This window comes from Alkalibacterium subtropicum (assembly GCF_900112455.1).
Lineage (GTDB): Bacteria > Bacillota > Bacilli > Lactobacillales > Carnobacteriaceae_A > Alkalibacterium > Alkalibacterium subtropicum.
Genome location: NZ_FOLT01000006.1, coordinates 57672 through 115342 on the forward strand (window position 1 = coordinate 57672; position 57671 = coordinate 115342).

The 57671-nt window shown below is 45.7% G+C and carries 55 protein-coding genes (1 of these 55 only partly in view); 53 read left to right on the forward strand and 2 right to left on the reverse strand.

The annotated features are described in order from the left end of the window. The first annotated feature begins 411 nt into the window (after positions 1–411). The 26 genes from flgB (at position 412) to BM049_RS07585 (ending at position 20927) form a co-directional block, all read left to right on the forward strand. On the forward strand, positions 412–792 hold the full coding sequence (gene flgB, locus BM049_RS07460; RefSeq protein ID WP_091530047.1) for a flagellar basal body rod protein FlgB: 381 nt from the start codon (positions 412–414) through the stop codon (positions 790–792). A gap of 16 nt (positions 793–808) precedes the next feature. Beyond that, entirely contained in the window at positions 809–1246 is a 438-nt protein-coding gene (gene flgC / locus BM049_RS07465; RefSeq protein WP_091530050.1) for a flagellar basal body rod protein FlgC, read from the forward strand. 29 nt (positions 1247–1275) lie between these two features. Continuing rightward, positions 1276–1587, forward strand: coding sequence for a flagellar hook-basal body complex protein FliE (gene fliE / locus BM049_RS07470; RefSeq protein ID WP_177188632.1), 312 nt, complete (start codon positions 1276–1278; stop codon positions 1585–1587). 32 nt (positions 1588–1619) lie between these two features. Continuing rightward, positions 1620–3221, forward strand: coding sequence for a flagellar basal-body MS-ring/collar protein FliF (fliF, locus tag BM049_RS07475; RefSeq protein ID WP_091530054.1), 1602 nt, complete (start codon positions 1620–1622; stop codon positions 3219–3221). 15 nt (positions 3222–3236) lie between these two features. After that, entirely contained in the window at positions 3237–4271 is a 1035-nt protein-coding gene (gene fliG / locus BM049_RS07480) for a flagellar motor switch protein FliG (protein WP_281242211.1), read from the forward strand. After that, complete coding sequence (locus BM049_RS07485; RefSeq protein ID WP_091530057.1) at positions 4255–5031, forward strand: FliH/SctL family protein; 777 nt, start codon at positions 4255–4257, stop codon at positions 5029–5031. Before fliG ends, BM049_RS07485 begins: the two co-directional genes overlap by 17 nt. Next, a complete protein-coding gene (fliI, locus tag BM049_RS07490; RefSeq protein WP_091530059.1) occupies positions 5031–6356 on the forward strand; it encodes a flagellar protein export ATPase FliI in 1326 nt (441 codons plus the stop codon). Before BM049_RS07485 ends, fliI begins: the two co-directional genes overlap by 1 nt. 12 nt (positions 6357–6368) lie before the next feature. After that, entirely contained in the window at positions 6369–6806 is a 438-nt protein-coding gene (gene fliJ / locus BM049_RS07495) for a flagellar export protein FliJ (protein ID WP_091530062.1), read from the forward strand. A 32-nt stretch (positions 6807–6838) separates the two neighbouring features. Then, the gene (gene fliK, locus BM049_RS07500; protein WP_091530065.1) at positions 6839–8356 is read left to right on the forward strand and encodes a flagellar hook-length control protein FliK; all 1518 of its coding nucleotides are present in this window, start codon (positions 6839–6841) and stop codon (positions 8354–8356) included. A 19-nt stretch (positions 8357–8375) separates the two neighbouring features. Beyond that, a complete protein-coding gene (locus tag BM049_RS07505; RefSeq protein WP_091530067.1) occupies positions 8376–8804 on the forward strand; it encodes an FLgD tudor-like domain-containing protein in 429 nt (142 codons plus the stop codon). A gap of 1 nt (position 8805) precedes the next feature. Next, positions 8806–9198, forward strand: coding sequence for a hypothetical protein (locus BM049_RS07510; RefSeq protein WP_091530069.1), 393 nt, complete (start codon positions 8806–8808; stop codon positions 9196–9198). A gap of 85 nt (positions 9199–9283) precedes the next feature. Continuing rightward, on the forward strand, positions 9284–10186 hold the full coding sequence (locus BM049_RS07515) for a flagellar hook-basal body complex protein (RefSeq protein WP_091530072.1): 903 nt from the start codon (positions 9284–9286) through the stop codon (positions 10184–10186). A gap of 78 nt (positions 10187–10264) precedes the next feature. Next, the gene (locus BM049_RS07520) at positions 10265–10462 is read left to right on the forward strand and encodes a flagellar FlbD family protein (protein WP_091487741.1); all 198 of its coding nucleotides are present in this window, start codon (positions 10265–10267) and stop codon (positions 10460–10462) included. A 3-nt stretch (positions 10463–10465) separates the two neighbouring features. Then, positions 10466–11272 (forward strand): motility protein A, encoded by an 807-nt coding sequence (locus tag BM049_RS07525; RefSeq protein WP_091530074.1) that lies wholly within the window; start codon positions 10466–10468, stop codon positions 11270–11272. Between the two features lie 16 nt (positions 11273–11288). After that, positions 11289–12092: a flagellar motor protein MotB gene (locus tag BM049_RS07530; RefSeq protein ID WP_091530076.1), complete on the forward strand. Its 804-nt coding sequence runs from the start codon at positions 11289–11291 to the stop codon at positions 12090–12092. Continuing rightward, positions 12076–12561 (forward strand): flagellar basal body-associated FliL family protein, encoded by a 486-nt coding sequence (locus BM049_RS07535; protein WP_177188633.1) that lies wholly within the window; start codon positions 12076–12078, stop codon positions 12559–12561. Before BM049_RS07530 ends, BM049_RS07535 begins: the two co-directional genes overlap by 17 nt. Positions 12562–12576: 15 nt before the next feature. Continuing rightward, entirely contained in the window at positions 12577–12975 is a 399-nt protein-coding gene (locus BM049_RS07540; protein ID WP_177188634.1) for a flagellar biosynthetic protein FliO, read from the forward strand. A gap of 3 nt (positions 12976–12978) precedes the next feature. Further along, on the forward strand, positions 12979–13644 hold the full coding sequence (gene fliP, locus BM049_RS07545; RefSeq protein WP_091530083.1) for a flagellar type III secretion system pore protein FliP: 666 nt from the start codon (positions 12979–12981) through the stop codon (positions 13642–13644). Between the two features lie 13 nt (positions 13645–13657). Beyond that, a complete protein-coding gene (gene fliQ, locus BM049_RS07550) occupies positions 13658–13921 on the forward strand; it encodes a flagellar biosynthesis protein FliQ (protein WP_091530086.1) in 264 nt (87 codons plus the stop codon). A gap of 4 nt (positions 13922–13925) precedes the next feature. Continuing rightward, on the forward strand, positions 13926–14684 hold the full coding sequence (fliR, locus tag BM049_RS07555; RefSeq protein WP_091530088.1) for a flagellar biosynthetic protein FliR: 759 nt from the start codon (positions 13926–13928) through the stop codon (positions 14682–14684). Between the two features lie 33 nt (positions 14685–14717). After that, positions 14718–15785, forward strand: coding sequence for a flagellar biosynthesis protein FlhB (flhB, locus tag BM049_RS07560; protein WP_091530090.1), 1068 nt, complete (start codon positions 14718–14720; stop codon positions 15783–15785). 21 nt (positions 15786–15806) lie between these two features. Beyond that, the gene (flhA, locus tag BM049_RS07565) at positions 15807–17885 is read left to right on the forward strand and encodes a flagellar biosynthesis protein FlhA (RefSeq protein WP_091530093.1); all 2079 of its coding nucleotides are present in this window, start codon (positions 15807–15809) and stop codon (positions 17883–17885) included. A 14-nt stretch (positions 17886–17899) separates the two neighbouring features. After that, complete coding sequence (locus BM049_RS07570) at positions 17900–18616, forward strand: sigma-70 family RNA polymerase sigma factor (protein ID WP_091530094.1); 717 nt, start codon at positions 17900–17902, stop codon at positions 18614–18616. Further along, positions 18603–19385 carry a flagellar hook-basal body complex protein gene (locus tag BM049_RS07575; protein ID WP_245751891.1) on the forward strand — a complete coding sequence of 261 codons (783 nt, stop codon included), beginning with the start codon at positions 18603–18605 and terminating at the stop codon, positions 19383–19385. The genes BM049_RS07570 and BM049_RS07575 overlap by 14 nt, the downstream gene beginning before the upstream one ends. A gap of 13 nt (positions 19386–19398) precedes the next feature. Continuing rightward, the gene (locus BM049_RS07580; protein ID WP_177188635.1) at positions 19399–20181 is read left to right on the forward strand and encodes a flagellar hook-basal body protein; all 783 of its coding nucleotides are present in this window, start codon (positions 19399–19401) and stop codon (positions 20179–20181) included. A gap of 26 nt (positions 20182–20207) precedes the next feature. Further along, positions 20208–20927, forward strand: a complete 720-nt coding sequence (locus BM049_RS07585) for a cell division ATP-binding protein FtsE (protein WP_091530099.1) — start codon at positions 20208–20210, stop codon at positions 20925–20927. A gap of 670 nt (positions 20928–21597) precedes the next feature. On the opposite strand, the gene BM049_RS07590 is transcribed toward BM049_RS07585, so the two are convergent. Next, positions 21598–22200, reverse strand: a complete 603-nt coding sequence (locus tag BM049_RS07590; RefSeq protein ID WP_091530101.1) for a hypothetical protein — start codon at positions 22198–22200, stop codon at positions 21598–21600. A gap of 746 nt (positions 22201–22946) precedes the next feature. Then, positions 22947–24563 (reverse strand): methyl-accepting chemotaxis protein, encoded by a 1617-nt coding sequence (locus BM049_RS07595; RefSeq protein WP_091530104.1) that lies wholly within the window; start codon positions 24561–24563, stop codon positions 22947–22949. Positions 24564–24725: 162 nt separating this feature from the next. On the opposite strand from BM049_RS07595, the gene BM049_RS07600 reads away from it, so the two are divergent. From BM049_RS07600 to BM049_RS07730, 27 genes are all read left to right on the forward strand, one after another. Further along, a complete protein-coding gene (locus BM049_RS07600) occupies positions 24726–26474 on the forward strand; it encodes a DUF2254 domain-containing protein (RefSeq protein ID WP_177188636.1) in 1749 nt (582 codons plus the stop codon). A 391-nt stretch (positions 26475–26865) separates the two neighbouring features. After that, positions 26866–28125, forward strand: coding sequence for a methyl-accepting chemotaxis protein (locus BM049_RS07605; protein WP_177188637.1), 1260 nt, complete (start codon positions 26866–26868; stop codon positions 28123–28125). Between the two features lie 146 nt (positions 28126–28271). After that, positions 28272–29855 carry a putative bifunctional diguanylate cyclase/phosphodiesterase gene (locus tag BM049_RS07610; protein ID WP_091530109.1) on the forward strand — a complete coding sequence of 528 codons (1584 nt, stop codon included), beginning with the start codon at positions 28272–28274 and terminating at the stop codon, positions 29853–29855. Positions 29856–30027: 172 nt separating this feature from the next. Continuing rightward, on the forward strand, positions 30028–31740 hold the full coding sequence (locus tag BM049_RS07615) for a sensor domain-containing diguanylate cyclase (RefSeq protein WP_091530112.1): 1713 nt from the start codon (positions 30028–30030) through the stop codon (positions 31738–31740). 4 nt (positions 31741–31744) lie between these two features. Continuing rightward, positions 31745–32176 (forward strand): type IV pilus modification PilV family protein, encoded by a 432-nt coding sequence (locus BM049_RS07620; RefSeq protein ID WP_091530114.1) that lies wholly within the window; start codon positions 31745–31747, stop codon positions 32174–32176. Further along, the gene (locus tag BM049_RS07625) at positions 32130–32612 is read left to right on the forward strand and encodes a PilW family protein (RefSeq protein ID WP_177188638.1); all 483 of its coding nucleotides are present in this window, start codon (positions 32130–32132) and stop codon (positions 32610–32612) included. Before BM049_RS07620 ends, BM049_RS07625 begins: the two co-directional genes overlap by 47 nt. Positions 32613–32617: 5 nt before the next feature. After that, positions 32618–33931, forward strand: a complete 1314-nt coding sequence (locus BM049_RS07630; protein ID WP_091530117.1) for a pilus assembly PilX N-terminal domain-containing protein — start codon at positions 32618–32620, stop codon at positions 33929–33931. 16 nt (positions 33932–33947) lie between these two features. Then, positions 33948–35567, forward strand: coding sequence for a GspE/PulE family protein (locus BM049_RS07635; protein WP_091530119.1), 1620 nt, complete (start codon positions 33948–33950; stop codon positions 35565–35567). Positions 35568–35579: 12 nt separating this feature from the next. Beyond that, on the forward strand, positions 35580–36614 hold the full coding sequence (locus BM049_RS07640; protein WP_091530120.1) for a type IV pilus twitching motility protein PilT: 1035 nt from the start codon (positions 35580–35582) through the stop codon (positions 36612–36614). 23 nt (positions 36615–36637) lie between these two features. Then, entirely contained in the window at positions 36638–37840 is a 1203-nt protein-coding gene (locus tag BM049_RS07645; protein ID WP_091530123.1) for a type II secretion system F family protein, read from the forward strand. Positions 37841–38075: 235 nt separating this feature from the next. Further along, on the forward strand, positions 38076–38435 hold the full coding sequence (locus BM049_RS07650) for a type II secretion system protein (protein ID WP_091530126.1): 360 nt from the start codon (positions 38076–38078) through the stop codon (positions 38433–38435). Between the two features lie 96 nt (positions 38436–38531). After that, the gene (locus BM049_RS07655; RefSeq protein WP_091530127.1) at positions 38532–39287 is read left to right on the forward strand and encodes a prepilin peptidase; all 756 of its coding nucleotides are present in this window, start codon (positions 38532–38534) and stop codon (positions 39285–39287) included. Between the two features lie 30 nt (positions 39288–39317). Next, the gene (gene pilM, locus BM049_RS07660) at positions 39318–40367 is read left to right on the forward strand and encodes a type IV pilus biogenesis protein PilM (protein WP_091530130.1); all 1050 of its coding nucleotides are present in this window, start codon (positions 39318–39320) and stop codon (positions 40365–40367) included. Further along, positions 40360–40905 carry a hypothetical protein gene (locus BM049_RS07665; protein WP_091530132.1) on the forward strand — a complete coding sequence of 182 codons (546 nt, stop codon included), beginning with the start codon at positions 40360–40362 and terminating at the stop codon, positions 40903–40905. Before pilM ends, BM049_RS07665 begins: the two co-directional genes overlap by 8 nt. Continuing rightward, positions 40902–41450: a hypothetical protein gene (locus BM049_RS07670; protein WP_091530134.1), complete on the forward strand. Its 549-nt coding sequence runs from the start codon at positions 40902–40904 to the stop codon at positions 41448–41450. The genes BM049_RS07665 and BM049_RS07670 overlap by 4 nt, the downstream gene beginning before the upstream one ends. Before the next feature lie 490 nt (positions 41451–41940). Next, positions 41941–43332: an MATE family efflux transporter gene (locus BM049_RS07675; protein WP_091530136.1), complete on the forward strand. Its 1392-nt coding sequence runs from the start codon at positions 41941–41943 to the stop codon at positions 43330–43332. A 395-nt stretch (positions 43333–43727) separates the two neighbouring features. After that, positions 43728–45872 carry a bifunctional metallophosphatase/5'-nucleotidase gene (locus BM049_RS07680; protein ID WP_218147229.1) on the forward strand — a complete coding sequence of 715 codons (2145 nt, stop codon included), beginning with the start codon at positions 43728–43730 and terminating at the stop codon, positions 45870–45872. 815 nt (positions 45873–46687) lie between these two features. Next, the gene (locus BM049_RS07685; RefSeq protein ID WP_091530139.1) at positions 46688–47950 is read left to right on the forward strand and encodes a tetratricopeptide repeat protein; all 1263 of its coding nucleotides are present in this window, start codon (positions 46688–46690) and stop codon (positions 47948–47950) included. Positions 47951–47991: 41 nt separating this feature from the next. Further along, positions 47992–48561, forward strand: a complete 570-nt coding sequence (locus BM049_RS07690) for a ReoY family proteolytic degradation factor (protein ID WP_091530141.1) — start codon at positions 47992–47994, stop codon at positions 48559–48561. 27 nt (positions 48562–48588) lie between these two features. After that, the gene (locus BM049_RS07695) at positions 48589–48936 is read left to right on the forward strand and encodes a nucleotide pyrophosphohydrolase (protein ID WP_177188639.1); all 348 of its coding nucleotides are present in this window, start codon (positions 48589–48591) and stop codon (positions 48934–48936) included. Positions 48937–49001: 65 nt separating this feature from the next. Continuing rightward, complete coding sequence (locus BM049_RS07700) at positions 49002–50210, forward strand: CCA tRNA nucleotidyltransferase (RefSeq protein ID WP_091530192.1); 1209 nt, start codon at positions 49002–49004, stop codon at positions 50208–50210. 21 nt (positions 50211–50231) lie between these two features. Beyond that, entirely contained in the window at positions 50232–53132 is a 2901-nt protein-coding gene (locus BM049_RS07705) for a helicase C-terminal domain-containing protein (RefSeq protein WP_091530144.1), read from the forward strand. A 77-nt stretch (positions 53133–53209) separates the two neighbouring features. Then, positions 53210–53683: a cell wall elongation regulator TseB-like domain-containing protein gene (locus tag BM049_RS07710; protein WP_091530146.1), complete on the forward strand. Its 474-nt coding sequence runs from the start codon at positions 53210–53212 to the stop codon at positions 53681–53683. Positions 53684–53714: 31 nt separating this feature from the next. Beyond that, the gene (gene asnS / locus BM049_RS07715) at positions 53715–55010 is read left to right on the forward strand and encodes an asparagine--tRNA ligase (RefSeq protein WP_091530149.1); all 1296 of its coding nucleotides are present in this window, start codon (positions 53715–53717) and stop codon (positions 55008–55010) included. 468 nt (positions 55011–55478) lie between these two features. After that, positions 55479–56195 carry a DnaD domain-containing protein gene (locus BM049_RS07720; protein WP_091530150.1) on the forward strand — a complete coding sequence of 239 codons (717 nt, stop codon included), beginning with the start codon at positions 55479–55481 and terminating at the stop codon, positions 56193–56195. Positions 56196–56218: 23 nt separating this feature from the next. After that, a complete protein-coding gene (nth, locus tag BM049_RS07725; protein ID WP_281242212.1) occupies positions 56219–56887 on the forward strand; it encodes an endonuclease III in 669 nt (222 codons plus the stop codon). Between the two features lie 85 nt (positions 56888–56972). After that, a protein-coding gene (locus tag BM049_RS07730; protein WP_091530153.1) for an aspartate aminotransferase type Ic crosses the window boundary here: on the forward strand, positions 56973–57671 show its 5' portion. 558 nt of this gene lie beyond the right edge of the window; the window shows 699 of its 1257 coding nt (coding positions 1–699); its start codon is at positions 56973–56975; its stop codon lies beyond the right edge, outside the window.

Below are 57671 nucleotides of genomic sequence, written 5' to 3' on the forward strand. Positions count from 1 at the left end.
AGTGTCTGAATAATTATAAAACGAACGTTATTTAATTATTCACGATTTGCTTTTATCAACAGTCTGTCCGTTCACATAATCGTCACAATTAATATTGCTAAATTATTACAAATATGTGAATTCTGTTTTTGTACGTAATTAACTAGATGAAACCTTATCCGGTGTACGTTCTATTAATCGCAAACCCCGTTCTAAAGGGCTTTACATTGACTATCAAAGTAAAATATCTGCTGTTATTATTACAATTTGTAATAATTTTAATGGTAAAGAAACGAAAACAAGCCAGGTTTTTAGTAAATTCACTGGAAAACATGTGTTGCACACTGGCTTTTACTCCTATAAAATGAGTCTTGTCGTAAAAAATCGAGAATAAATATACATACATAAACGATATGAGAAAGGATCGACACTATGCTGACTGGTCAGAACATACACCTATTAAAAAATGCGCTCGATGCTTCATCGATGCGACAAGAGGCGATATCAACTAATATATCAAACGTTAATACAGCCGGATACAAAGCCAAACGCGTCGATTTTGAACAGGCGCTGCAAAGTGCCATGAATGGCACGGGGTTAAAGGCGAACCATGTCAAACATTTCGGTGCAAACGGATTCGGTGATGTGAAACCCCAAACCATCGAACAGACGGGGAATCGGGTAAATGAGAACGGAAACAATGTGGCGATCGATACCGAAATGGCTGAACTCTCTGCTAACGCCATATATTTTCAGGCAGTCTCGACCCAGTTGACCAATCAGTACGGCATGATCCGTTCCGTATTAAGATAAACAGGAGGTTTAAACAATGTCGATTTTTAACAGCATGCAGATCAATGCCAGCGGGCTGAATCTTGAACGGTTCAAACTGGATACGATTTCTACCAATATAGCCAACGTCAATACGACACGGACTGAAAACGGTGAAGGTCCTTACATAAAACAGCAGGTGCTTTTTGAAGAAAATCTAGAGCAGGTGAAATCAGGGTTCACTGGTGACATCTCGACCAAGAGTCGTGGAGTCAAAATCTCTGGTGTCGAAGCCGATGAAGAGAACATCCGACTGGTTTTTGAACCGGGTCATCCAGATGCCAATGAAGAAGGGTATGTCGCGTATCCGAATGTGGACATGGCAGATGAGATGATCGATATGATGACAGCCATCCGTATCTATGATGCCAACGTGACGGCCATCAACAGCAGCAAAGACATGCTGAAACGCGCCATGGAGATCGGAAGTAAATAACAAAATTTAGTTGAATAGGAATGAGAAAAATGATCAACCCATTAAACCAGCTTTACCCCAATGCACTCCAGCAGATCGATCAGGTCGCTCAGACGACCTCTAGGGTGACAGATAAACAAGCTGACTCTTTTACTGATTTGCTTAATCAGTCGATAAACAATCTGGATTCAAAACAGTCAGAATCGACTCAAGCCATCCAGTCACTGGTAGACGGCACAGCAGATGATTTACATACCGTGATGATCAAGACAACAGAAGCACAACTCTCTTTAGAAGTAGCTGTTCAATTACGCAACAGATCGTTAGAAGCCTTTAACGAGTTGAAAAACATGCAGTTTTAACGAGTAAGAGAACCGAGTAAGGGAGATTTCAGATGAACAAAGTCAAACAAGTGGGGCTGTCGATCCAAAACGGCTGGCTCCAGCTGGATAAAACCAAACGGAAGCGGCTTATAACCTTTGTATCCATAGCACTTATTGCGACACTTCTTATCGGTTATTTCATGCAGCGCAGTACATATACCGTATTATTTTCAAATTTAGAAGAAGCCGATGCCGGGGCGATCGTTGAGGACCTGGAGTCACAAGGTCTGGCGTACCGTTTAGAAGATAACGGCACGACGATCCTGATGGACGAAGAGGCGATCGACAATTACCGTATCGATTTGGCCGTGAACGGTCTGATGCCGGAAAAATCGACCGGCTTTGAGATTTTCGATGAAACCAGCATGATGACCACCGATGAAGACAGACAGATCATGTATCAGCGGGCGCTGACAGGTGAACTGGAACGGTCGATTTCTTCTCTCCAGCAGGTCGAAGCGGCTAAAGTGATGCTGTCCTTGCCCGAGGACAGTATTTTTCAGAATCCGGAATACCGGACGGAAGCCTCTGCCTCTATTGTCATTGACTCCAGAGGTGCGCTGTCCCAGCAGAATATCCAGGGCATCGCCTCACTGGTTACTGGGGCTGTCGAGCGTTTGCCTGTTGAGAATGTGCAGATCGTCGATACCAGCGGCAATCTGCTCAGCGGCTTTCTGCAGTCAGGCGGAAACAGCTTGACCGCAGCCGAGATGACGACGAATCATCAGTCGATGAAGCAGTCTTACGAGAAAGAGCTGGAACAGCGGATTTTGTCCCTGCTGGCTCCGGTCTATGGTTATAACAACTTGCGTGTCGTGGTGAACGCCGACATGAACTTTGATGTCGTTGAAGGGGAAACCATTGAATATACTGCCCCGATGACTGAAGAAGGCGATGAAAACCGTGAAGGTCTCATCAGAAGTCAAACGGAGAGTTTTGACGGTGCGCGTGATATGGTGGCCAGTCTGATTGAAGGACAGGAAACCCCTTTAGCTGATGATGACGATCCGGAAAACAATGCCTCGCTTGACCGTACGACGAATTATGAACTGAATCAGGAAACCAAGCGTTATGTACAGGCACCCGGTGTCGTTGAAGGCGTCAATGCCTCGATCGTTGTGAATGCCAACTCAGGCATCGTCCCAGCTGAACCGGAGATCGATCGTATCGTTTCCCGTGCTTTAGGGTTAGATAATGAGGCTGATGTGCCTTTACGTGGAGATGTGACAGTGGGGATCCTGCCTTTTGCTGACGGAGAAGAATTAGTCATCGATGGGGCACCGACAGATCTCCTTGTGGACATCACAGATTTCCTGAAAGCAAACTGGATCTATATGTCGCTAGGCCTTCTTCTATTAGTGGTCTCTATTTTTGTTCTGTCCCTCGTCAAACGCGGGAAACCGGAAGAAGATTTCTTTGAAGAAGAACCTGTCGAGTCAGCGCCGGTCAAAGTAAAACCGGAAAAAGACTATTCTGAAATCATGGAAAAAGAAAATGAAGTCAAAAAACAGAAAAATAAAGTCATGAGTGAAAAAGAAGATCGTGTCAGAAAAGAAGCCAAAGAAAACCCTGAATTAGTGGCTGATCTGATGAAAGTCTGGTTGAAAGACTAGAAAGGAGCAAGCTTAGTGACAGATATACTGGAAGCCGATCCACCTAAAAAAAGGCTGGACGGCATAAAAAAAGCGGCTATTCTAATGATTTCATTAGGCCCGGAAACGTCAGCTCAGATCATGAAGCAGCTGCCGGATGCCTATATTCAAAAAGTGAGTTATGAGATAGCCAACATGGATCATGTAAGCAGAGAAGACCGGGAAGCGATCGTTAATGAATACCTGGAGATGTCCCAGGCTAGAGAATATATCCTGGACGGCGGGTTCGATTATGCCAAAAACCTGTTGAACAAAGCGCTGGGGACGTCTCGTGCCAAAGAGGTCATCGACATGCTGAACCAGATCCAGCTGCGTGAGCGCCCGTTCAACATTGCGAGGAAGGCCGATCCGCAGCAGCTGACGAATCTTCTGCTTGGAGAACAGCCGCAGACGGTGGCTTTGATCTTGTGCTACATGCAGCCGGACAAGGCCGCACAGATCCTGGTCAATTTCCCGCCGGAAAAACAGGCGGACATCGCCGAGCGGATCGGGACGATCACCAACACCTCTCCGGCGATCATCGAACGGATCGAACAAGTGATCGAAAGCAAATTTTCAACGTATATTGAGAATGACACGGAAAACGTCGGCGGGGTTTCTACGCTGGTCGAGATCCTCAACCAGGTCGGCCGTACGACGGAAAAAGCCATCGTTGCTGATCTGGAACAGAAACAGCCGGAACTGGCCGAAGAGGTCAAAGCCAGTCTCTTCACGTTCGAGGATATCGTTTCGCTTCAAAAGAGCGATGTGCAGAAAGTCCTGCGCGAAGTCGATCACGATGCATTGGTCCTGGCGCTCAAAGGCGTCTCAGACGAGCTGCGTGACTTCATCTACGACAATCTTTCTTCACGCGCCGTCGAGACACTCAAGGAAGATATGCAGTACTTGGGACCGGCACGCTTATCTGCTGTAGAAGAAGCCCAGCAGAGCGTCGTCACGGTGATAAGACGTCTGGACGAGCACGGAGAAATCTATATTATGAGAGGCGATCAAGATGCCATTATCGAGTAGACTTATCAAGTCCATGCAGGCCAGTTCCAGCGACTTGAATGACTGGGTCATCGACACCGCTTATGAGGTTGAGGAAGAGGAACCGGATGAGTACAGTGAAGCCAACGAAGAGGCGCGGAATGAGCTTGAACTTGCCAAGCAAAAAAGTGCCGAACTCATCGAAAAAGCCCAGACTGAAAAAGAACAACTGATCGAAGAAGCGATGCAGGAAGTCGAACAGCTCAAAGAAGAAGCGTACAAAACAGCGTTTGAAGAAGGAAAACAGGCGGGGTTTGAAGCAGGCTATAAAGAAGGGAACGAAGCGGGCTTTACTGCCGGGAAACAGGAAAGCGAACAGCTCATCAAGGTGGCTCAGCAGTCCGTCACAGAGGCTCAAGAAGCGATCACCAAGTATATTGAAGAGAAAAAGGACAGCTTGCTCTCGCTGTCCGTACATATGGCAGAGAAAATCGTTCACGAACAGTTGGATCTTTTACCGGAAGGCATTTTAGAACTGGTGCATCCGATCCTGCACCAGCTGGACAGGAAAGAAGATTATGTGAGTCTGACCGTCCATTCATCGATGCGTCAGAAATTCAAAGAACAGATCCCGATGCTTGAAAAAGCCTATCCGGGTGTCCGGTTCATCGTGCTGCAGGATGACAATGTGGAACAGTATGGCTGTGTGATCGAGAGTGCGCACAAGGTCGTGGATGTGCAGGTCAGAAAACAGCTTGATGCACTGGTTGAGGAAATGAAAGAAAGAGAACGTGAGATGTAATGCTGAATATACCTTTTGATCTTTATCATGAAACGCTGAACAGTCAATCGGTTTCCCTTAAACACGGGAAAGTGAGCCAGGTCATCGGTCTCATTATCAAAGTGGACGGCTTGGATGCCTTTATTGGTGAAGTATGCGAGATAGAAATGAAGTCCCGCTCCAAATCGGTATTGAGTGAAGTCGTCGGTTTCGTTGAGGAAACAGTATTACTTATGCCCCTGGATGATCTGGAAGGGATCGGCCCCGGCTGTCTGGTATACCCGACAGGGAAAGCCCTGAAAGTGGAGATCAGCGATGATATGCTCGGGAAAACCTTTGATGGTCTGGGCCGGCCGATGAGTGCTGAAACACTTGAAAACCCCAAGACCTTCGATGTCCACCGGGCCTCGCCTGACCCTTTCAAGCGGCCTAAAATCGACACGATCCTCCAGACCGGCGTCAAAGCGGTCGATGGTCTTCTCACAGTAGGTGAAGGCCAGCGGATGGGTATCTTTGCCGGTTCCGGGGTCGGGAAATCGACACTTCTAGGCATGATGGCCCGCTACAGTGATGCCGACGTGATCGTCATCGGTCTGATCGGTGAGCGTGGGCGGGAAGTACTGGAATTCATCGAAAACGACTTGGGTGAAGAAGGCTACAAAAAATCGGTCGTCGTGTGTGCCACCTCTGATCAGCCGCCGCTGGTCCGCTTGAAAGGGGCGTATGTGGCGACGGCTATTGCAGAGTTCTTCAGAGACCAGGGCAAGAAAGTGGTCCTGATGATGGACTCTGTCACACGTGTGGCCATGGCTCAGCGAGAGATCGGTCTGGCAACCGGCGAACCCCCAACGACCAAAGGGTACACGCCAAGTGTATTCACTGTGCTGCCCAAGCTTTTAGAGCGCAGCGGGAAAACGGTAAAAGGATCGATCACCGCCTTTTATACTGTCCTGGTTGAAGGGGACGACATGAATGAACCGATCGCAGATGCGGTACGCGGGATCCTTGATGGCCATATCATCCTCTCCAGGCAGATCGCTTCGGAGAACCATTACCCGGCCATCGATATTCAAAGCAGTCTGAGTCGACTGATGAAAGGCCTGGTGGATGACGGTCATGATGAATGGGCCGGCAAGCTGCGTGAAAACCTGGCTACCTATAAAGAATCCAAAGATCTGATCGATGTCGGTGCCTACCAGCAGGGGACCAATCCGCTGATCGACCAGGCCATCCGCTTGAATCACCCGATCAAAAGCTTTTTAAAACAGAAGACCACAGAATCCTATACGTATGAGGAAACGATCCACGAGCTAAAAGCTGTATTTTCTAATCAGGGAGTAAGATAAGGAGACGAGTCAATGCAAGAGTATCGTTTTTCAATGGAAAAAGTACTGGACTGGCGTGAAGACCTTGAAGATGTCGCCCAGCTCAAAGTCAAAGACATAGAAGAAAAAGTACAGAAGGAAACGGATAAGTTGAACCGGATCATCGGAGAAAGCCGCAAGCTTAAAAGCGAGCAGCTGTTTCATTCAACGATCGATCATTTAAAAAGACACCGCTTGTATAAAGATCTGATCGACGAAAAGATCATCCGCCAGCGCCTGACTGTTCAAAAGGCTGAAAAAGAACTGGAACAGGCAAGAGCAGAACTCCAGACGGCTCATAAAGACAAGAAAGTGATGCAGAAACTGGAAGAAAAAGAACGGACCCGGTACAAGGATCTCGTCAAGAAGAAAGAACAGTCCCAGCTGGATGAGATCTCCACATTGAGCTTCGGCCGTCCGTCGCTCTTTTAACATCTATTACTTTGAAAGGGGGTGAACACAACGTGAATGTCACCCAAGTCATACAATCGGCAGTTCAAGTGAAAAGTAAAGGGGCACACACAGAAAAAGATGGCGAAACATTTTCAAAAGCCCTTGAACAACTGACTGCGGGGTCTGATACGAAAGAAAAGTCTCAGCTGACCGAAGGAGCTGGGTCAGAAGAGCTGGAGAAACAAAGCTCAGAGGCTGATGACGCATCAGAAAAAGAAGCTGAACCGGCTACTTTTACACTGGTCAATCCATTTTTGAACCTGGAGTCAGAGATCAAAGACATAAAAACTTTAGGAAAAAGCGTCATTGTACATACAGAAACAGCCACCAGCGAAGCGGCTCTCACTCCAGGGCATCAGTTGACGTCAAGTGAAACTAAAGCCAGGTCGATCACTGTCGATCTCGCAGAAGCAGTCGCAGAGGGTGCTGAAGGACAGTCACCGAAACAGGCTGCAGCATCGCCTGCCTTAACAGACTCACATCAGTTGATAGAAGGAAAAAATTTGACTGAAGCTGGCAGCGAAGCAACGCCATCGATGGCGTCAAAGACTAAAGACATTCCAGTCAATCGTAGTGAACTGAATCGGTCGGATGGTCTTTTGAATGCTAAAGTATCAGCGGGTGCTGCAGAGTCAGATGGACAGATCAAAGAAAGGGCGGGAACAGGACCCTCTTCCACGGCAAAAGCAAAAAGTGCTGGAGTGGAATCAGATAAAACGGTCCAGGAAGTCACTTTGAGAAACAGCGATGAAGGTAAACAGCTGACAATGAAAGAGTCTGAACCTTTGAAATCATCACCTCAGACATCTGAAACGATCGACTTGAACCATGCCGCGCTCACATCAGCAGGAAAACATGAAAACCAAACGATAGAGACCAGCAAGGTTGTTGAATCGACGATTAAAGAGGCTGAAACTACCGGAAGGACAGTGTCAGAAGCTAAAATGGAAGAAACCATCACTCAATCAGATACGGATTATGATTTTGTTTCGATGCTTCGGCAGTTGAGCAGTCAGTCTGGCAAAACATCTGCTCTAACGCCTGCTGGATCCGCAGATAAGGCAAATATTCCCGTTCCAAAAGAGCAGGGGATGGACCTTGTTCAGGACATGGTGACGCGTTTAGTCGAGAATAAGGATGGCCAGAAAACGTATCAGACGACGCTGCATCTGACGCCAGAGACTTTAGGGAAGGTCACTGTCGAACTTTTATTCAACGAAGAAGGATTGAGCGGAAAGCTGACCTTCCAGTCGGATGAAGCCAGACGCTTTATGGAAGGGGAATGGCTGGACGTGAAACGGCCTTTGGAATCAAAAGGACTGAACATCAAATCTTTCGACTTTACGACAAGTCAGCCTTCCACCCAGCAGCAAAGCGGCTTTTCCTTTTCGGAACAGTCTGGAGGATCCGGACAGGATTCCCAAAGACGAACCTTTCAAGGACAGGACTCGCATGTCCTTTCAGAACAGGATGAACAGACTATAGAAATGAATAAAAATCAGCCAAACGGGTTGAATGTGTATGTCTAAGAGAAAGGAGTAAAGAAAAATGAATATTCCGGATAATATGATGATCGGCTCATTAAGTGCGATCCAGCCGGCAGAAGAAACCAAACAGAATTCAGATCTGGATATGGAACAGTTCCTTCAGATCATTTCGAGTGCCATGAGCATGCCTTCCTTTGATGGTCAGGGCAGCGGCGGTGGCGGTTCGGAAACGGACTACATCGGGCAGATGGTCCAGTTCGGGATGCTGAACGCGATGGAAGACCTGAACACGTCCATGCAGACCACGATGCTGATGTCACAACAGCAGCAGGCACTCGGCTTAGTCGGCAAACAGGTGACCCTGGCCGGCGAAGAAGCCCAGCTTATCTCGGGCCCTGTAGAGAAAGTCCGGTTTGATAACGGCTATGCAACCTTACAGGTCAATGGTGCGATGTATCAGTTGAATGACGTCATCGAGGTGAGTGAATAGGATGGTACAGAACATTCGATCTTCAGTACCTTCGTATCACACGACTCAAGTAAAGAACAAACAGCAACCGACCGTGGACCGTGCCTTCCAGTCATTCATGCAGGAAGCACTGAAAACACCGGAAAAGGAAAAACTGACTGTAAACTTTTCCAATCATGCACAAAAACGGCTGGACCAGTATGGGTTGAGTTTAAACGATACTGATATCAAACGCATAGAAAACGCTGTTGAAACCTTGGATTCAAAAGGATCACAACAGTCACTGATTTTATATGATGACTTGTCTTTGATCACCAGTTTAAAAAACAAGACTGTGATCACGGTCCTGAAAACAACAGAGATGTCAGAAGTGACCAACATAGACAGTGCCATAAACATTAATGAGAAAAGATAAACGTGACGTTGAGGTTGGACTGAAAAGAGACCTTTTTCTGATGACTGACTGATTCAGAAACGTCAACAACTAGGAGGAAAATGAAATGTTAAATTCAATGTACTCAGGTATTACAGGTATGAAAGGTCAGCAGACTAAAATGGACGTTATTGCCAACAATATTGCCAATGTCAATACGACCGGATTCAAATCACAGCGTGTCCGTTTCCAGGATATGATCTCTCAAATGAATGCCAATGCACAGGGGCCCAATAACAATGGCCGCGGCGGTATCAATGCGCAGCAAGTCGGACTTGGAACATCAAACAGTGCCACGGACATGATGATGCAGGGCGGCTCGCTTCAATTTACCGGACGTGCACTGGACTTCGGTATTCAAAATGGAGATAACTCCTTCTTCATCGTCAGTCCGGATGGCGGAACCACTGGGACGAATCAGTACACACGAGACGGTGGGTTCTATACTGACTTTGCAGGAAACATGACCACGTCCAATGGGTCGACCGTCATGGGATTCAAACCTGCCGGCGGCCCGCAGCTTGATGACGGAACCGTCAATACTGACATCACCAATGGTCAGACCTTAGAAGCATTATCCATTCCCCAGACGATCGGGACGGCTCCGAATGAGATCGAACTGCAGGACTACAATATCGATAACACAGGTACGATCTTAGGTACATACAGTGACGGAAATGCTTATATTATCGGACGCGTGGCCCTTGCCAGCTTTGCCAATGCAGATGGTCTGGAAAAAGCCGGTGAAAACCTGTACAACGCGTCAGCTAACTCCGGTGAACCTGTCGAAGGCGGTCCCTCTGATGATGGCTTTGGTACGATACGTTCAGGCTTTATGGAAATGTCGAACGTCGACCTGGCTTCTGAGTTTACCGAAATGATCGTGGCAACTCGTGCCTATCAAGCCAACTCACGAAGCATCACGACGTCTGATGAAATGCTTCAGGAACTGATCAACCTTAAACGCTGATTTTTCGGTAATCAGGCTGAGTAAATTAGGACACTGGACCTAGCTCACAGACTATACAAGACAAGAAAGAGGTTTCCCATGATCAAACTACGAACGGTCGCAGGAAAAGAATTTTTTCTGAATAATGACCTGATTCTCAGAATGGAACGCGAATACGATACATTGATCACACTTGTTGATTATAAAACCATTCGTGTCATGGACACACCAGAAGAGATAGCAGAAAAAGTCATCGCTTATAAACGAAAAATCTATCAATCATCGACGGGAGTGTAAGTAGTGAAACGAAATATATTACCATTGGTCGGATTAGTGGTCGGTATTGGCTTGATCATCTCAGCGATGTCTCAAAACAGTACGTTAATGAATTATTTTGATGCACCGTCATTGGTCATCACATTTTTCGGATCCTTTTCAGCCATATTGATCAGTTTTCCGCTGAACACATTGAAAAAAGTGCCGGCTTTGCTTAAAAAGCTGATGTTCACACCAGATGATGACCGGGCCGCTTTGCTGGAAAACTTAACAGAACTGGCCAAGAAAAGTCGGACACAAGGCATCCTTGCCATCGAAGAAGATATCAAAGCACTCGAAAATCCGGTACTGATCCATGGACTTGAAATGGTCGTGGATGGTACAGATGTCGACACGATCGAAGAGATCTTAAATGTGGAATTAAACCAGACAGAGGATCGCCATTCGATCGGGCAGGAAGTCTTTCTGAAATGGGGAGAATTCGCACCTGCCTTTGGAATGATCGGAACACTGATCGGACTGATCGCTATGCTGGGGGATCTACAGGATCCATCCCTGATCGGTACAGGTATGGCAACAGCTTTACTGACGACCTTTTATGGAAGCTTCCTGGCTAATATGGTTTTTCTGCCGATCGCCAAGAATCTGGAGATGCAGACAGCCAATGAATTGAAGACCAATGAAATGATCATCGAAGGGGTTCTGGCTTTACAAAGAGGCGATAATCCGAGAGTGATGGAACAGAAACTGCAGAGTTTCCTTTCCAATGCTGATCAGAAAGATGCCTCTAAAGCAAAAGGGAACCCAGTCCCTGTTACAGAAGAGTTTTAGCAGTTAGGAGAAGATAATGGCTAGAAAAAGAAAAAAAGCGGCTCAAGCGGGTTCACCGGCTTGGATGGCCACGTATTCGGATCTGATGTCGCTCCTGCTGACTTTTTTCATTCTACTCTTTTCCATGTCGGTCGTGAGTGAAGAACGTTTCAGAGAAGTCGCTGAATCTCTGCGCATGGCTCTGATCGGTAGCAGCAGCGATGCCATCCTTGACCACAGCGGGAATTCGGACGGTGATTATGCCTTCGAAGAGTATGGGGATTTAAGTGAATTTGAAGATGTGGATGCCGGGGATCTGGAGCCTGTGGAATCAGTCATGCTGCAGGATACAGTGCCTGAAGAAGTGCTTGACTTATATGAGACGGTGACCAATTACATGCAAGTTGAAGGACTGGAATCGGATATCACTCTTTCAAGAGATCAGGAAGGCGTTTATATAGACATACAGGAAGCGATCCTTTTTGATCCAGGCAGTGCCACGCTTAAAACATCCGGGAGAGAAACGATCGGTTCTTTAGCAGGCTTATTCGACCTGTTCGATAACGAGATCATAGTCGAAGGCTATACCGATGATATCCCAATGAGTAACCGACGCTTTCCTTCAAACTGGGAGCTGTCAGTCGAGAGGGCTGTGTCGGTCCTGCGTTATTTAAGCGAAGAATACTCAGTGGAACCGACGCGCTTATCGGCCAGAGGATACGGTGAACATCATCCGGTCGTTCCCAATGATTCGCGGGAAAACCGCGCACAGAACAGAAGGGTAAACATCGTGATCGTTCATGAACATAGAAAGGAAGACACAAATGGCCCAGAAGAATGAAGCTGAGAAAAAGATTAAAAAAGGATCCAAACTACTGATCGTAGGAGGTTTGGTCGTGCTCCTGCTTTTTGCGGGCATCGGGATAGGCGGCTTTGTGTTCGCCAGTCAGGAGGATGAATCCTTTGTTTCCCGATTTACTCCAGAAGCCGAAGCGGTGGAAATTTCCTTTCCGCTCGAAGAATTTCTTATCAACTTAAGCAGTGAATCGGAAAGAAATCAGCCAGTAGTAAGGATGGAATTGACGATAACGAGCCTGAATGAAGAGGCAGAAGAACTGTTCGGTAAAGAAATCGCCAAAGTTCGGGATGCCGTCATTCACGTGGTCGCAAACCAGAGTGTAGAAACGATTTACAATGAAGAAGAGGGCCATTTTTTGATCAAGAATGATATCAAAAAGAGGATAAATCAGGCCTTAGAAGATGACGTGGTAGAAGATGTGTTTATAACGAACATACTCTTGCAGAAATAATAGGAGGAAATGGAAATGGGTTTAGACGATATCGGACAGATGCTTATTGCGTTGAGCGTGACAGTTTTACTGGCCAATTTCTTACTCAGAAAACTGAATAATGTCTCACGCGGCACGAGCGACGTGATAAAAGTGATCGAGCGCGTCCCCGTTTCCAAATCTTCTTCATTAAGTATCGTTCAAGTCGATTCTGAATATTTGCTGATGAGTATTTCTGAAACGAAGAGTGAAGTGATCAAAACCTTCACGCAACAAGAAAAAGAAGCGATCCAGAAACGCCTGATCGAAAGCAGACAAGCGAAAGAGGTCGCTAACAAACTGGGTCCCTATTCAGAACAGTTAAAGGCAATACAGGAAAAATTCTTACATAAAGCAAGACAGTTTGAAGAGCAGCGCAAAGAAAGGAATACATAAAGAATGACAGAAAATCTAACCGAGGCCTTGTCTCTAGCAGGGGACTCCTCTGAAGCCGTTAATTTATATCTTCTGTTATTCATCATCGCCCTCGTCCCATCCTTTCTTGTCCTGACGACCAGCTTCACCCGGACGATCATCGTCCTGTCTTTCACACGAAATGCCTTGGGGACGCAGCAAAGTCCACCGAACCAGGTGCTGCTGGGACTGGCTTTGTTTCTTTCTTTATTCGTCATGCGGCCGGTGTATCAGGAAGTGAATGACGAGGCCCTGCAGCCCATGCTTTCAGGAGAAATCACCCGGGAAGAGTCTTTTTCACGGGCCGAAGAACCGATCAAAGCATTCATGCTCGAGCAGACACGGACGACCGATCTGGAATTGTTTGTGGAGCTGAGCAATGAATCCTTTCCGGACGAACCGGAAGACCTATCCTTGTTTACTGTGATCCCCGCCTTTGCGATCAGTGAACTCCGCACTGCCTTTACGATAGGATTCCTGATATTCGTACCTTTTCTGGTGATCGATATCGTTGTCGCCAGTATCCTGATGTCGATGGGGATGTTCATGCTGTCGCCTGTCATGATCTCGCTGCCGTTCAAGTTATTATTGTTTGTCATGGTGGATGGCTGGTATTTAGTCGTCGAATCCTTAGTCGGAAGTTTTTATTAGGAAGGACTAGCGTATGTCAACACAGAATGTTTTAGATGTCTTACAGGATGCCTTTATGGTGCTGATCCGTGTAGGCGGGCCCGTTCTGATCACCGCTTTAGTGATCGGTCTGGTCATCAGTATCATCCAGGCCACGACGCAGATCCAGGAACAGACGTTGAGTTTTGTACCTAAACTCTTTTCCATCCTGTTAACCTTAGTTCTATTAGGAAATTTCATGCTGAACACACTGATTTCTTTTACAGAACGTTTATTTTCGATCATTGCGGGATTGTGATTGAATGACGGCCGAAATCCAACAGTTTTTACTTATCCTTATGCGACTGACTGTCTTTATCACAGTGAGTCCCGGCTTCTCTCATAAATCCTTTCCGACAGCGAGCAAGATCGCTTTATCGGTGGGGCTGACGCTGCCGGTCATGGCTACGGTCGATGCTTTCGATGCAGAACTGACTTTCATGCTGTTTTTACTGATAGCGGTGAAAGAAGTCCTGATCGGTCTGGCGCTCGGGTACATCACCTTGCTTTTTTTCACTACCTTTGAGGTCGCCGGAGCATTCGTCGACTTTCAAGTCGGTTTTTCGATGGGACAGATCTATGACCCGTCCTTAGGTGTGAATGCCTCATTCTATGGAAGGATCTACTATTGGATATCGATGATGATTTTTTTCATCGCCAATATCCATCATCAGGTCATTAGAAGTCTGGTGAAGTCATTCGAATGGGCACCGCTGGAACAGCTGGCCTTCAGCCATTTCGGAGCAGAGGGCATCGTTCGTTTGTTCAGTCAGATGTTTGCGACGGCGGTCACGCTGGCTATCCCGCTGATCATCGTCGCCATTTTGTCTGAACTGACCCTGGCACTGATTTCCCGGACAGTGCCGCAGATCAATGTACTGATCTTGGGGATGCCGATGAAGATATTGGTGAGTCTGATCTTTATGTTCTTCTTCCTGTCGCTGCTTATGACCAATATTAGTGAAGTGTTTCCGGATATGATCAAATTCATGAACGAATGGCTGTACAGTTTGCAGAGTTAAGCGAAGAGTCGACTGAAAAAGGGGTGACCTGACATGTCAGAAAAAGATGGAAAAACAGAAAAACCCACCCCCAAGAAGCTGAGGGAAGCAAGAAGAAAAGGACAGGTTCCTAAGAGTCAGGACTTATCCTCAGCTTTATCGTTCGGCTTTTTTGCCTTGAGTTTAACGGCTCTCGCCACGTACGTCCTGGAACGCTCCTTTGTCTTTCTGAAGAATATGCTCCGTTTTGGACCGGATCCAATGTCCTCGATGCGTGAATTGTCTTCGATCGGTATGCATGCGATCATCTGGTTCCTCGTTCTTTCTGCTCCTTTTCTGATCATCGCCTTTATTACGGGGGTCGTCGGGAATATGGTCCAGGTCGGTTTCTTGTTTACGACGGAATCACTTAAACCGAGTTTCAGTAAAATCAATCCCGTCAGTGGATTCAAAAACATCTTCGGAAAAAAAGCATTGTTCGGATTGGCGAAAAACCTCATGAAGCTCTTTATTGTCGTTGGTTTTACGTTGTATACGATCTGGCAGTCTGCTCATATTATTTTGACTTCAGGAAGCGTAGGGCTATCGGCCGTCTTCCCGCTCGTCATCGAACTAGTCTCCTCTCTGGCATTCAACCTGGCGTTGTTTCTCGCAGTATTAGGCATTGCCGATTATTTTTATCAGCGTTATGATCATAAAAAGAATCTGATGATGTCGATGCAGGATATCAAAGATGAACACAAAGAGATGGAAGGGGACCCTCAAGTCAAGTCCCAGAGAAAAGCCTTGTATAAAAATATGCTGGCCGGGAATATCAAAGATGTCCTGGAGTCCACCGTACTGATAACGAACCCGACACACTTTGCCATAGCGATCCGTTATGACCAGAGTAAGGATCAGGTACCGATCGTCCTTGTCAAGGGACAGGATCATGTCGCCCTTAGAATGAGAGAAATGGCAAGAGAAGAGGATATTCCGATCATTGAAAACAGACCCTTAGCCCGAGCGCTATACAAAGAAGTTGAACCGATGGACCCGATCCCGACAGAAATGTATCAGGCGATCGCAGAAATACTGGCCGTGATCTTGCAGGCCGAACAAAGTAAAAAACATAAAATTTAAGGAAAGGATGGGAGAAAGTAAATGAATAATCCAGCAGTGAAAAGCAAATCAGCAGCCTTGTCCAACTATTTAAATGTCATCATCGCCTTCGTTGTCGTATCCATTATCGGGATCATCATTATTCCGATGCCGCCGTTTATACTTGATATCCTTTTAGTCGTCAATATTTCTTTATCCATTACGATACTTGTATTGACCCTGTTCACCCATTCCGTCCTTGAATTCTTAAGTTTCCCTACATTGTTGTTAGTAACAACGATGATTCGTTTAGGCCTTAACATCAGCTCCACTCGACTGATATTGAGTATCGGTGACGCCGGTAGTGTGATCGAGACCTTCGGCAGTTTCGTTGCCGGAGACAACTACATCGTCGGGGCCGTCTTATTCATCATTATCGTCATCGTTCAGATACTTGTTGTGACCAACGGTGCGAGCCGAGTCGCTGAAGTATCTGCCCGTTTCACCCTGGATGCGATGCCGGGGAAACAGATGGCGATCGATGCCGATTTGAACAGTGGCCTGATCACAGAAGAACTGGCCAAGTCACGCCGGTCCAATCTGGAAAAAGAAGCGAACTTTTACGGAGCGATGGATGGGGCCAGTAAGTTCGTCAAAGGTGACGCGATCGCCGGTATCATCATTACCCTGATCAATCTGATCGGCGGGATCGCGATCCATTCGCTGCAGGGTAGCTATACCATCGGGGAAGCGTTGAATCACTTCGGGCAGCTGACCATCGGTGATGGTCTCGTCAGTCAGATCCCATCCTTACTGATTTCCGTGGCTTCAGGTATACTGGTCACGCGTACTGCCAATGAAAAAGGCTTTGGGGATACGATCGGTGGCGAACTGTTCCATACCCCACAAGTCATGTATATCGTAGCGACACTGCTGGCCATCTTCGCCCTTGTCCCTGGCTTTCCGTTCTTCCCGTTCATCCTGCTGGCGACCGGGCTCGTTGTCGCTGGGTATCTCGTTGGCGAAAGTCAGAGAACCACTGTTCAGGAAGACTTGGACAGTCAGAGACAGGCAGCCATGCAGCAGGAAAGTGCGCCTGTTGAAGAATCAGCTTCACAATTCCAGGTTGATCGGATCGCCGTTGAACTGGGTTACGGTCTGATCCCCTTAGCAAGTGAAGAACAGGAATCGAACCTGACCAGTCAGATCGCCGCCATCAGAAAACAGCTGTCTTATGAGATGGGCATCCTTTTGAATCCGATCCGGATCAGAGACAATCTGCAGATGAGTCAATATGACTATGTGATCAAAATCAAAGGGAACCCGGTCGCTTCCGGCACCTTGTATCCTGATAAATTCTTAGTGGTCGAACCCGGAGGAATCGAAGATGAGATCGAAGGTATTGAAGCCAAAGAACCTGCATTCGGTCTGGATGCGTTATGGGTCAATGAACGGAATAAAGAAATCGCTGAACTGAACGATTATACGGTGGTCGATCCGTTGACCGTTCTCGTGACACACGTGAAAGAGAAGATGAAGACCAATGCGGATGAACTGCTGGGTCGCCAGGAAGTGAAAGAGCTGCTTGAAGGGTTGAAAGAAGACTACAATGTGGTCATCGAAGAACTGATACCAGACATCCTGCAGCTGGGGGATGTGCAGAAAGTCCTGCAGCGTCTGCTTAGAGAATATGTACCGATCACTGACCTGGTGACGATACTGGAGACGCTGGCCGATTACGGAAATACCACAAAAGATCACGAGACATTGACTGAATACGTGAGACAGGCCTTGAAGCGGACCATCGTCAGGGAACATCTCGATGATCAGGGCACGCTGAATGTCTTAGCCGTCCATCCCGATGTGGAAGAACGAGTCAGCTCAAGCATTCAGAAATCGACACAGGGTTCGATCCCTGTCCTGCAGCCTCAGGAAGTGAATCGCCTGTTCGACAGCATCACCCAGCAAAGCACCATGCTGTCAGCCCGGGGGATTCCGTTTGTCCTGCTGACTGCGCCAAAAATCAGACCGGCCATGAAGAATCTCCTGTCCTTCAATTTTCCTGAGCTTGCCGTATTGTCGTTGAATGAAATACCTAATGACAGTGCGATCGAAAGTGTCGGGACAGTAACGATGACCTAGAATGGAGGGATAAAATGGAAGAGAATCTTAGAAATGAAACTGTTGTCCAATACATGCCGCTGATCCATAAAGTTGTCCATGGCCTGAAAATCAATAACAAAGACTATGAACACGACGATCTGGTGAATATCGGCGTATTTGGCTTGATGAAAGCGATCGATAAATATGACGCCTCACTGAATGTGCCGTTCATCAATTATGCCTATATGCGGATCAAAGGGGCCATCATTGATGAAATCAGAAAATCATCCCGTGTCTCCCGAAGTAAAATCAAGGCGGTCAACAACTATTATGATGCAGTCAGTACCCTTCAGCAAAAACTGCTCCGCACACCGACCGATAAAGAATTATGCAGGCATCTTGGGATAACCGATACGGATTTAAAGAAAGTCTATGAAACGGTGCATCAGCTGTCTGATGTTTCACTGGATTCGATCCTGTTTGAAGATTCCTCCAATGAAACGAACCTGATGGAAGTCATGGCAGATGATTCTGCACCTGATGCTGAAAGCAAGCTGATCAAAGAAGAGCAGCTCAGCTATATGAAAACAGCGATCACTCAATTACCTGAACGGGATCAGCAGATTCTTCAACTGATCTATTTTGAGGAATTGAGTATGAAAGAAGTGGCCTATATCTATGATATATCCACACCGCGTGTGTCACAAATACACGGCAAGGCATTACTCAAATTAAGAGAGTCTTTAGGAAAGGTGTATGACAATGATTAGAGGAATCAATACCTTATCGAACAGTTTCAACGTATTGAGCGAGAAACAGAAGAATCTGGCGACCAATGCGGCGAATACCATGACGCCCGGGTATAAATCCCAACAGCTGATGACCAGCACAACAGAACAAGTCGCTATACATAATTACACGAAAACACAGCAGGGTAAACAGCGGAATGAATTGGGTGAGTTGACGTTCGGGAATCAGCTCGATGCAGCCGTCAGGAATTTTTCTGCCGGCGGCCTGAAACTGACGGAAAACAAAACAGATGTGGCGATCAATGGGGATGCCATGTTCACGGTCCAGAATGACGCAGGGGAGCGTTTCTATACACGTAACGGTAATTTCTCAGTTAACGCCCAGGGGGAACTGGTCACGCAGGAAGGCTATCAGGTCCTTGGGATCGAGGATAATGGCGGGGCAACCCCCATCACTGTCGGAACAGATTTGGAACAGTCCTTTACGATCGATTCCTTCGGTTTTGTCCGCACGGCTGACGGGGAACCGCAATTTCTGTACTTGACACAATTTGATGATCCTGAAGAGCTGACCAGCGCCGGAGGGACACTGTTCCAGGGGGGAAACGGCAATCCAGTCGGTGTCGGTTTTCAGATCCAGCAGGGCTATGTGGAGTCATCGAACGTCGATATGGCTGATGTCATGACAGAAATGCTCCAGATTTCCAGAGAGTTTGAAGCCAATCAGCGTGTCCTTCAGTCTACAGATGAAACACTCAGACGTGCGACCCAGGAAGTCGGACGAACATAAGAAAGGTGAAATCATGAGAATCCCATACAACATATCTAAAAGTGCACTGCAGGCGCATCAGCACAAATTGAATCATGTGTCTCACAATATCGCAAACGTCACTACGACAGGCTATAAGCACAAAGATGTCCAGTTCTCGGAACTGATGCATAATGCGGTCACTGAACAGGATGTCCGTTTATCCGAAGAAAGCGGCGAGCCAAGCCTGAACACCGGCGTAAAACTGGCTGCCAGCAAAAACAGCTTTGCTCAAGGCGGTTTGACTCAGACGAATGATCCGTTCCACCTGGCTATTACCGGAAACGGCTTCTTTGGTGTAAGAAATGCAGAGGGAGAACTGATGCTCACACGCGATGGCGCATTTCACTTGAGCACAGAAGGACAGATCGTCAATGACCGGGGAGATACCGTTGAAATGACTGAGGCGGTGCCTGACAACCTGTTAAATACCGGCGAAGTATCTATCGGTAAAAACGGCGAAGTCACGGTCAGGAGGGACGGACAAGCCACGACTGTCGGACAGATTTCTCTGTTCCTTCCTCCGAATCATACCGCCATCACTGAGGCGGGCGATAATATGTATCGCATCAGCGATGGCGTCGACCTGTTGAATTCAGCAGGGGCGGCTGCCGGTGATTTTGGCATGATCGCTTCCGGCTATCTGGAAGGTTCGACGGTTGATCTGGCCCAGAGCATCACGGACATGATGATGTCTCAGCGTGCCTATTCAATGAATTCAAAAGTCATGCAAAGTACGGATGAGATCTATTCACTGATCAATCAGTTTAATTCTTAAAAGACAAAAGGTAAGGAAGGGCGTTTATGATTCGATTAAAAAACATCTCGCATATGTATGAAGAATTTGACGGGTATGTAGTGAAGGATATTTCCTGTGACATCGAACAGGGCGAATTTGTCTATCTGACCGGACCAGCCAGATCAGGCAAAACGACCTTCCTGAAAATCATCAGTGGGCAGCTGCAGGCCAGCAAGGGTCTGCTGAGTGTGCAGTCGCACTACGTCAGTAAAAAGAAAAAAAGGAAAGCCTATCTGTTAAAAAGACAAGTGGGCGCTGTTTTAGAGGACCTGGAGTTCCTTATGGATAAAACGGTGTATGAGAACGTCGCCTATGTTCTGGAAGTGATCGAATATCCTGCTTCAGATCTGGAAGCCCGTGTGCTGGATACGTTAGCTCTGGTGGGGTTGAAATATAAAGCGCTGGATGCCTTCGCAAACTGCTCGCTTGAAGAGAGGCGCCGTATTGCGATAGCCCGGGCGATCGTTCATGAGCCGAGCGTCCTGGTGGTCGATGAACCGACCAGAGACTTGGATCGTAAACCGGCAATCGATTTGCTCAACCTCCTGCATAAGCTGAACAAGCAGGGAATGACCGTGATCATGGCCACCCGGAAAGAGGAACTGATCGAACGGATGCCGGCCAGGATGCTGGAGATGAAAAAAGGAAACGTCATCCGTGACCGTTCAAAGAACCATATGCTGTTCATATTAAGTGATAAAATGGGAGAATATTATATAAGTTGAGAGTGGCACAAAAAGTGATTTCTCCACGTTAATAGAACCACCTGTCATTCAAGTACCGTTAAAAAAGAAGCACGCTTTCCACTTTAACAGGTAAAACACCTTCAGAAACCGGAACGTGCTTCTTTTTGTATTCTATTGTCAACCACTTAATTTTTGCTTCTTTATACGATCAGGATAAAGGTTTTCTCTCCTAAGTATCGAATATAGCGAACTTCGGTAAGTACATGCCTTCTGCATGCTTCTAATAGTCGAATTTGGGGGATGTTCGGTTGATAGAGATTTGTAAGGGCAAGCTAATTACCGAATTGACACTTCTTCGGTAATTAGCTTGCCCTGCTCGTTTTCAAAGTGTCGAATAGGTAGTTATTTCGGTAAGTAGCTAATCGATTGACCTGTCTACTGACCGAATATGGTAAACTTCGACAGGTTGGATCACCAAACTTTCTCCTACTTACCGAATCGGCTGGAAAGAGGCGGAGACAAAAGACCCGCCCCATCAAATTATAAAACCGGAAAGGAAATGTAACTTGATTTCCTTTCCGGTTTTAACCGTTGTGAGTGTGAACAAAAGTACAACTCCACTTGGTGTAACCCTTTTTTACTTCTCTTAAAATTTTTTCCCACTCTCTGAATATGTAGGGTGTGAAATGGTTTGATTTACTGCCGGATTCTAATGGGTGAACTGACGGTAAACCGACCGGATCGGTCTCAGATAGCGCCAACTGGAGACGGCTGCAGTCACAGTCGCTTTACTCAGTTCCGGGTATTCCTGCAGGTGGCCGTCATATATACAGACCGGATGAACGGCATCGATGACGTCTCTTGGATGCATCAGATTCGGCTGCATATAAGGGGACAAGATACCTGCGGCCTGTAAAAGTGTCGCGACGAATTCTGAACAGAAGAAATGATCCGACCGTTCCCAGGAATAGTGAAAGTAAGCCGGCACGAGACCAAGCAAGTTGTAATGCCAGTCAAGCGGATGCGTTTCGAAAAAGTCGAGCTGCAGAGCGATCGTCTGCCATTCCTCATCCGATACAGAAAGAGCATAGACGCGTCCCAGCGACTGGCTGTAAAAAGGATGACTGAAGTCTTCCCTGGCGAATCCGGCTATCAGCGGATTACTCGGGTGCCGCCTTCCGAAGCTGTAGACCCTGGACAGAGAAGCTTCCAGCGCGATAGACAGATGATTGTACGGCTGCTTACTGAAGAGACGGATCCCATGGCTAAGAACTGTCTGATTTTTGGTTTCGATAAGATAGACGATTGGCATGATATTTTCCTCGCGATTATACTGAATAGTTTAGGTGAACAGGTGATACGCCCTGTCAGATGGGTCTACTTTTCTCATACAGGAGCGGATGCATTATAATGTTATTATTTTAACAGTCAAAACAGCACCAAGTCAATTTGTATACCAAGTAGGAGCTGTTTGTATACACAGGATCATAGAAATGTTTCTGACTTTCAGATGAAAGGACTGACAGGGACGAAAAGTTTAGTTCTACCTGCTTATTCGATCTCCAGATCTGCTTGAGTTTGAACCTTGGGCTGTCTCGTCAGCCGGATGCAGGCGAACAGGCAAAAGGATTCGAATAGGGGCGACTCAGCAGCCCTTTAACAGCGGGATGGATTTATTTACCGCTGATTCGTCCAGCTAAAAAAATACAAAGCCTTAGGTAGTCAGTAAAACCCCATGATAATGACCACTGAACACATAATAGTGAATGGGAAGGCGATAGAACCCCCTTTTGTATCCATCTGAAAAATAGCGGCTGATCGAGTGGGTATTACATAAGGATGATAGAGCACACCCAGAGATTACAGGGATTTGAGTTTGACCTAAACAGTTAAGTTACCCACGAGTGGTCGCTGCTTTTGACTGGAGTGGGCAGTACTGATACCAGGAACGGCTGGTTAAGTAAATTTAATCCTCGCAGAAGCGAGGTTGGGTCAATTATATCCATCCGCTAAAAAAGGCTGAGGCCCATCGATGGGCCTCAGCCTTCCTCATGATAATCAAAGGGTCGGCGCTGCTTTTCTCTTAAAGCTGAACCGTGTTTTTTTCGCGGTCATTTCTTTCGTCGGTTGTTCGTCATCGCTATTCCCTTGCAGACGCTGGATCAGGGGACTTAGCTTCTCGACTTCAAGAGAAAGGGACTGGGCGATCTCGGTTGTTTCTTTGATCAGAGCCAGTTGTTTAACAGACTGGCTATCTGCCGTTTTGGTGGTCTGTTCTGTATCTTCTGCGATTTCCTGCATGATATCCAGAGATTCAAGGATTCTTTTGGCATTCTGTGAGATGGCGGAAGAGGTGGAGGCCGTTTCTTTAATATCACTGTCCAGTTGTTTGACAGCATCAAGTATATAATCGAATTTTGTTTCCGTCTGGCTGACACTGTTCAAACTGTCCGCCATTTTGGTTTCGCCGACACCTACGGACTGTTTAGCTTCGGTACTCTCCACCTGTATCGCCTGAACGATCTCAGCGACTTTACCTACGGCTTCATCCGTTTGTTCAGACAGTTTCCTGACTTCATTTGCAACGACCGCAAAACCTTTGCCGGCCTCACCGGCTTGAGCGGCTTCGATGGCTGCATTTAATGCAAGCAGGTTCGTCTTTTCAGAGATAGCTGAGATCACAGTGATGATGCTGTCGATTTCCTTTGAACGGCTGTCCAGTGATTCGACGACCTGCTTCACTTGCTGAAAGGCTTCGGACATATTCGTCATTTCTTTCGTTGTTTGTTCAACCAGGGTAAATCCTTCGGTCGATTCGTTCGTCATGAGTTTTGAAGAAGTTAAAATACGCGCTGTATTCTCTTCGATGGTTTGAATTGAAGAAGAGAAGGAATCCAATACCGTCTGACTTTGCTGAGCCTGGTCGACCTGTTTTTTTGAGCCTGAACGAATAGTCAGGATGGATGACTGAACTTCTTCACTGCTGGACTGTGTCTGGACAGCATTATGATTTAACTGTTTGGCGGTCTCATCCACACGGTCATTCGTCTCGCTCAACTGCGAAATGATGGAGCGGATGGTTTCTTCGTTCGTCTTGTTTAACGCTTCATAAGCATCGACTTGTTTCTGATTGGATGCGATTTGCCAGATAACTGCGCCTGCAGTCAAAATCAGAAAGGTCGCATGAATAAGGACCATGACGAAGGAATAACTGCCGGGACCGTATACGAACAGAGTGGCCGGCAAGTAAAAGTAGCCTAGTAAATGCTGGACAATGAAGATGCTGCTCATCAGCGAGACGAGGGGGATCGAGTTATAGTAGGCCATCATGGCAATGACCATAAAGATACCAAAATGGTATTCGACCGCACCTTCACCGCCCATTATCATGCTGATCACTGAAAAAGTGAGGGATAACGTGACGAGATAAGGAGTGATCTGGGCAGCAGGCTTTGTGAAAGTCAAATACGCGGCTATCAGTAATAATACTAACGGAAGGGCAAAGAACAGGCCCGTGACCGTCGTGTAGTAGTCAGGGATGCTGCCAGCTTCACGGGCAAGAACTGATCCGTGAGTCATGCTTTCAATCAGATTTAAACGATGAAAAAGGTGAACCAGAAAATTCAATCCGAATGTGATAGATGCCAGACCTATCATTAACTTGTTTTTATTCATACAACCATTCCTTTACTGTTTTATGAACCTGAAAATGTTCAATATAATTAATATCGGAAAGTTTTCTGTAAACTTAAGTCTGTGCATTTTATATTTATGCCGTGTATACTAAAGTATAACAATACATAAATCTTTATGTTCAATGACTTCGGAGGGATTCTCATGGTAGAAAAGTGGAATTTAAGTATGGAAGAAAGAAAAATATGGTTGATCCTTGGTGGGAGTGTCCTCTTTTCATTTTTACTGGCCGTTTTAGTTATCTTGTTTGATACACGCATACTGGCAGGGGTCGAGTATTTACCGGCGTGGTCACTGACAAGTGTCGATCTGGCTAGAGAGATCCTGGGACTGCTGGCCGGTTCGCTTCTAACGGTAGCGACCTTTACTTTCGGAACGATGCTGTCCATCGTTACGCTTTACACGTCGAACTTCAGTCCGCGGGCAACAGAAAATTTCCTGCTGAACCGCACATCTATGTGGACACTGGGCATTTTCCTGGGCGGCTTCATCTATTGTCTGGCCTCACTGTTTTTTATGCGAAGTTCTGAAGATGAATATTTAGTCATTTCAGCTACTATTGCTTTAGTCTACGCATTTGGAGCTGTGTTCACTTTTACACGGTTCGTCTATACCAGTTCGGAATTCATCCAGCTTGAAAAACTGATCCACAGATTATATCAAGAAGCTCAGGAAGTGTATGACAATTATATTAAACGCTTCGAAGACTTTCCTTCAATCAAACATTTACCTGAAATGTCTTATATGTACACGTTCGACATCCAGGCGATAAAAAGTGCTTATGTCGAGCATATCGATTTCGATACCTTGAAGGAGATAGCAGACGAAAAAGAAGCGAATATCATCATCAACATACGTGTGGGCTACTTCGTGACGGCAGATGAACCGATCATGGAAATCAAAACAAATCAGAATCTGGAAGATGAGATGGAAGACATCACCAATAGAGTGAACCGCAGTTTGAGTTTCGAATCTGAAAAATCTGCCATGTATGATCCGGACTATGCCCGCACCAAACTGACTGAAGTAGCCTTACGCGCCGTTTCCCCGGGGATAAATGATCCGAATACAGCGATCCACGTCCTGCACTACAAGTCACTGCTTGAAAAACGACTGGCAGGAATGCCCGGTAAATATGTGATTTTCGTTAATGAGGAAGAAGAAAGTGATAAAGAAACAATAAACGAAGAAAATGAAGATCAAAATGAACAGGATAAGGAAGCAGAAGACTATCAAAAAAGTGACACTTCTAAGAGTGCCCCAGACACCAGCGAATCAGATGATCCTGAAGAAAAGGGACTAAATCCTGAGGACGCCGATGACGATGACGAGGAAGAAGAAAATAGTAGATACAAGACCGAAATCATTTCCAGTGACAACGAAGAAGATAAAGAGGAAGCCGAAGAACGCGTGCGCGCGAAAAAAATCAAAGTCATTTCCAGTTCCAAGGATGATCAAGAGGATGACACTAGTGACGACGATGACGACGACACTGATGACGAGGAAAAAGAAACTGAACCGATTTCTGAAGGAAACGATAATAACAAAGAAAATAAAGAAAAGAATAAAGCCAAAGGCAATGAAAATGAATACGAGAAAAGTGTATTTTACAGATATAACGACTTTGCTGAAGACTTACATTCTGGGTACTGGCAGCTCGTGTTTTACATGCAGAAAGACATTTCTGGTGTCCATGCCTTGTTTGAAGCATTAAAGACCATATCTTATGCGGCCCATTTGGATAATTTGGGATTTATTAAAGAATACAATGAATATCTTTACAATATGACATCGAAAAACTTTGAAGAAACCTTTGATCAGAACATTATCGAAAGGGATCATGAAACAGTGAAGACGATCATTGAAAAGAAGAAAGTAGAATTGGAAGATTAATTTGACGCAAAAAGCACATTTTACAGAAATGTGCTTTTTGTGCGTTATTCCCTCTTAACTTTTAAAAATAATTACCGATTATAATAAATATAAAAAGAATTGGGGGAATAATATGGAGACATCAGTACCTGTTGAGACACAAACTACACAATCAAATGAGATGCATATAACAGAATCTTTAAAAGAAAAGTACAATCAGAAAGCTTCTAAATTGCTGACAAGAGTAAGTTTAGCCATAATACTAGCTGCTTATCCGGTCGTTTATCTTTTCAGTTATTTAAAATTAATTCCTGTTTCAAGCTTTTATCAATTTCTTATTTCAACGGCTTTAATAAACGCGATTCTCCTTATGACTACAAGGTTTTTTGTTAATAGAAAAGAGTCAAAATACGTGATCATTCTCAGTATGTTCACCTTGCCCTTTATAATCAATCTGGCCCTTACTTCACAAATGGTCTGGTCTGTCATTTTCTTGTATTTATTTTTATCCTTATTATATCTGGATAAAAAAGTATACGCGTTAGCAAGTGTACTGGGTCTTTTCAATCTAGCTGCTATTATTTACTTTGACCCGACAGCGGCCAGTGATCAACAGGAGATCGCTGTGATGTTCATTTTATACATACTCATCACTTCAGCTGGTTTATTTGTTGCTATAAATGGCGATAAACTGATCAGCCAGATGGAAAAAACAACAGAAGCGTCCGACATTCAGTCCAAAAACTTAGTGGATGTGATCAAAGCTGCACAGACCACCATCACCCAGCTTGATTCAAGTTCCAGTTCACTGACTGATTCAAGTTCATCGATCCTTCATGCTTCAAAAGAGCTGGAAATCGCCATGGATGATATCGCCAGTTCAACCAGCAGTCAGGCAGAAGATACTGAGAACGGTGTAAGTCATGTGGTAGAACTCGGTGAATTGTTAAGCAGATACGCCGACTATATGACGGAACTCCACAGCAAAACCCACAGGGCAAGTCATTTAAGAGAATCTAGTAAGACAAACCTGGTCTCTCTGACTGGTAATACTGAAAAGAGTATAAATAACGTAGAAAAAATCGACCGGATGATCCGCTCTACTTCTCATTCAGTAGAGAAAATCGAAAAAGCTTCTGCAGAGATCGCGAACATTTCCGAGCAGACCAATCTGCTTGCCCTGAACGCCTCGATCGAAGCGGCAAGAGCGGGTGAGGAAGGTAAGGGCTTCGCCGTTGTTGCCGAGGAAATCAGAAAACTGGCTGAAAAATCATCCCAGTTCAATGAAGAAATCGCTGAGGTCATCCGGAATCTTACTGAACAGGCACAAGGTTCTGTCGGAGCAGTCGATACCTTGAATACCATAACGTCTGAACAACTGAGCAGTTTAAGTGATACGAACAGTCAGTTTGATTCTTTATCAGAAGCGCTGATTACTTTAGAAAAAGTCATTGACCTTGTGTCTGGCGTAGGGGACAAAATGAAAGATAAAACAGAGCGACTGATCGAGATCATGCATAGTCTTTCTGCATCTTCAGAAGAAAACGCCTCAACAACAGAAGAAATATCCGCATCTATCAGTTCTACAAATACGGACCTGTCAGCGATAGCGAAAGAAATCGAAGTGATTTCGCATCAAATCAAAGAACTGGAAAAAGTGACAAACCACTAAATAAATACTTTCTTCACAATGATAATAGTGTATGATTATACTATGGAGTGAAATAAGTACCGCGGAAAACAAAAAATTCAATACTTGCTCAGAAAGAGATCCCTAAGAAATTCTTTCTGACAGTGTTGGAAGGAGCAAAAAGTAATATGATAAATCGCATACCATCATTACTGACAGAAGCCTTTTCAGACTTCGACTTTTTGAAGTTTGCCGGTTTCAGCTTATATATACTCTTTCTTTACCTGATCAGCAGAAAAAACTGTCCTCCAGCTTACATATTCTCCATTGTCGAGGATTCATATAATAACCGCAAGAGCGTTTATGGTACAGATGATCAGAAAAAGAACTGGATCCAGAAACTGTTTGATAAATTCAATTTTTTCAGCAAGCAGGAACTGGCTCTGATCGAAGATGTCAGACAACATAAAAAAGAGCTGCATCAGGTCACTTATTTCGATATGCTGACAAACTTACCGAACCGGACGAAACTCCATGATGACTTTAATCGCAAAACACGTCGACATTCAGAAGAAGAACGAACGATCGAAATGTCCATCTTCGTTCTGGATATCGACCGTTTCAGAACGATCAATGAACTGTATGGACGGGATGCGGGAGATCAGGTTCTGATAAAAGTCACCCAGCGACTCAGAAACCTTGTCGGGGAGGCATCGATCATCGCCCGTGAAAGCGAGGATGAGATCTTTATCTTGATCGAAGATATCGATGACAGAAAAACAGCTGAAACAGCCAAAGATATCGTGGATCTCTTTTTAAAACCATTTAAAATCAATGATTATACATTTTATGTAACGGCCAGCATAGGTATCAGTCGATATCCCGAAACAGCTCAGGACATCGATGCGCTCCTTCAGCAGGCAGAAATCGCTATGTATAAAGTCAAGCGAACAGGTAAAAATAATTACCATGTCTTCATGATCGATGATGCAGCAGCTATCGAGAGAAAACGACGGATCGAGTTTGGGCTGAAAGAAGCTCTGATTCAAAATGAATTATATTTGCTTTATCAGCCGAAAGTTAAAATGATCACCGGTGAAATCTATGGTGTGGAAGCATTGCTGCGTTGGGAACACCCCATTTTAGGTTTAGTTTCTCCCGTTGAATTTATACCTATTGCAGAAGAGTCAGGCATAATCAATGAGATAGGCTATTGGGTCATACATGAAGCGGTCAGACAAACAAAGGAGTGGCATAAAGAAAACAAGTTTTTGAGTGTCGCAGTCAATGTCTCTGCATTGCAGTTTGAGGATCCATATTTTGTCAAAAGGATACAGAACGTTCTGGAGTTATATGAGCTGGATGAGCATTATCTGATCGTAGAGATCACTGAAAGCGTCATGCAGAATGTGGATTATGCAAACAAGATCATCAAAGAGCTGCATGATATCGGCGTGAGTGTCGCCATCGATGATTTCGGTACAGGGTATTCGTCCCTGAGTGTACTGAACAATATGTTCATTGACACTGTTAAAATCGACAAATCATTCATCGATCATGTCATATCCAAACCAAATACTGCATCCCTTGTAAAAACGATCATTCAGATGAGCAAGAGCATGAATTTTAAAACAGTTGCTGAAGGCATCGAAAGCATTGAGCAGTCCCTTTTTTTGAAAGAAAACAATTGTGAATTTGGTCAGGGCTATTATTTCAGCAAACCTATCAAACCCGAAGAAGTCGTTAAAATAATGACTGACAAGAAACCGTGAAGCGACTGACTTCGCGGTTTTTTGTCCATTGCCAGTATGTGAAAGCGCTGTTAAATCTGGAAGGATATTTAACTGTTTCTCATTCAAAGCGATTGACTATTGGAGTGAATAAATATAAACTTGTAATGTTACATTCATTAAAGTTTAATAATAATAGAACGAGGTATAGATAATGGTTAACGACAAAAAGCGTTTCGCTATCTGGGCTTTCTTTATCCCCATTGCCCTATTTATTCTAGGTACAGCTTATTACATACATTTTTACGTCTCACCATTTTTGACTATCGATTATGCCTTTTTTCTTAAACTGGCTGTGCTGATCGGTCTTTTTCCAATAAAAACGGAAGATTCGATTTTATTTCTGGTGACTGGGATATCCCTTCCCGTCCTGATTATCTATGGTTTGATTCCTGAGATAATCGTCTCGTCCATTGCCATCATTTTTTTAATGCTCAGATCAGATATCAAGTTTGACCAGCATTATCGGTATCCGCTCAATCTGCTCATGTTTCATTTCTTATCTGTCATATCCGCCGGCTTTTATTATCTGACGCTCCAGCTTTTAGATTCAGTGTTCAATATCATAACTGCTCTACTAGCTTTGACTGTGTACATGTTTGCTCATTTAATCTTTAATCAGCTGTCTATGTATATCGTCGAGAAGTATTTTTATGAAAATGCTGACGCCAAAGTCATCGATGATAATCTGACATTTTCGTTTTACAGTACATTATTTGTCATCCCATTATCCTTCATCATCATCTATCTCTATGAGATGACGGGTACGATGGGAATACTGATCGGCGCGTTACCTTTCCTGACGGTAACTATCGGAACGAACTTTTATTACAAGAGCAAGGTCCATAATAAGTATTTAAAACGAATGAATCAATTTTCACAAGAATTGAATGCCAAGAAAAACGGTGAGAGCGTGATCGAAATATTCATTCAGGCTTTAGTCCAGATTTTTCCTAGTGACGCTATAAGTTATTTTACAGTTGAAAACGAAGCGGTGGTCAGAAGAGAAAAAATGATCGTCGGTAATGGGGAGATCATTGAAAAAAATGAACTGTTCCATTTGTCTGAAGAATCGATGCTCAGGAGAGCTATGACCAGTGATACGATGTTATCTCATTGCCATTCTAAAGACTGGAAAGTCTACTGCACGAATGATATAGCTTATCATGCTGAGAGTGCACTCGTCATGCCGGTCAAAGTTATGGACCGAACGCAGGGCATCATTCTAATGACTCACCACACGCGCTCGATTTATGACGACATGATGGTCTCGCTTGTGGAAGTCTTTCACAAATATTTTTCCATTGCCCTGGATAATGCCCACCACTACGAACAGCTGGAAGAAACAGCTGAAAAGGATTTCCTGACTGACCTCCCTAATTTAAAAGGCTTGTCTAAACAACTGCAAAAGGTAAAAGATAGAGGATCGGTCGGTCAGATGTCTTTGATCGTGTTAGACCTGGATCATTTCAAGTTAGTGAATGATACGCACGGCCATCAGTCTGGCAATGAGATCCTTTCAAGTCTCGCAAAACGTCTGCGAAATAATTTGAGCGATTCGATTTACGTCGCACGATTTGGTGGCGAAGAATTTATCATCCTGCTTCCGTATTATACTGAAGAGGCTGCGTTTGCGATTGCTGAAGAGGTGCGTCAGTTGATTGCAGATACGCCGTTTAAAATATCAGAATCCATGCAGTCAAATAGAAAAGAAAAAGTGTTTGTCACCGCGAGTCTCGGCTTAGCTACCTGTAAAGACGGGTGTATGGATATTGAAGAACTGATCCATCTGGCTGATCGCGCGATGTATATCGGGTCGAAACAAAAAGGTCGAAACAGAGTGACTGTTGCTCAAAAAGGAAGCTGATCTTATGAAAAGAACAGGTATCATAGAAAAATTGAAAAGAGACGAAACAGGCGTCACGCTGGTGGAACTATTAGCGGGGATCGCCATTTTGTCTATCGTTGTCACGGCGTTCCTGGCCTTTTTCATCCAGGCCGCCAATACGAATAAACAGACAAACGAAATGAATGAAGCCACATTTCTGGCGCAGGAAGAAATGGAATTTATGACACATTATTCTACTGGAAATTATAGCGAAGAAGAGGTTATCGGTTTATTTGATGATATCAATGGTAAATATTTGCGTCAGTTTTCATCGGATGGTTATGAAATAAAAACAGAATTAGTGGAGCCGAGTGATGAAAGCTCATTATATAAAATAGTCGTTGAAGTTACTGGAGGAGGTAAAGACCGTGCAAAAATGGAGACACGCTTGCCTTTTGAAAAAACGACTGACTAACAGCGTGAACTGGAAAAGCGACAAAGGGATCACTTTAGTGGAACTGCTTGCCTCTTTAGCTATTCTCTCAGTAGTCATCTTACTCGCCGGATCCGTTCATCTGTTTGGTCAGCGTCAGTTCATCAGCCAGACAGAATCTGCGAGTCAGGCCAATAACATGAGTTATGCCCTCTCTGTGATGTCCCGGGATTTGAGGAAAGAAGAGGGCGAAACGGTAACAGTAAGTGATGGCGGAACAAAAATCACGACTGGAACTGGATTGATTTTCGCATATAATGGCAGTGAAATACTGAAAAACGGCTCGACGCTAATTGATTCAGTTAGTTCAATGACTGTTAAAAAAAATAGCGAAGACAGCATCGAAATCAAAATCGAAAGCCAATCACCACAATCACAGACGAGGACTTATAAGACAACCATCTACTTCAGGAGGTAATAATCATGTCAGTCAAACGATTGAGATTACATATCGAAAATGAAGAAGGCAGCGGCTTGATCCTGGCTTTAATGACGCTACTCGTATTGTCTGTTCTAGGTGCTTCTTTAGGCGCGGTGACAGTCGGCAGTTTCAAATTGAGCGATGCTAATCGTGACGACACGTCTGCGTACTATATAGCAGAAGCAGGGGCGAATATGGCTTATGAAGAGATGAAAGAAGGAGTCTTATCTGAATATGAAAATGATTATTCTGAAGGCGTCTTTTTTGACAGAGTGACTGACGATAATGGAGTTATCAAAAATGTGGAAGATAAAATCAAGAATAATAAGAATGGATCTGGTGGTCCGTTTTACACATTTGAATCTCAAAATGGTAGCATTCCGTCATTAACTATTGCTATCGAAGAGATCACTAAAGACGGTAATAAAAGAGGATATATGATATCCTCTACAGGTAATGTTGACGGCAAGAAAAGGACAGTAAAAAAACCAGTCGAGGTAACCTATGTAAGAGAAGATGTTGAACTATTTCCTGATAATGCAGCAATCATTGCGAGTGGTGAAATAAAACTAAAAAAAGGATCTAAAATTGATGGAGATGTTATAGTAAGTAATGTTAGCAACCTCACAGTTCCTGGAAATTCTACAGAACCAGAAGATAGTGTGTCAGGGAGTATAGTAAGCCCTATCCCTAATTGGAAAATTTATAAAGACTTAGCAAGGTCTTTTCCGGAAATAGGTCAATATGTCGAATTACCTAATACAGTAAATTTAGACAAAAACGAGGATCTATACTATCGTACTGATAAATTGAATCTAAGTGATCTGACGATAAATGGTGATGGTGTAGTAAATATTTTTGTTGAAAATGAACTGACAATTGATAAAAAAACTGATTTTGACTATTCTACTGATTTTAGAAACGTGAGGATATATTATGCTGGAACAGATACAGTAAAAATCAATAGTAAGATCAAAGCCTCTTTATTTATAAAGAATGCGCCAATAACTTTCGCAAATAAAGCATCTTTAGAAGGAATCTTAGTATCAGGGAATGAGGGCTCTGAGATAAAGTTATCTCAGCATGGTGACTTTTCAGAAACTTATATCATTGCGCCTTTTTCAAATGTCAGAATGAATAACAAGTCTAATTACAATGGATTTCTAATTGCTGGAAATATAAACAATGTAAATAAAATTGATCTCAATTATAAAGAAATCAACTCGTTCCCTTTTGAAATCGATGGAATTGGACAAGGTATGGACGGTTCTGAGGGAGAAGTCATTACCTCCGAACCAATTATCGAATCTGACTAGAAAGGACGGTGAAAAAATGGCTGAGCGAAAAAAATTAGGTGATTTCCTTAAAGATTCAGGATTGGTCACAGAAACACAGATTGTGGAAGCATTGAACCAGAAGAAAAAATCGCAAAAATTGGGAGAAGCTTTAGTTGATCAGGGGTATATCACGGAGAAACAGCTCCTTGGCATCCTGGAGATCCAGCTGAAACTGGAAAGTGTTTCTTTGTATCAGTATCAGATCGATCGATCTTTGATCAGTCTTGTATCCAAAGATTTTGCCCGGTCCAAATTGCTCCTGCCGATCAATCGCGAGAATAACCGGCTGATCGTTGCGATGCACGACCCATTAGATTTTTATGCGATCGAAGAGCTTGAGTTGTCGACCGGCTATAACCTTCAGCCGATGCTGGCGACGAAAGACGACATTTTACAGACAATCAACCGTCTCTACGATGCTGAAGAAGTCAATGTCGAAGAAATGGAAGGGGAAGATGCCCCTGCTGTCCGCATCTTTGACCAGTTACTGGAAACCGGCGTGACGCTGTATGCGTCGGATATCCATTTGGATCCAAAGGAAAACAATGTTTCCGTGCGCTACCGTGTTGACGGCGTCTTAAGAAGTGACCGGACATTACCCAAATCATTGATGAATTCGCTGATCGCCCGTATCAAAATCATGGCTGGCTTGAATATCACTGAATCAAGGCTCCCCCAGGACGGACGGATCAGTACCTATATTTTAGATAAAAAAGTCAACTTGCGTGTATCCACCTTGCCGACTGTCTTTGGTGAAAAAGTGGTTATCCGTATTTTAGACATGTCCAACGTTTTTAACCGGGTGTCAGATATCGGACTTCAAGAGGATACGCTGAAAGATTACGAGGCACTGATCAAGCAGCCATCCGGGCTCATCCTGCTGACAGGACCCACGGGCTCAGGGAAATCCTCGACACTGTACGGATCCATTAACGAACTGAATAGTCCGGAGAGCAATATCATCACGATCGAGGACCCTGTGGAATATCAGCTTGACGGCATCAATCAGGTCCAGGTCAATGTACCGATCGGGTTGTCCTTTGCCAAAGGGCTGCGTTCTATCCTGCGTCAGGATCCCAATATCATCATGGTCGGTGAGATCCGAGACACCGAAACAGCTGAAATAAGCATCCGTGCGTCTCTGACCGGTCACCTGGTGTTCAGTACGCTGCACACCAATAGTGCCATAGAAGCCATTCCGCGTTTGTTTGATATGGGAGTGGAACCTTATCTGGTCGTGTCTTCACTTAGTGGGGTCATGGCGCAGCGTCTGGTTAAAACAGTATGTAAAGACTGTGCATCGACGCGAAAAGCCAGCCCGATCGAGAAAGAGCTCTTTGAAAAACGGCATATGTCGATAGAAGAAATAACGACAGGTATGGGATGTGACGCCTGCCGTCATACCGGCTATCGGGGACGCATGGCTATTCATGAGCTGATCGTCATTACAGATGAAGTCAAAGAGCTGATGATGAATCAGGCTTCCATGCAGCAGATAAAAAAACATGTAAAGGAAAAAGGCGTGCGGTTCCTGATCGATGATGGATTAGAAAAAGTGAAGCAGGGAAAAACAACGATCGATGAGGTCCTGCGTGTAGCTTCACTGGATGCCTAGAGGAGGGATTCGATGGAAAAGTTAAATGACATACTTAAGGCAGGGTATTATAAAGGAGCTTCAGATATACTTCTGGTGGCTGGGTCAGCACCTATTTTCAGAATCGATGGCCAGCTGACGCCCCAGCAAGGTGAGCGTATTCTACCGAAAGACACAGCTGAAATGGCAAAAGCGATGTTGACAGAAGAACTGTGGGACACACTCGACAAAAAGCGTGAGGTGGATCTGTCTTACGGGATAGGTGGGATCTCCCGTTACAGGGTCAATATCTTCTATCAGCGCAGTGCTGTGTCGCTCGCCTTTCGAGTGATCTCCAGTGACATCCCTACGATCGATGAACTGGGTATTCCTAAAACACTGGAAAAAATCGCACAAAATCCTCACGGCCTGTTTCTGGTCACTGGGCCGACGGGGAGTGGTAAGAGTACGTCTTTGGCCTCGATGATCGATTATATGAACCTGCATATGAGCAGGCACATCATTACTCTGGAAGACCCGATCGAATATCTGCATTCACACAATCATTCGATCATTGAACAGCGTGAAATCGGTTTTGACACCTTATCGTTCAAGAATGGTCTGCGCGCTGCACTGAGGCAGGATCCAGATGTGATCCTCGTTGGGGAACTGCGTGATCTGGATACGATCCAGACAGCCATTACGGCAGCTGAAACGGGCCACCTGGTCCTGGGAACACTACATACACAGGACACAGCCGGAACGATCGACCGCATCATCGATGTGTTCCCGGTACACCAGCGTAACCAGACACGGACCATGCTCGCCAATGTGCTGCTCGGCGTCATGTCTCAGCGTTTGTTCCCCACGATCGATGTCAAAGGACGCGCGGTCGCGACTGAAATGCTGATCAACAACAGTGCCATCAAAAATCTCATCCGCAGCGAAAAAATGCATCAGATCCCGAATGTTTTGCAGACGTCCAGAGATCAGGGGATGCATACGATGGAAATGAGTATCAAGGACCTTGTCACTCAGAAGCGGATCAAATCATCTGCACTTTGGCCTTACACAACTAATCGGGCATAACATGTACGGAAAGGAGGATACCCTTGGCTACATTTGCATATAAAGCAAAATCAAAAGAAGGGAAAGTCATCAAAGGTAAACTGGACAGTACCAATCAGAAAGAGGCGGTCAGTGAACTGTCGCAGATGAATCTCATCGTCTACGAAGTGAAACCGATGAATGATATCTTGAACAGGGACGTCGCGATCGGACGGCCGTTGAAGCAGAAAGAGTTTGTTATTTTTCTGAGACAGTTCGCGACTTTGATGGAAGCGGGCATCCTGCTAGTGGAATCGATCGAGCTGCTGGCTGATCAGTCTGAAAGCAAAGCCCTGAAAGAAGCCTTGAAAGAAATCGCGGTCGACATCAAAGAAGGGATCGCTCTGTCAGAAGCAATGAAAAGATATCCGAAGCTGTTCCCTGAGTTGCTGATCCAGATGGTCCGTTCCGGAGAGGTTAGTGGTCAGCTCGAGGAAGTACTGGACCGGATGGCCACGTATTATGAAAAACAATACCGGATCAAGCAGAAAGTTTCTACAGCGTTGACCTATCCGATGATCGTTGGCTCTTTTGCCATCATCATCACCGTTTTCTTATTGCTGTTCATTGTGCCTATATTCGGTGATTTATTTGCATCCTTTGGGAGTGAATTGCCCTTTATAACACAAATCGTATTGTCCCTGAGTGAATTCATTCAACAGACCTGGTGGATTTTCGGCATAATGGCCGCAATACTGGCACTTGCCTTCATGCAATTGAAGAAAAGAGAAGATGTGGCTTACTATATTGATAAATACGCCTTGAAGATCCCTATCATTGGTACATTTATTCAAAAAGCGGTCCTGGCCCGAATGACGCAGACACTCAGTTCGCTTATAAACAGTTCAGTTCCTATCCTGCAGGCCGTAGAAGTCACCAGCGAAGTTGTGGGTAACCGGGTCGTGAAAGAGGTTCTGCTGGATTCACGCACGTCTCTTGAACGCGGCGAATCTCTGGCAAAACCCATGTCCGAACACTGGGTCTTCCCGCCGCTCATCATCCAGATGATACGGGTCGGCGAGCAAAGTGGGGCGCTGGACGATATGCTGAAAAGGGTAGCGGATATCTATGATCAGGAAGTCAACGAAGCCTCAGATAAACTGCAGTCGCTGATCGAACCCGTGCTGATCATCTTTCTGGCAGTGATCGTCGGCCTGATCGTCCTATCGATCGTCGTACCGATGTTCAGTCTTTTCGAAGCATTTTAATAATTTGTTCACATATACCAGTTGTATATTGTTGTAAATATGCAATGAGTGTTCTATAATTATTCTTGTACCAACCTTTTGATGTGATAAACGTTATCTTTATCCTTTAGAAGGTTATACAACTAAGGATGTAAAACTATTCACTCGAATCAGTATTAATTAATCCGTTTTTAATCATTTACATAGCGATCGATTAATACCTAATAGAGTGAAAAAACTATTAGGAGGAAGAAGAATGAGAAACAAGATCAAACAGCTCATGAACAAAGAAGAAGGGTTCACACTTGTGGAACTATTGGCGGTTATTGTAATTTTGGGGATTATATTGGCTATTGCGATACCTTCGATTGGTGGAGTGATTGATAGAGCTTCTGAAGACGCAGCTACTGCTGAAGAAACTCTTGTTGTAGACGCTGGTAGACTTTATTTTGTTCAAAATCCAACAGTAGCTTCAGTTACTGTAGAAACATTGGTTGATGAAGGGTATATAGACGAACGACAAGACAGTGATTTGTTGACAAGCAATTTTACTGATGCAACTACTATTTATCAGACTGAGAATGGTGGGGCTAGTTTAACAGATCCTGATTCTTAATTAAATCATGAGTGAAAACTATGAATAATAATCAATAATAATCGTTAAGAAAGACCCCACGTTGGGGTCTTTCTTACTACATAGGAGACTTTTCAAATGCAATACTTCATCATACTTACTTTTTTCTTATACGGACTTGTTTTCGGGTCCTTCTTTAATGTCGTGGGTCTTCGCGTGCCGACCAAGAGTCTTTTCAACCCAAAAAGGTCTTACTGTGATACGTGTGAACGGACATTAACTTGGAAAGAGCTCATTCCAGTCTGGTCCTTTGCTGTTCAAAAAGGGCGATGCAGGGGATGCAGACAGTCTATTTCGCCACTGTATCCAGTCATGGAACTGACAACGGGACTGCTGTTTGCCTTTACTTATTATTTGACTGGATTTAGTCCTGAACTTATGTTGGGCTTGCTGCTTATTTCACTGATCATTCCCGTTACCGTCTCGGATATCGTATACAGCCGTATCCCCAATCGTCTGCTGCTGTTTTTCAGTCCTTTCTTTATCTTATACCGGATTCTATACCCATTGTCCCCCTTTTATGATTCTTTCATCGGGGCCGGCTTCGCTTTTCTGCTGGTCTTATTGATCATCCTTCTGTCCAAAGGCGGGATGGGCGTCGGGGATCTGAAATACTATACTTTGTTTGGCTTCATTTTCGGGTTCAGCCACTTCTTGTTACTCTTTTTCCTGTCGACACTATACGGTGCGCTTGCTGGGGGGATATTAATGAAGATGAAAAAGGCTGGGCGCAAGACAAAAATCCCATTTGGCCCCTATATCGGTCTGGCCGCATTAACGGTGTTTTACTTTGGCGAGGTCATCATCAGCTGGTACCTCAATTTGTTTCTGTAAGTCATTATTCTATCATTGGAGGAGACAGTCATGCTATTCAGCTCAAAACCCTTATTATATCTTCAGCTGCTGGATCACAGTCTGCGTTATTTAGCTCTTGATCCCAAAAATCATTCAGTCGTTGACAAAGATGAGATCGTCTTTGATGCGACGATCACAGAAGACGGCAAAATAACGAATGCCGGCTTGCTGGAGACCAGACTGGATGCTTTAGTTAAGGAGAAGAAATGGAAAAATGCCAAAACACATCTGTTGCTCCTGAATGATTTTGTCACTGTGAGAGAAGAGATGATCCCCGGTCAACTGACTCCTTCCGAGGTGAAAGAGTATTTATCCCTACATATCAATCAGTCGATCCGGTTACCTTTTGAACACCCCGTTTTCGATTTTGAAATCACCGAACAAAGCGATGATAAGCAAAAAGTCGTGATCCTCGCTTATCCCGGTGAATATATCGAACAATACAAGGCGATTTTACAAAAGGCCTCCTTAAAACCGGCGGTAGCTGATATTCCTGCCCTGTGTTTTTACCGTCTAGCCGATCAGCAGAATCTCATAGACAAAGAGCCTGACAATCATACCCTGCTGTTAGAGTGGAACCCGATCGATCTGTCGATCATGGTGTTCAATCAGGACAGCCCGAGATTCAATCGGCATTCACGCTCGGCTCGTTTGGCCGATTCCTGGACGGTAAGTCAAAACGGCGAATGGCTCTGGAAAGATTCTGAACCAGAGCTGGCTGATATGCTGGATGACCAGTTGAATGGTTTGGAACGCTTCCTGGACTTTTACCGTTATTCAGTCCTGGATGGCGAAGGGACGGTCACAGACATCGTACTGACTGGCTATTATCCAGAGTTAACTGAACTGAAAACCCGGTTAGAAGAACGCTTCGATGCCAAAATCCACCTGCTTGACCTGCCTGGAACGATCGGACAGCGCTTCAGTGCGCTTCATGGGTTGTCGATCAAAGAGGGTTCAAATAAACGAAAAAAACAGGATAAATCTGCAAAAGGTAAGCAAAAATCACTGCGTGGCAAGAAAGCATCCCCAGGCAAGGAGGGCATCGTTCATGATTGAGGTCAATTTTTTTGAGAAAAAAGCGATCAATGTCCTTCCTTATATTCTGGCCGGTATCTTCTTTATTTTCCTTGGATTGATAGGCACCTACTTTTATTATACCCATGCGGCCTATTCGAATCTTGAACAGGACAACTCCCAGTGGATTCAAGTGAACGCGGAAGAGGTGGGGTTATCCAGAGAGATAGAAAGTTTGGATGAGTTAGCCAGTCAGGCTGCCCAGGTACAGGAGAATTTGGATCAAGCCCGATTCCCTATGGTTTATGTGACTGAAGATTTATCGGCAGCTGTATCCAATGAAGGTCAGCAAGTCGCTTCTTTTCAGTTGAATGATGCCGATCAGGCGATTCTGTTACTCGAAAATACAGAAGTGACTGAGGCAGCCGCCATCATTGACGACCTTGAAGCGCGTTCATATGTCGACCGTGTCCAGTTCCTGCGTCTGGAGAGCCAGCAAGCCGAATCCGATCAGTTCCTGTTTGAATTAACTGTCGACTTAGATGTCGAGGCCTTGCGTGAGGAGGCACGATCACAATGACGATGAAATGGACAAGAGAGACCTTTCTCGTGACGTTAACCCTGATCACGATCCTCTTTGGCTTCTTCTATTATGGTAATCTGTATTTTGTCGAACCAGTCAGGCAGGAAGCTGAGCTGAGAAGCCAGCTTGTCAGCGACCAGCAAACGGTTCTGGCGGCGTACCCGCCGGAAGAAGCACGGCTGACTGAGTATGAAGCCAGTTATTCAGAGACAGAGACCTATCTGCCTATAGGGGACAGCGCCAATGAAGCCATGATTACGTTGGAACAATTGGCCTTGGATGAAGACGTCAGCTTATTGACCGTTTCCCGCTTGAGTGACGGTGAAGCCGTTGATGGTCTGCCGGCGTCTTTCGTGAAAAACGTCTATCAGGCTGAGGTGTCAACCGATGCACCGGAGAATTTTCGCCAGTTATTCAGACAATTGACGAATGAAGAACGGGTCTGGAACCTCACTGCCTTTTCCTATGAGAAAGAAGGCGGAAACAGTTATACCGGCACCTTCATTTTTGAACTGTTTTATTACACAGAATCGACCGAATAGAATAGAAAAGTCAAACAGCGGATCCCGTCACCAAACGGGATCCGCTGTTTTTTGGTGTATTCGGGACAAGTGAGCCTGGAAAGGGTGCTCACTTGTTCTGCAAAGCGCTATTCGGTGCAAGTGAGCATGAAAACGGGCGCCACTTGTCCCGCTAAGACGTTTTCGGTACAAGTTTAGGCTAGATCAGCAGGCAGTTGTTCCAAATAAACAGAAAAAAGTGCTTTTTAAGGCTGTGCATACTCGCACGCCTGCGAGTATGGTCATTACTGAAGCTGAACAACCAGAACATGACACTTTCCAGACTTTTACATATAGCATTTCCTAAAGAAGTCAGGTATCATGGTTAGGTTGGTTTAGCTGAACTAATATATCAGTCTGAATATACATAAAATAAAAGAATGTAAGGCATTCTGTCCGACAGGAAGGTGATACTTCCAGCCTTAATCTTTGGACGGAGTGGAGTCATTACTTAGAGATAAGGAAGTCGATTATGAAAAAGAATAAAATGGGCATCATGCCCGTCAATAAGCTTTTGATCAGTATGTCACTGCCGATGATGCTGTCTATGATCGTGCAGTCGCTTTATAATATCGTCGACAGTATTTTTGTTGCCCAGTTGAGTGAGAATGCACTGACGGCCGTGACGCTGGCCTTTCCGATCCAGAACCTGATGATCGCGATCCAGGTGGGGACGGGGGTCGGTATGAATGCGATCCTCTCAAGAAAGCTGGGAGAGAACCAGTTTGAAGAGGCGAACAGTGCTGCCAGTAACGGTGTCTTTTTGTCCATCATCCATTATCTGTTCATCCTGGTGCTGGGGCTGACGATCGTACCGTTCTTCTTCAGAAGCCAAACGAGCGATCCGGAAATCCTGGCCCAGGGTGAAGTGTATCTGCGCATCATCATGATTTTTTCTTTAGGCCTTTTTCTACAGGTCATTTTTGAAAAACTGCTCCAGGGGACCGGTAAATCCGTGTATTCCATGTGGATCCAGGGGTCCGGAGCCATCATCAATATCATTTTAGACCCGCTCTTTATTTTCGGCTGGTTCGGGTTTCCGGCCATGGGCGTGACCGGTGCGGCCGTGGCGACCGTCATCGGTCAGACGATCGCGGCACTTATTGGTATCTTTTTGAATTACTACAAGAACGATGAGATCAAACTGCAGTACACGAATTTCCGACCGCATCTGGATACCATCAAGCGCATCTATGTGGTCGGGGTGCCGTCAGCCATTATGATCGCCATCACCTCAGTCACGATTTTTTCACTGAACAAGATCCTGATGCAGTTTTCGCCGACGGCCATTGCGGTATACGGCGTGTACTTCCGCCTGCAGAGTTTCGCCTTTATGCCGGTGTTCGGTCTGAATAACGGCATGATCCCGATCGTGGCATTCAACTTTGGGGCGCGTAACAAGGAACGCATCAAAGAAGCGATCCGTCTGGGTATCCAGTATGCCACGGCGATCATGCTTTTGAGCCTAATCCTGTTTCAGTTCTTCCCGGTCGCACTCCTTGATCTATTCAATGCGTCGCCGGAGATGCTTGAGATAGGGATACCGGCTATGCGGATCATCAGCCTGAGTTTCCTGTTCGCCGGCTTCAGCATCATCGTGAGTACGGTGTTCCAGGCATTCGGTCGGGGGATGTTCGGACTTTATGTCTCGATCACCCGTCAGCTGGTCGTTCTGATCCCGCTGGCCTTTCTCTTTTCATTAACGGGACGAGTGGAGGCCATCTGGTGGTCTTACCCTTTATCTGAACTTGCGTCAGCGCTACTATGTGTATACTTCCTGCGCGTGATCTACAAGACCTACATCGATCCGCTGCCGGATGAACCCTTGATGCAAAACAATGTGAACAGTGAAGCAGCAGGATAATTTAAAGGCGGTCAGGAAAGTTATTTCCCGATCGTCTTTTTATAATATAAAAATAATCGGATAACCCGCCGGCGGCCTCCCGCAGTTGTTTTAATGTACCAGAATCAGGACCTGGCGTGCTTTACTTGTAATATATTTCACTTACATTAAAAAACACTAATTATCTAATGTAATCGCTTTCTTTTATGCTATTATAGAAAAACAGTACAACAAATTTGGTGGACCTTAGTTTGAGGTTGAACAATGCTCTTTCACTATGCTTTTGTTTGCCTTCTTTCTCTGGAAAATCATAAAGGGGCGTGGTTGGTTGCTTTAAGTCAGGGTATAGTTTTCAGGTGGAACAGATCGTCATTCAGATAGATTATAGTTAGTAAAAAACAGGAGGATAAGTATCTATGACAAATAAGAATAGAATCGCCAAGAAACTTGGCTTGCTTACATGCGTCACTGTAATGGCTTCACTTTCAGCTACACTGCCTAATGAGGCTTATGCAGCGGAAGAAAACACCAAACTAACGATCGTCGGAACAACTGATTTACATGGGAATATTTATAACTGGAGCTACGAGAACGGCGAAGAAGTAGAAGATATGGGAATGGCAAAGGTTTATTCTGTCATTGAAGACATTCGTGCCGAAAATCCGAATACGCTGCTTATCGATAACGGCGATGCGATTCAGGGAACGATACTGACAGATGATCTGTACAATACGGATCTCAGCTTAACTAATCCGGTGATCGATGTCATGAACTTTATGGGGTATGACGCCATGACGCTGGGCAACCATGAATTCAACTTTGGTCTGGATCTGGTAGATAAAATAATGGACGAAGCAGAATTCCCTATACTGGCAGCCAACATTAAACACAAAGAAGATAACAGTTACTTTGCTCTCCCTTATACGATCGTCGAAGTGGACGGGATCGATGTCGGGATCATTGGCTTCACGAACCCTAACATACCAAAATGGGATGGACCGAAAGTCACCGAACTGGAATTCGAAGACTTTTTAACAGCGGCTGAAGCACCTATGCAAGAGTTGAATGAACAAGCCGATGTCATCATTGCGTCTTCTCATTCGAGCTATACAGGTGGTTATGAAGAAACCGGGGGCTACATAAACGATGATGCTCAGAAAATACTTGAAGCTTATCCGGAAATCAGTGCCCTCCTAGTTGGACACAGTCACTCAGCCGTAGAAGAAATGTACGACGGCACAGCTGTTGGTGGAGCAATCGATGCCGGTGAACAGGTCGTTCGTTTTGACCTGGAGATCTCTCAAGAGGGTGAAGAGTACACGGTTGAAAGCAGCACGGTCGATTTGATTTCAGTGGAAAGCTATGCTGCATCTGAGGAACTGAAAACATACGCTGCAGAATACCATGCCAATACGCTGGACTTTTTAGATGAAGTCATCGGACAAGCTTCTGGCGACTTTGTTCCAGAATCAGAAGTGGCAGGCATTCCGGAAGCGCAGCTGCAGGATACTGCAGTGATCGACTTGATCAACAATGTTCAGCTTGCAGCAACCGGAGCAGACGTGGCAGGTGCCGCCCTGTTCAACCGTGACTCAAATCTGGAAGCCGGCGATTTATCCTATGCTGATATTTTTGATATCTACAAATACCCGAACACATTAGTCGGGGTCGAAGTGACAGGGGCCCAGCTGAAAGAATATATGGAATGGTCAGCAGACTACTACAACCAGTATACTGAAGGCGATGTCACGATCAGCTTCGATCCTGAAATCAGAGGCTATAATTACGACATGTTCCAGGGCGTCGATTACAAAGTGGACATTTCTAAGCCGAAAGGTGAGCGCATCGTTGATGTGATGTTCAACGGTGAACCACTGGAAGACGATCAAGTACTGAAACTGGCCATCAACAACTACAGATACGGTGGACTGTCAGGAATGGGTATCGTGACAGAGGACCCTTACTTTGAATCGGATCCGAAATCTCTGAGATCCTATATCGCTGACACGATCAGAGAAGCCGGCACCATCGACCCTGAAACAGACAACAACTGGGAAATCGTCGGCGCAGACCTGGATCATCCTTTAAGAGACTATATCATTGCAGAAGTCAACGCAGGCAACATCGAATTACCTGTTGCTGAAGATGGCGGAAGAAGCTTCAATTCAAAAGCATTGAATGTGTATGAACTGATCGATAACGGTGTCATTCCTGAGTCCGTACTGATCGAATACGGTTTGATCGAGGATCCTGAAGCACCAGAAGATGAGGAAGAACAAGAAGAAGAGGAAGAAGAAACAGAAACACCTGAAGAAACTGAAGAACCAGTAGAAGAGGAAGAAGAGCAGGAAGAAGATAAAGAAGATGACGAGAAAGATACAGACAAAGACTCTGATTCTGACAAAGATACAGACGACGAAAAAGATTCAGATAAAGATTCTGAAGAAGAAGGTGAACGTCTGCCTGAAACGGCTACCGCCACTTGGACACTTGGCCTGATCGGTTTAGGAAGTGTTTCCCTGGGTTCAGCAGCTCATTTCTTCAAAAAGAAAGTCAAGTAAGATATGATTCATAGAAAAATCGGAACAGCATGATCCGATGCCCCCTCAAAGTAGATGGTCGAAGGAGATCAACTACTTTGAGGGGGCTTTATGTGTTTTTTTAAAGAATGTGTCAAAGTATTAGTTATATGATTTTTTTGACTCTACCGTGGTTTATCAAAGTGTTTCTTTCAGGCACCAGCCTGAAAGATCCCTATCTTAAAAAGCTGTATGATTCGATTGATAGAGAGTGCCTGAGAGAAACTATGACGAACTCACATTGTTCTTTTTATTTGAGTGGTTAGTATGCGTTTTTGTTGGACAGACTCATTGATCTTTTTACTGGAGCAGGCAATAATGAAGGGGTGTAGCGACCGCTCGAAATATCGAAATGGCTGAGTCGGCTGAAAAAGGGGCTAGTTTTGACCACTCGAGGTTACTTTCAGTTCCAGAAGGAAGGAGACGCCCTGTTTTCTGACTTCCCGAAATCATAATCGCTCGGAGCGGGTAGAACTGACCTGATTTAGTGACCGCTCAGAGACACCGTTACAATGAGTCTGGCGTACTAGAGCGATTTACTGCCTGCTCAAACTTAATATCGGTTCAGCTGACCTAAGTTTTTTCACTCCTGCCTTCTCATTGCAAACCTGTTTTTCACTGGTGACTAAATGGCGCGATAGTCATCCGTTTGACCTAAAAAAACGTATCGTAGACAGATTTGCTTCTGGCTGCGTTTTCGATTTCTGCAAAGTTGGGAGCTGGTGACTTTTTTGTGAAATGCCGGTCTGTCTATGTTAAGATAAAAGAATAATGACGAGAAAAAGAGGCGATTTGAGATGTCCTATTCAACACAGATGATCGAAGCGATCCGGAACGAAGAGCTGGATCAGGCCCACGCGCTGCTTGAAAAAGCGATCGATGAAGATACGGAAGAAGAGTTGTATGCCCTGATCGAAACCTTGTATGACCTGGGCTTTTTAGACGAAACGAAACAAATTGTCACCCATCTGCTTACGCAGTTTCCCGATGAGGATGGCCTGAAACTGACGTTGGCTGAGATCGCGATCGAAGAAGGCAATGAACTGGAAGCTTTTGAATGGCTGGATCAGGTCGATGAATCGAGTCCTTACTATGTTCAGGCCCTTTTAGTTTCCGCAGACTATTACCAGACGCTTGACCTGCCGGAAGTCTCCAGACAGAAGCTGCTGCTGGCAAAAGAACTGCTGCCGGAGGAACCGGTGATCGACTTTGCCTTGGGCGAACTGCTTTTTGCCAGCGGCGAGTATAAAGAGGCCATCGGCTACTACGAAAACCTTCTCACCGGTCACCATCTCGAGTTTGCCGGAACGAGCATTCACGGACGGCTTGGGAATGCTTACGGCGCGATCGGTGATCTGGACAATGCGATCGACTACATGGACGAAGCCGTCGAGATGCAGGAATCGAGCGACCATCTGTTCCAGCTCGGATACCTTTATTATCAGAAAAATAATTACACACGCGCCATTGAACTTTTCAACAAGGTCAAGGAACTCGACCCGAGCTATACGTCTGTGTATGTGTATCTGGCGAAAGGGTATCTGGAAGAACATGACGAAGACAAAGCGCTGGAAGTCGTTGACGAAGGGCGCTATTATGACAAGGAGAACCCGCTCTTGTACAGTATCGGTGCGGAAGCAAGCCTGGCTAAGGGCGATGCCGAAGCGGCCGAAGACTTTTACCGAAAAGCCCTGGACCGTGATCCCGAGAACCTGTCTATTACACTTCACCTTACCAATCTGCTGATCGAGCAGGAACGCTACGGCGAAGCCCTGTCCCTGATGGAAATGAAGCTGGAGACCGGGGAAGAAGACCCGCAGCTTTTCTGGAACAGCGCCAAGGCGTATAATATGGAAGAAGCGTATGACAAGGCCCGCGACAATTATGAAAAAGCTTATTATTCCTTAAAGGATACACCGGCTTTTGTAAAAGAATATGCGCTGTTCCTTCGCGAAGAAGGCGACAGGGAAGGCTTTATCAGAGAAGCCAAGCGCTATATCGCCTTGAATCCGGATGACCTGGAAGTCGTCGAGTGGATTAAGAATGAAGAAAGCTATTAATTTTGGTATACTGTTAATAAGGAAAAAGGAGGGGAGTATCCATGTATAGTCGTGTTCAGTTAAAAGACAAGAAAAAGTTTCTGAAGTGGTTCTTGCAGCGCTATCAGATGAAACGCAGAGAATCGATGTGGATCTTAAACTATTTACTCAATCATGACATTGTCTTGAATAAAACGAAATTCGTTGAAGAAGCGAATAAAACTCCTCGAGGCATTAAAATGGGAACGGTCGGCACGGATGAGGAAGCCTTCCGTTTTTACAAGGACGGACAGGAATTCGATCACCCCGAACAGGCCTTTCACGAAGTAAGGCTCAACTGGCATACTGACCTTTACGTTGAACTATTGTTTCAGGAATCCTGGCTGTCTCCGGAATATGCGGAAGTGCTGGAAGACAATCCCTATGCGAAGTGGAATGACCGCATGCCGGATGAACTGGATCAGCAGGTGGATGAAGCTGTCGACAGTTTTTACCTGCAGGAACAGAAACAACAGCTTTTGGAGGATATCGATCATGCTCTTGAAACAGATGATCGGGAAGAATTTTACGAACTCACAGAATCGCTGAAAGATATCGAAATGAAACTTGAGAATGAAGTATCCCCTTCATAAAACCAACGGACTGAGGAGAATGAGTGTATGACAGATATGCAAGACATGCAGACCCGAGTGGATGATTATATTGGCCAGTTCAAAGACGGTTACTTTTCTCCTCTCGTTCAGTTGGCACGTTTATCTGAAGAAGTCGGTGAACTCGCCCGTGAGGTCAATCACGTGTATGGCGAGAAACAGAAAAAGCCCAGCGAGCCGCATAAGCCGATGGAAGAAGAAATCGCCGATGTGCTGTTCGTTCTGATCAGCTTATCGAATTCACTGGATATCGATCTGTCCGAAGCCTTTCATTTGACGATGAACAAGTTCGAATCGCGCGATAAATACAGATTTGAACGCGTGGATGGACAGCAAGGTTCCGATGCACCAAGTTGAGAAATAAAGGAGAGAAAGAACATTAGCGCCAGTTTTCTATTGAGCGCTGGATGTTCGACACTATGATGAAAAATGTCCCGATCACAGGGGAATTTAAAAAAGCTTTGCCTGTTCTGGAAACGATACAGGCTGCCGGCTTTGAAGCGTATTATGTGGGCGGAAGCGTCCGCGATGCACTTTTAGGCAAGGCAGTCAATGATGTGGATATCGCCACGTCAGCTTTTCCTGAAGAGATCAAGCAGCTTTTCACGAAGACAGTTGATGTAGGCATTGAGCATGGCACGGTCATGGTTTTGCTGGAAGGCGAAAGTTATGAGGTCACAACATTTAGGACCGAATCGACGTATCAAGATTTCAGACGTCCTGATTCGGTCACTTTTGTGCGCTCGTTAAAAGAAGACCTGAAGCGCCGTGACTTGACGATTAACGCCTTTGCCATGGACCAGACCGGTGAGATCCAGGATTTCTTCGGGGGCGAGCAGGATCTCGACAACCAGGTGATCCGCGCGGTCGGAAAAGCGGAGGAACGCTTCAATGAAGACGCCCTGCGCATGATGCGGGCGGTACGGTTCGCGTCCCAGCTGGGCTTTTTCCTTGAGGCCGATACTTTCTATGCGATCGTTGCCAATGCCCCATTGCTGGAAAACATTGCCGTGGAGCGCATCCGGGTGGAGTTTGTCAAGATGGCGATGGGCAAACATGTCAGACAAGGCTTTGCCGGCTTTGTGGAAACACGTCTCTATATGTACTGTCCGGGCCTCCTGCATGCCAAAGAAGCCCTCCGGAACTTTGTTAAAGTGAAAGAGCCGATCAAAAGCGAACGTCAGGTATGGGCGCTGCTCTTATATCAGCTGGGTATTCAGGAAGAAAAAGAAGCGCGTGCTTTTTTGAGACACTGGAAACTGTCCAACAAGCTGGTCAATGAGAGTGCCGATCTGCATCAGCTGCTCTTGTACCGCATGCACTACAGTCAGTCTAATGAAACAGTCTACCGTTATACGAAAGAGCTGGCACTGGATGCGGAGACCTGTCTGTACCTGCTTGATCTTCCCTGCGATAAAGAAGCGGTGGAAGAAATCGATGCCCATTTGCCGATCCATTCAAGGAAAGAACTGGACGTCGACGGCAAGATCATTATGGAAACAACGCGTCAGCGCGGCGGAAAATGGCTGGGACAAGCCCTTATCGCTGCCGAGCGGGCGGTATTGAAGACGGAGATACCCAACGATACGAAAGAGATCCTGGCGTATCTGAAGCAGAATGACTATATTTAGCGGAATGAGAGGAGGAGACAAATGAAGAAAGACCAGTTATATGCCGTCGTGGATATCGAAGCCACGGGTGCCAGCATCGGCAGGAATGAACGGATGATCCAGTTTGCCTGCGTGCTGGTCAAAAACGGCGAAGTCTTGGAAACCTTTGATTCATTTGTCAATCCTTCAAGGAAAGTCAGCAAGCTCATCCGCGATCTGACCGGTATATCCCTGAAAGATCTGGCGACGGCGCCTTACTTTGAAGACATTGCCCAGTTGATCCACCGGCTTTTGGAAGACACGATCTTTGTGGCTCATAATGTCAATTTCGACTATGCATTCTTGAACGAGTGCTTTGAACGCATCGGCCTGCCGCCACTCACGATCCCGGCCATCGATACGGTCGAGCTGGCCCAAGTCCTCTTTCCCAAAGAAGACAGCTACCAGTTGAAAGAATTGACGGCCTCTTTAGGGTACGCCCTTAACAACGCCCACAATGCCTTGTTCGATGCCCAGGCGACGGTTTATCTGCTCAACAGACTGGACGAGCGTCTTTGCAGCCTGCCTTTAGTGACGATCGAAACCCTGGCGCGCTTATCTGAAGCGACCACGGCAGACACGTCGCTCTTTTTCAGACAGGCTTTGGATGAAATGAAAGAAGAGCCGTCTGATCTGGATGACTCGCTGGTCATCATCGACGGTCTGGCTCTGAAGAAACCCTTTACTCAGAACGAACAGGACACCTACCGTGAAAAACATACATATCCCTATAAAGATGATGACAAGCTTGCCCAGATGGAAGCTGTGGGTCTGGAGTACCGCGAAAGCCAAAACCTGATGATGAATACGGTCTTCAATTACTTCAAGCAGAAAGAGCCGGAATATGTCCAGTTCATCGAAGCGCCGGCAGGCCTTGGAAAAACGTTCGGGTACCTGTATCCGAGCCTCTATATCGCTTCACCGGATGAAAAGATCGTGCTGTCGACCTATACGAAACTGCTGCAGCGCCAGCTGGTCGAGGATAGTCTGCCGCAGCTTCTGGATGTGCTGCCTTTTGACAAGGCGGTGGCTTTGATGAAAAGCCCGAACCACTACCTGTCTTTGTCGGCGTTTTACACGAAACTGAAAAATGTGGAAGCCGGGGATACAGAAGCGGTCTTCTGCATGAAGCTGCTGGTATGGCTCACAGAAACAGATGAGGGGGACCTGGAAGAGATCGGTTTAGGCAAGACCCTGCATCATCCGTTCTGGAATGAAGTGAAAAGTGTGCCGGATGCCAAGCTGCAGTTCAAGCAGTTTGAAGACGTGGATTATTTGGCACGGCGGGAAAAGCGTCTGGATCAGGCCTCTATCCTGGTGACGAACCATGCCTATCTGTTTTCAGAATGGCAGCGACAGCCGGACCGCTTTGCTGATGCGAAACTGCTTTTAGATGAAGCCCATCATGTGCCGGATGTCCTGGACCAGAATGCGACGGTGAAACTGTCGACAAGATCCATCACCAATGAACTGAAGCGTCTGGGTTCCAGGGAGAAAGAAGAGACACTTCTGCATGACTGTCAGCAGCTTTTACCTTCTGACAGCATCAAGGATTATCAGCTGGATACGCTGCATGCGACCGTTCAGCTGTTTTCTGAAGAGTGGGAACTCTGGAGCCGAAAATGGATCGACTGGCTGATTCATTCCGGTTCTTATGATGACCGGGTCGTGGAATGGAAAGAGAAGACGCTCTACTATGCCCAGCTTCCTTTAGATATCAAGCGGGATACGAAGTTCCTCTTTGGCAGTCTGGAAGAGCTGGTGTACGTGGGACGTCAGCTGACGGACGCCTTAGATACGACTGAAGGTATGACCAGCGCGGCTTCGAATGGGCCGGCTGATCCATCGACTAGTGAAAGAAACAGTGACAGGACGGGGATCAGTCTGACGCAAAAAGAAAAACGGGTGTTGTCCAAGATCAAAGTCATCCTGGATCACTTTGAAACGGTGATTGAACGGTTCAATTATCTGTTCTTAACGGGGAACACGGCCAATCAGACGCGTGTCCGGTTCTATTCGAAGAACCCGCTGTCGACGCTGTCCTTCTTCCGTTTTGATCAGGCGGTCAAAGAAAAGCTTCTGAAGCAGTTCAATGCGCAGGAGCATCTGATCCTGACCAGCAGTACGTTGTCTGTCAATGACTCGGTGTTTTATTTGCAGAAACAATTGGGGATCGAAAACAAGGAACTGACTGTGTATCCGTCGCCTTATCATTATGACCAGCAGGCCAAGCTGTATGTCACGACGGATGTCGATACGCATGTGAATGAAAAAATGAGCGTGTCGGTGACCTTTATCACGGATCAGATCGAACGGGTGCTGAGTCAGACGGACGAGAACTGTCTGGTCCTTTTCCGTTCGCATGACATGATTCAGCGTGTATATCAGGCGCTCAACCGCCGCAGTCATCTGAAAGACAAGACGATCCTGGCACAGAACATCTCTGGAAGCGCGACAAAGATCACCAAGCAGTTCAAAAAGGCGAAACAAAGCGTACTGTTAGGCTCTGACAGTTTCTGGGAAGGCGTCGATTTCCCTTTAGATGAACTGAAGATCGTCATCATCACCAAGCTGCCCTTTGATTCGCCGGACATGCCGATGGTGAAAAAACGCCATCAGGAACTGCGTGAGCGCGGCGATAATCCCTTCGTGCATGATGTCCTGCCGCGTGCGGTCATCAGGTTCAAGCAGGGACTGGGCCGGCTGATCCGCAGTCAGGAAGACAAAGGCGTCTGGATCGTTCTGGACCGCCGGATCGTTGAGGCAAGCTATGCTTCTGTGTTTTTGAATTCCCTGCCGGGAGATCTGGAAGTCCGAGAGCTTCCTTTAAATCAGATCATCGCAGAGGTGTCTGCTTTTTTCAAGACAGACAAACCGGATGATGACGCCTCCCTTAATTCTTGAAAAGCCTTATTTATTTATCGGGGCCAATTTGATATACTGAGAGAGTTGATTAGGAAAGAATAAAAGAGGAGCACAAAGTGAAGAAAGTTATTATAGGACTCGTACTGACACTCAGCGCAGTCATCGTCGGGGCCATTTACCTCTATCAGAGTGCCCACGCACCGTACGCTCAGGCTGAAGACGAAACGATCACTTTTTTGTCTGAGAGGACAGATCTCGATCAGATCGAAGATTTTTACTGGTATAATGGTGAAGTCACGACCTTTACTGTCAGAGGATCCAATGAAGCTGAGGAAGAAAAACTTTATATGGTCCAACCCGAAGGTGGAGCGATCGTGACCTTCGATGCTGAAGAAACTGTTTCAGAACAGCAGGCACGACGAGCGACGAGAGAAGCACGAGAGCCCAAACGCATTCTGAATGCGAAGATCGGTTTGATGAACGATACACCCATCTGGGAAGTCACATATAAAAACGAAAACGATCGGCTGGGCTATTACATCATTCATCTGCAGACTGGTGAATGGTTGCGGACCATCGATAATATTTGATTGAAATTATTTAGGTGAAGGAGACTGCACAGTGAAGAAGATACAGATTATAGATTCAAAAAAACATGTTGGTGAAAAGGTTAAGATCGGTGCCTGGGTCGCCAATAAACGTTCAAGCGGCAAGATCGCTTTTTTGAGCCTGCGTGATGGTTCGGCCTTTTTCCAGGGCGTTGTTGTTAAAAGCGAAGTAGACGAGCGTGTATTCGAACAGGCTAAAAGTCTGACGCAGGAAAGTTCTGTCTGGGTCACAGGAACCATTTCAGAAGATGCCCGTTCAAAATTCGGATATGAAATACATATCGAAGACATTGACGTCATCAGTGAAGCGGTCGACTATCCGATCACACCCAAAGAACACGGCACAGAATTTTTGATGGACAACCGCCACTTATGGCTGCGTTCATCAAAACAGCATGCCATTATGCATGTCAGAAATGAGATCATCCGTGCAACGTATGAATTTTACAACAAGGAAGGCTTCGTCAAGATCGATCCGCCTATTTTGACCGGCAATGCGGCTGAAAATACGACGGAACTTTTCCAGACCAAGTACTTTGACCGTGATGCCTTTTTATCACAAAGTGGTCAGCTGTATATGGAAGCCGCAGCGATGGCTTTAGGACGCGTCTTTTCATTCGGACCGACCTTCAGAGCGGAAAAATCCAAGACCCGTCGTCACTTGATCGAATTCTGGATGATGGAACCTGAGATGGCCTTTATGGATCATGATGATTCTTTAGAAGTTCAGGAAAAATACGTGGCGTATCTGGTACAAAGCGTGCTGGACAACTGTGATCACGACCTGGATATTTTAGAACGTGACAAAGACCTATTGAAAAAATACACAGAACTTCCTTACCCGCGTGTGAGTTACGATGAAGCGGTGGAACTGCTGCAGAAAAATGACTTTGATGTGACCTGGGGCGAAGACTTCGGTTCACCGGAAGAAACCTTTATCGCTGAGCAGTTCGACAAGCCTGTCTTCATCGTCAACTATCCGAAAGCGATCAAACCGTTCTACATGAAGCGTCATCCGGAACGCGACGATGTCGTCTTATGCGCCGACATGATCGCTCCTGAAGGCTATGGTGAAATCATCGGCGGCTCTCAGCGTGAAGACGACTATGAGCTTCTGCGTCAGGAAATCGTCGACTTCGGCTTGAACGTGGATGATTACGAATGGTATCTCGATCTGCGTCGCTACGGCAGTGTGCCTCACTCAGGCTTCGGTTTAGGCCTGGAGCGTATGGTGACATGGATCAGCGGCACCGAACATATCCGTGAAGCGATCCCGTTCCCACGTCTATTGAACCGCATTTACCCATAGAACGACTAACTACACGACTGTGAAATGAGGATTGGGACTGGCTTCCAGTCCTTTTTTCATAGTATCTGAAGTGGAATGCTCTGCTTTCTTGTGAAAAGGGAGAAGTGGCGGAGTACTAGAATGATGTTTGCCCTTCATGATGAAAAGTAACGTGCGAAGGGCACATTTCGAGAGATATCTGCCCTCTATGTAAACTTTTGCTGAGCGAAGGGCACAAAAGAGCGATATATCTGCCCTTCAGAAGAGCAGTCGAAGCTTGAAGGTCACAAAAACACGGTTTATTTGCCCTTCATGAAAGAAACGGCAAGACGAAAGGCAGAAAAGTCCCGGATATGTGCCCTTTGCACTAGGATTTAGGATACGAAGGGCACAAAAAGTAACCACTATTAACGACAAAAAGACGAGAAGGCATGCAATCGCCAGGCGATTGCTTCCTCATTGAATGCAGGGACTTGAAGGAGACTAACAATGAACAAGAATCCGCTATTTGATTGGATAAGTGCGGGAACGACGGCTGTTCCCAACTACTTACTGAAGCATTACACGAAAATCGGTCTGAACAACGACGACTTGGTCACGCTTCTTCACTTGCTTTCGCTGGTGGGAAACGGCCAGCGCTTTCCAGACAGTCAGCTGCTGGCCGACAGGTTGAACGTTTCACGGGAAGATGCCTTTAAGGCTATCCACAAGCTGATGAATAAAAAAGTACTGACGATCGAGACCCGGGCGGACGAAGAAGGTAAAACGGTCGATGAATTTTCCTTCGATCTGCTTTATGAGAAATTGTCTGCCCTCCTGATTCAGACGATAAAGGAAGAGGAGTCGGAAAAAGAAGTCCTGGCTTCCAAAAATCTTTATCAGCTGTTTGAGCAGGAATTCGGACGCAGCTTGTCGGCCATGGAGATCCAGACGCTGAACATGTGGATCGAAGAAGACCATTACCGGCCGGAACTGATCGAGATGGCGCTGCGAGAAGCAGTGCTGAACCAGGTCTACAGCCTGAAATATATCGACCGGATCCTTTTGAGCTGGGAAAAGAAAAATATCCGGACAAAAGAGCAAGTGGAAAAGGAATCGAAACGCTTCAGACAGAGCCAGTCTGCTGATGACACGAAGGAAAAATCCGATCCGGACGAAAAACCTGTGCCGATGTATAACTGGCTGAAAGACAAGTTTGACAACTAATAAGAGAAAGAGGAGAAATCAGTTTGGCAAAGTCACCGAAATTACTGTCATCAAGAGAAACCACAGAACTGATCGAAGCGATGGGCGAGCTGTTTCCCGAAGCGAAGGCAGAACTGACGCATAAAAATGCGTTCGAGCTCCTGATCGCTGTGATCTTAAGCGCCCAGACGACCGATGTCGGGGTGAATAAAGCGACGCCGCAGCTGTTTGCAGCGTACCCGACACCAGAGGCCATGATGAATGCCGACGTGAAAGATATCATGGATAAGATCAAAACGATCGGTCTTTACAGAAACAAGGCTAAATTTCTGAAGAAGTGTGCCACTCAGCTTGTCGAAGAATTTGACGGAGAAGTCCCGAGCACGCATAAAGAACTGCAGAGCTTGGCTGGCGTTGGCAGAAAAACGGCAAACGTCGTGATGAGTGTGGCCTTTGACGAGCCGGCCATCGCAGTCGACACGCATGTTGAACGCATCAGCAAGAAATTCAATATCGCTGACCCTAAAGCCACGGTGGTTCAAGTCGAGAAGACACTGATGGAGAAGTTGCCCAAAGACTTATGGAGTATCGCCCATCACCGGATGATCTTCTTCGGCCGCTATCAGTGCCCGGCCCGCGCCCATGATCATGACCAGTGCGTGCAGAAAGTCACCGAGATCATTGAAAATAACAGACAAGCTACTGAAAAGTGAAATTGATGTCTGTAACGTTTTCATAATTTTTGCATATACGTTATAATTATAGATATTAAGTTTATAGTTATGAAGGGAGCACCATATGAGTCAGAAAGAAACGCGTTTAGATATAGTGAGAGCTCAATACGCGCTCTATAAGGAACGTCCGCTGGATCTCACCATCGCCAGAGGCATTCCTTCAAAGAAACAGCTGAAATTGTCTGAAGGCCTGGTCAATGATGTGAAAATCGATGACTGGGTGAGCGAAGACGACATAGATATCCGCAACTATGGCGGACTGTATGGTATCAAGGAAGCCCGAGCGCTTTTCGGGTCACTGCTCAACACGACCGTTGAGGAGACCTTTGTCGGCGGCAATTCCAGCCTGCAGCTGATGTTTGCTGTTTTGAGTCATCATCTGTTTACAAAAGACAAGGCCTGGAACAAAAGTAAAGACCAGCCGGTGAAGTTCCTTTGCCCGAGCCCCGGTTATGACCGCCACTGGTTCATGCTGGAACACTTGGGAATCGAAATGATCCCGGTCGAGCTGACTGGAAACGGGCCCGATATGGAAGTCGTTGAAAAACTGGTTTCCCAGGACCCCTCGATCAAGGGGATGTTCGTCGTCCCGAAATACAACAACCCGACCGGTGAATCCGTCTCCGATGACGTGGTCGATCGACTGGCTGCCATGCACACGGCTGCAGATGATTTCCTGATCCTCTGGGACAACGCCTATGTGGTGCATCACTTGCGAGATGAAAAAGTGGAAGTCAAAGATATTTTTAAAGCGAGCAAAGCC

Bases quoted from the DNA above. Each gene is read 5' to 3' on its own strand.
- flgB (WP_091530047.1), top strand. From the start codon at position 412: ATGCTGACTGGTCAGAACATACACCTATTAAAAAATGCGCTCGATGCT.
- flgC (WP_091530050.1), top strand. From the start codon at position 809: ATGTCGATTTTTAACAGCATGCAGATCAATGCCAGCGGGCTGAATCTT.
- fliE (WP_177188632.1), top strand. From the start codon at position 1,276: ATGATCAACCCATTAAACCAGCTTTACCCCAATGCACTCCAGCAGATC.
- fliF (WP_091530054.1), top strand. From the start codon at position 1,620: ATGAACAAAGTCAAACAAGTGGGGCTGTCGATCCAAAACGGCTGGCTC.
- BM049_RS07485 (WP_091530057.1), top strand. From the start codon at position 4,255: ATGCCATTATCGAGTAGACTTATCAAGTCCATGCAGGCCAGTTCCAGC.
- fliI (WP_091530059.1), top strand. From the start codon at position 5,031: ATGCTGAATATACCTTTTGATCTTTATCATGAAACGCTGAACAGTCAA.
- fliJ (WP_091530062.1), top strand. From the start codon at position 6,369: ATGCAAGAGTATCGTTTTTCAATGGAAAAAGTACTGGACTGGCGTGAA.
- BM049_RS07505 (WP_091530067.1), top strand. From the start codon at position 8,376: ATGAATATTCCGGATAATATGATGATCGGCTCATTAAGTGCGATCCAG.
- BM049_RS07510 (WP_091530069.1), top strand. From the start codon at position 8,806: ATGGTACAGAACATTCGATCTTCAGTACCTTCGTATCACACGACTCAA.
- BM049_RS07515 (WP_091530072.1), top strand. From the start codon at position 9,284: ATGTTAAATTCAATGTACTCAGGTATTACAGGTATGAAAGGTCAGCAG.
- BM049_RS07520 (WP_091487741.1), top strand. From the start codon at position 10,265: ATGATCAAACTACGAACGGTCGCAGGAAAAGAATTTTTTCTGAATAAT.
- BM049_RS07530 (WP_091530076.1), top strand. From the start codon at position 11,289: ATGGCTAGAAAAAGAAAAAAAGCGGCTCAAGCGGGTTCACCGGCTTGG.
- BM049_RS07535 (WP_177188633.1), top strand. From the start codon at position 12,076: ATGGCCCAGAAGAATGAAGCTGAGAAAAAGATTAAAAAAGGATCCAAA.
- BM049_RS07540 (WP_177188634.1), top strand. From the start codon at position 12,577: ATGGGTTTAGACGATATCGGACAGATGCTTATTGCGTTGAGCGTGACA.
- fliP (WP_091530083.1), top strand. From the start codon at position 12,979: ATGACAGAAAATCTAACCGAGGCCTTGTCTCTAGCAGGGGACTCCTCT.
- fliQ (WP_091530086.1), top strand. From the start codon at position 13,658: ATGTCAACACAGAATGTTTTAGATGTCTTACAGGATGCCTTTATGGTG.
- fliR (WP_091530088.1), top strand. From the start codon at position 13,926: ATGACGGCCGAAATCCAACAGTTTTTACTTATCCTTATGCGACTGACT.
- flhB (WP_091530090.1), top strand. From the start codon at position 14,718: ATGTCAGAAAAAGATGGAAAAACAGAAAAACCCACCCCCAAGAAGCTG.
- flhA (WP_091530093.1), top strand. From the start codon at position 15,807: ATGAATAATCCAGCAGTGAAAAGCAAATCAGCAGCCTTGTCCAACTAT.
- BM049_RS07570 (WP_091530094.1), top strand. From the start codon at position 17,900: ATGGAAGAGAATCTTAGAAATGAAACTGTTGTCCAATACATGCCGCTG.
- BM049_RS07575 (WP_245751891.1), top strand. From the start codon at position 18,603: ATGACAATGATTAGAGGAATCAATACCTTATCGAACAGTTTCAACGTA.
- BM049_RS07580 (WP_177188635.1), top strand. From the start codon at position 19,399: ATGAGAATCCCATACAACATATCTAAAAGTGCACTGCAGGCGCATCAG.
- BM049_RS07585 (WP_091530099.1), top strand. From the start codon at position 20,208: ATGATTCGATTAAAAAACATCTCGCATATGTATGAAGAATTTGACGGG.
- BM049_RS07590 (WP_091530101.1), bottom strand. From the start codon at position 22,200: ATGCCAATCGTCTATCTTATCGAAACCAAAAATCAGACAGTTCTTAGC.
- BM049_RS07595 (WP_091530104.1), bottom strand. From the start codon at position 24,563: ATGAATAAAAACAAGTTAATGATAGGTCTGGCATCTATCACATTCGGA.
- BM049_RS07600 (WP_177188636.1), top strand. From the start codon at position 24,726: ATGGTAGAAAAGTGGAATTTAAGTATGGAAGAAAGAAAAATATGGTTG.
- BM049_RS07610 (WP_091530109.1), top strand. From the start codon at position 28,272: ATGATAAATCGCATACCATCATTACTGACAGAAGCCTTTTCAGACTTC.
- BM049_RS07615 (WP_091530112.1), top strand. From the start codon at position 30,028: ATGGTTAACGACAAAAAGCGTTTCGCTATCTGGGCTTTCTTTATCCCC.
- BM049_RS07620 (WP_091530114.1), top strand. From the start codon at position 31,745: ATGAAAAGAACAGGTATCATAGAAAAATTGAAAAGAGACGAAACAGGC.
- BM049_RS07630 (WP_091530117.1), top strand. From the start codon at position 32,618: ATGTCAGTCAAACGATTGAGATTACATATCGAAAATGAAGAAGGCAGC.
- BM049_RS07635 (WP_091530119.1), top strand. From the start codon at position 33,948: ATGGCTGAGCGAAAAAAATTAGGTGATTTCCTTAAAGATTCAGGATTG.
- BM049_RS07640 (WP_091530120.1), top strand. From the start codon at position 35,580: ATGGAAAAGTTAAATGACATACTTAAGGCAGGGTATTATAAAGGAGCT.
- BM049_RS07650 (WP_091530126.1), top strand. From the start codon at position 38,076: ATGAGAAACAAGATCAAACAGCTCATGAACAAAGAAGAAGGGTTCACA.
- BM049_RS07655 (WP_091530127.1), top strand. From the start codon at position 38,532: ATGCAATACTTCATCATACTTACTTTTTTCTTATACGGACTTGTTTTC.
- pilM (WP_091530130.1), top strand. From the start codon at position 39,318: ATGCTATTCAGCTCAAAACCCTTATTATATCTTCAGCTGCTGGATCAC.
- BM049_RS07665 (WP_091530132.1), top strand. From the start codon at position 40,360: ATGATTGAGGTCAATTTTTTTGAGAAAAAAGCGATCAATGTCCTTCCT.
- BM049_RS07670 (WP_091530134.1), top strand. From the start codon at position 40,902: ATGACGATGAAATGGACAAGAGAGACCTTTCTCGTGACGTTAACCCTG.
- BM049_RS07675 (WP_091530136.1), top strand. From the start codon at position 41,941: ATGAAAAAGAATAAAATGGGCATCATGCCCGTCAATAAGCTTTTGATC.
- BM049_RS07680 (WP_218147229.1), top strand. From the start codon at position 43,728: ATGACAAATAAGAATAGAATCGCCAAGAAACTTGGCTTGCTTACATGC.
- BM049_RS07685 (WP_091530139.1), top strand. From the start codon at position 46,688: ATGTCCTATTCAACACAGATGATCGAAGCGATCCGGAACGAAGAGCTG.
- BM049_RS07690 (WP_091530141.1), top strand. From the start codon at position 47,992: ATGTATAGTCGTGTTCAGTTAAAAGACAAGAAAAAGTTTCTGAAGTGG.
- BM049_RS07695 (WP_177188639.1), top strand. From the start codon at position 48,589: ATGACAGATATGCAAGACATGCAGACCCGAGTGGATGATTATATTGGC.
- BM049_RS07700 (WP_091530192.1), top strand. From the start codon at position 49,002: ATGAAAAATGTCCCGATCACAGGGGAATTTAAAAAAGCTTTGCCTGTT.
- BM049_RS07705 (WP_091530144.1), top strand. From the start codon at position 50,232: ATGAAGAAAGACCAGTTATATGCCGTCGTGGATATCGAAGCCACGGGT.
- BM049_RS07720 (WP_091530150.1), top strand. From the start codon at position 55,479: ATGAACAAGAATCCGCTATTTGATTGGATAAGTGCGGGAACGACGGCT.